Genomic DNA, 57,017 nt, shown 5'->3' on the forward strand with positions numbered 1-57,017 from the left:
AGTCGCCCAGCGCGCCAATATCAGCCCGACATGGTACACTTGGCTGGAGCAGGGACGTGGCGGGGCTCCATCCGCCCATGTGCTCGATCGCATCGCCGTGGGACTAATGCTGACCGAACCGGAGCGCGATCACCTTCATGTCCTCGCATTCGGCCACCCTCCCGAGCCGCACTATCGCCAGCACGAAAGCATCACGCCCCGTCTGCAGCGGGTCCTCGACGCCATGCCTTTCAGCCCCGCCATCATCCGCACCGCAACTTGGGATGTGGTGGCATGGAACAAGGCGGCCACCGTCATCCTGACGGATTATGCCAGGCTGCCCCGGGACCGGCGCAACATCCTGCGCATGATCTTTTCTGATGAGCGGGTGCGCGCCGCCCAGGACGACTGGCGCAATGTCGCCCGCTATGTCGTCGGAGCATTCCGTGCGGACGCCGCGCGTGCCGGCGCAGGAATGGAAATCCGACAGCTGGTCGATGAACTCTCCGCCAGCAGCCCGGAGTTCAAGGCAATGTGGGACGACAACGAGATTGCGGCCGCGCGGGAAGGCATCAAGCGCCTCCATCACCCCCATCTTGGTGCTATAGAGCTCGAGTTCTCGAGCTTTGCGGTCGAGGGCCGGCCCGACCTCAACATGATGGTCTACAACCCCGCCAATGCAGAAATCATGGCGCAGTTTCGCACGCTGCTCGCCAACCTCTGAGCCTAGAGCCGTGCCTGCCACGCGCTGGCATACCGACGCAAGGCAGCTTCCTGCAAGGGGCGCGAATTTGCTCCCCTGGCGATGGCGGGGCGAGGGCCGGCATACAGCAAGGCGGCGCCAAGGCTGGTGCCGGTACCAGCGACCGCCTCCACCGGACGCCCGGTCGCGGCGGCGAGCATGTCGAGATAGGCCGCGTTTTCGGCAAACGGGCCTTCGACCAGAACCGCGCCCTGCGCCCCAACGATCTCGAGCCCGGTCGCCGTCATCAGGGCGAGATAGAAGGAAACGGCGACGAACCGCTCGGCAGGCGTCAGCGTTGCCTCCTCCACCGTCCATTCCGCCTTGCGCCCCTGGAACGGGCCGGACTGGTTCTCGACTGCCGGCAGGAGCATGGCGCCCCGCGCCAGCACGGCGTCGACATCGGCACGCATATAGGTCTTTGGGCCATCGCCGATCAGGCGCTCGAATTCCCGCCCCCCCATGAAGCGGGCGGAAGGAACGGGGTCGCCATGCGCGTTGACATTGACCAGTGTATCGCGCGCCGGGTCGAGCATGATCTTGGCGCCTCCCACAGCCATGGAGATGATCCATGTTCCGGTAGAGACGACGGAAAAGGGCGCTTCGCGGGCAACAAGATGCGCATAAAGCGAGGCGTTGGAATCGTGAATACCGCAGACAACGGGTGTGTCGGGCCCAAGCCCTGTCGCCACGGCGATCTCAGGCAGGACAGGCCCCAGCCGGTCGGCGGCGCGCGCAACCGGCGCCATCAGCGCCGTCCAGCCTTCGCGCTCGACCAGCGCGGAATACCGGCCCGCCTGCGGCATCCAGAGATCGGTATGGCAACCGAGCGACGTTACCTCATTGACCGCGACGCCGCTCATGCGAAAAGCCCAGTATTGCGGATAGGTGAGGATCGTGCGCGTCCGCTCCTGCAATCCCGGAAATTCCCTGAACAGCCAGAAAAGCTGCGCGCCGAGGTTCAGGCCCAGTGGCAGGCGTGGCGAACCCGTCTCGGCAAAGGGCGGACGAACAGCATCATATTCCGCGGCAAGGCTGTCGGGCCCGTCAAATTCATAATCCAGCGCCGGTGTGGCGAGCTTGCCCTCAGCATCGAGAAGCACAGCCGAGGCGCCATGGGTGGCAATCGAAATGGCGTCGATACCGAACTCCGCCTGAAGGCGCTTCAGCCCATCCAGAATGAACTCCCACAGGCCCTCGATGTCATAATGCGGATAGGGCGAGCCTTTCACCACCGCGTTCGGCCTGCGTGCGACGGCGATTTCCGTCAGGCTCTCCCGCTCGACCAGCGCGACCTTCGCATTGGTCTTTCCGATGTCGATGACGGCGATGTGGCGCATGGCGGCCTTCCCGGTCATTCCATGTGGAAGACGGGCGTGAGATCGATGGCGATCGGCTCGTTCCGGTCGTTCGTCGCCATGATGTCGGCCATATGCGCCCACCATTTCTGCATGAGCGCCGTCTGCGGCAGCGCGGCCATCGTGTGATCCTTGCGCCGCCACAGGACGCCGAACAGCACATTCGTCTCCTCATCGAGGAAGATCGAATAATCGGAGACGCCGGCGGCGTGCAGAAGATCCACCAGCTCAGGCCATATCGCATCGTGCCGGCGCCTGTACTCCGCCTTCATGCCGGGATTAAGCGCCATCTTGAAGGCGTGTTTCTCGAGACCGGCATGGCTCATCGGCGGCGGTTCCTGATCTTGCGGAAGACGATCGGCAGGGCGATGACGAAGATGAGCAACAGACCGATGAAGATCGACATCACGATACCCGGCACGTTGAGAAGACCAAGGCCGAAGGTGACGAGGCCCATGATCAGTGCGGCCAGCACCACGCCCTGGATCGTTCCCGCACCGCCGAGAATGGAGACACCGCCCAGCACGACCATGGTCACCGCCTCAAGCTCCCAGCCTGCGGCGATGGAGGGGCGCGTGGAATCGAGTCGGGAGGTCAGCAGCACCGCGGCGATGCCCGACATGAGGCCCGTCAGCAGGAAGAGGATAAACTTCACCCGCTCGACACGAATGCCGGAGAAGCGCGCAGCCACGTCGTTGTTGCCGATGGCGAAGACCTGCCGGCCGAAATTCGTGCGGTGCAGGAGCACGTAATAGAGGAGCGCAAAAAGGACGAAGAGCGTGAATTCGAAGGAGAAGACCCAGAAGACATAGCCCTGGCCGAAATAGGCGAAGCTGGCCGGATAGCCTTTGAACGCCTGGTCGCCGAGCACGATATAGGAAATGCCGCGAAAGAAGCTCATCGTGCCGATCGTCACGACGATGGACGGCAGGCCGAGGCCGGTAACGAGAAAGCCATTGAACGCGCCACAGACGAGGCCGGACATGATCCCGATCAGCACAAGCTCGGACGTTCCCGCGCCGTATTGCAGCGCCAGGCCCATCATGGTCGAGGCGAGCGCGATGATCGAGGCCACCGAAAGATCGATCTCGCCCGAGATGATCAGCAGCGCCATGGCGAGCGCGATCAGCGCTTTTTCCGTGAAGTTGAAGGTCGCATCCGATAGCGCCCACGGCGACAGGAAGTAGGGCGAGGCGAGCGAATTGACGACAAAAAACACAATGCCGACCACCAGCAGCAGGCTCGGCCACGAGAAGACCGCCGCGCGTAGCGGCATGCCGAGCCGGTCGGGAATGCGGCGGGTTTCAGTGGATTGCACACTCATGCCGACGCCTCCGCTGTCCTGAGAATGAGACGCTGGCTGCGCTTGGCGCCGCGTCCGTTGAGAACGACGGCAAGGATGATGGCAGCGCCCGAAATCGCCATCTGCCAGAAGGGCGAGATGTTGATGACCGGCAGCGCACCATTGATGACGCCGAGGAACAACGCGCCGAGCACGGCGCCCGCGACAGTACCCACGCCGCCGGAAATCGAGATACCGCCGATGACGCAGGCCGCCACCACAGTCAGCTCGTAGCCGCGCGCCACCTCGACCGAGCCGATGACATAGCGCGAAACCCACAGATAGCCGCAAAAGCCGGATAGAAGGCCGGAAATGCAGAAGGCCAGGAACGTCGTGCGCCCGACATTGATGCCGGCATAGACCGCCGCCGTCGGATTGACGCCGACCGCGTAGAATGAGCGGCCGAGTGCGGTGCGCGACATCAGGACGACGAAGGCCACGACAATGACGACCGCATACCAGACGAGCAGCGGCAGACCCAAAACCTCGATGCGCGTGAAGGCGATGAACGAGGGCGAAAACGCATCCGCATTGACCCATTGTCCGCCGGCGATCAGGAAGATGACGCCGCGATAGATGGTGAGGGAGCCGAGCGTCACGACGATGGCCGGAATGCCGAGCCCCCATATGAACACGCCGTTGAGCGCGCCAAGCAGCAAGCCGCTGAAAGCCGCCACCGCCATCAGCATCGGAACTGGAATGCCGGGAGCGGCCTGGTTGATCAGCGCCACGATCATGCCAGAGAGGGCAAGGTTGGAAGCCATGGAGAGGTCGATGGACCGGGTGAGGATCACCACCATCTGGCCAAGCGCAAGGATCATGAGGATGGACGAATCCTCGACGATGCCGGCAAGGCGGGACGGCGACGCGAAGCCCGGCGCGCGCAGGTTGGCGGCGAAGACCAGCGCTGCGACGAGTACCGCCAGCCAGAATTCCCGCATTTTGACGATGGCGCTCATGCGGCTTCCCCGATGCCTGCGGCCGCCCTGACCAGCATTTCAGGCTTCAGGCCGGCATTGTTTTCGAATTCACTGACGATACGGCCCTCGCGCATGACGATGATGCGGTCGCTCATGCCCATAATCTCGGGCAGCTCGGACGACACCATGATCACGGCGAGCCCCTGAGAGGCGAGTTCCGACATAAATGCATGTACGGCCGCCTTCGAGCCGATGTCGATGCCCTTGGTCGGCTCGTCGAGGATGATGACGCGCGGCTTCGTTGCGAGCCACTTGGCGATCACCACCTTCTGCTGGTTGCCGCCGGAGAGGTTGCCGACATTCTGGTCGAGCGAGGCGGCGCGCAGGTCCAGCCGCTCGGTATATTCGCGCGCCAGCTTGAACTCCTCCGCCAGACGCAGGAAGCCGTGCCGCGACGTCTTCTTCAACGAGGCGAGCGTCACGTTCTGGAAGATCGGCAGGCCGGTGACGGCGCCCTGTTTGCCGCGATCCTCGGGCACGTAGACGATTCCCTTGTCGACAGCCTGGGCGGGCGAGCGGATGACCGCCACTTCGCCATCGATGCGCACAGCACCCTTGGACGGTTTCGTGATGCCGAACAGCGACTGCATGACTTCGCTGCGGCCCGCGCCGACGAGGCCGTAGAAGCCGATGATTTCGCCGGCGCGCAACGAAAAGCCGATATCGGCAAACTCGGTCGGATGGCAGTAGCCGACGACCTTGAGCACCTCGTCTCCGGGCGTCACCTGCTTCTTCGGAAACACCTGATCGACCGAGCGGCCGACCATCATGCGCACGATCTCCTGCTGGGATGTATCCTTCAACAGTCCCTCGCCCACCATCTCGCCATCGCGGAAGACCGTGTAGCGGTCGGCGATGCGGTAGATCTCGTCGAACTTGTGGGAGATGAACAGGATCGCCTTCCCCTGCGACTTCAGGAAGTCGATCAGATCGAACAGGTCCTGAATTTCCTTGTAGGACAGGGCTGCCGTCGGCTCGTCCATGATGACGACCTCGGCATTGACCGAAAGCGCGCGCGCCACCGCCACCAGATGCTTGTTGGCGATGGACAGGTCCTTCAGCTTGGTGTCGGGCGCGATATGGCCGGCGCCGATTTCCGCAAGAAGCGTCCTGGCGCGCGCATTCATTCCCCGCCAGTCGATCAGGCCGAACGCGGCGCGGGGCGCATGGCCGAGGAAGATGTTTTCCGCAACCGACAGCTCGTCGAAGAGAACCGTTTCCTGGTGAATCGCGGTGATGCCGGCCTGGAAGGCGGCATGCGGCGACGACAGCACGACGGGTTTGCCCGAAATACGGATTTCGCCTTCGTCCGGCTGATAGATGCCGGTCATTGTCTTGACCAGCGTCGACTTGCCGGCACCGTTCTCGCCGATCAGCGCGGTGACCTCTCCCGGATAGAGGCGCAGCCCCACCTTGTGGAGCGCACGCACGCCGGGAAAGGATTTGGAGATCCCCGACAGCTCGACCTTCGGCTCTTTTGGGATAATCATCGGCTTCAGGACCCGACCTGTCTTCGAGAATGAGTGCGCGAGAAGGCAACCGGAAACCGGCTCCAGCGCGCAGGAAGGATGCGGCGGAGACCTTCGCTCCGCCGCTTTTGCCTCTCAAGGCTCAGTAGATCTTCGAGAACTTCTCGATATTGGACTTGTCGAACTGGTAGGGCGCGGCCATGGCCGCGGCATTGGTATCATCTAGCGTGATCGAACCGACCTTGCCGATGGAGAAGGTCGCGCCCGGCTCCGCCTTCGTGCCCTTGACGAGTTGGTCGGAGAGGAAGACGGCTGAGTAGCCGAGGTCGATGGGGTTCCACAGCGCGACGCCTTCCGACGCACCGTTATCGATGAACTTCTTGAACTCGGAGGGCAGCGCCAGCCCGGTCACGTTGATCTTGCCGATCAGCTTCTGGTCGGTGACGACCTGTGCGGCTGCCACGACGCCGACGGTGGTCGGTGCAATGATGGCCTTTAGATCAGGATGGGACGAGATCAGGCCTTTGGCTTCGTTGGTGGATTTCACGGAGTCATCGTCACCATAGACGACGGCTGCAAGCTTGATCTTCGGGAACTTGGTCGGCAGCACTTCCTTGGCGGCCTCGATCCAGGCGTTCTGGTTTGTCGCGGTAGACGACGCCGACAGGATCGCGACTTCGCCGCCAACAGGCAGGTGATCGGCGGCAAGCTTGATAATGGTTTCGCCGATCAGGTTCGTATCGGACGGGTTGAGATGCAGCATGCGGCCATCCTTGGCGACACCGGAATCCCAGGAGATCACCTTGATGCCGCGGTCCATGGCCTTCTTGAGCACCGGAACGAGCGCATCGGGATCGTTGGCGGAGATTGCGATCGCATCGACCTGCTGGGCGATTAGCGAATTGATGATCTCGATCTGGCCTTCTGCGGTTGCCGAGGTCGGGCCGGTATAGATGACCTCGATGTCGCCGATTTCCTTGGCGGCCTCCTCGGCCCCCTTGGCGGCGGCATCGAAGAAGCCGTTGCCGAGGGACTTGACGACCAGCGCGATGCGCTCGGCGGCAGACGCCGGCCCGGCCATCAGCGCGGCGGCAATCGCCGTCGAGATTGCAAGCTTGTGCAGAAATTTCATGGTGGTTCCTCCCGTTGAAGTTCTTCCGGCCGCGCTTACGCAACGATCGGGGCTTGTTCCCTTGCTGTTTTATCCGCGATGATGAGCCCGACGCCTGCCTCCTCCAGCATCTGTCGGTCCTCATCACGAATTCCGTCATCGGTGATGACAGTGGTCACCCGTTCCAGCGGGCAGAGCACCAGACTGGATCGCTTGCCGAATTTCGAGGAATCGGCCAGCACGACAAGTTCGTCGGCCTGGCCCATGAGCTTCTGCTCGGCCTGGATCAGCAGCGGATCGGCCTCCATGAGACCGAGCTTGCCGAGACCCTGCGCGCCCATGAACATGCGCCTGGCGTAGAAATTGCGCGTCACATCGTTCTCGAAAGGGCTGAGGATGATGTTCTGCTCGCGGTATATGACGCCACCCGACAGCATGATCGTGTTCTTGGAATTCTTCAGCAGGTGCTCGGCGATCGGAAAGGAGTTGGTGAAGATCTGCATCCGGCGCGCGGCCAGGAGATGGACCATCTGAAAGGTCGTCGTGCCGCCGTTGATGATGATCGGATCACCATCGGCGCACAATTCCACCGCCTTCAGCGCGATCGCGCGCTTCTGAGCGATGTTGATCGTTTCATTGACGGAAAACGGCCGGCCGGCAAGTCCTGGGAATTGCGGCGGATTGATCGCCTCCGCGCCGCCGCGCACGCGGCGCAGCTTCTTCTGCACATGCAGCGTCGCAATGTCCCGGCGGATCGTCGCTTCCGACGATTCCGTCAGTTCAACCATTTCTCCGACGGTCACGACAGGCTTTTCCTGGACCGCGGACAAAATGATGCGATGACGCTCTTTCTCGTGCATGAAGTCCTCCCTTTCCTGAACTTTCCACTGATCACGGAACTTGTCAATCATATCCAATCATAAATAATCATATCGCAGCGCAACATGATCGTTTTTGATTGAATACGATTGACTTGCCGACAATTCTGCCGCATCGATAGCGCAAAAGCCGAATATGCGCATCGCGTCGGGAGGAAGAGATGTCGACACAAGAAGCCGGTTCACGGCTGACGAACCTGTGGGATAAGGCCCGTGCGGCCGGCATGAGCGAGCCGGAGCTGCTTCTCTACCGCTCCAACCTCCTCGGATCAGACAAGCGTGTCACCAATTACGGCGGCGGCAACACCTCCGCGAAGGTGATGCAGAAAGACCCGCTCACCGGCGAGACAGTCGAGGTCCTCTGGGTCAAGGGCTCCGGTGGCGATGTGGGTACGATAAAGTTAGACGGCTTCGCCACGCTCTACATGGACAAGCTGCGCGCGCTGAAGCGCATCTATCGCGGCGTGGAATTCGAAGACGAAATGGTCGGCTACCTGCCGCACTGCACATTCAACCTCAACGCCCGCGCCGCCTCCATCGATACGCCGCTGCATGCCTATGTGCCGAAAAGGCATGTCGATCACATGCATCCCGACGCCATCATCGCCATTGCGGCGTCCGCCAATTCCAAGGCGCTGACCCAGCAGATTTTCGGCGGCGAGATCGGCTGGTTGCCCTGGAAGCGCCCAGGCTTCGAACTCGGCCTCTGGCTGGAGACATTCTGCCGCGAAAACCCCGATGCGAAAGGCGTGGTTCTCGAAAGCCACGGTCTCTTTACCTGGGCAGACGACGCTGAGGCCTGCTACGGCCTCACCATCGACATCATCAACCGGGCGACCGCCTGGTTCGAGACGGAAACCGCCGGCAAGGCGATTTTCGGCGGTGAGAAACACAACGCGCTTGCCCACATGGAACGCCGCGCCGTTGCTGCACGCCTGATGCCCGCCATCCGAGGCATGATCTCGCAAGAGGCCCATATGGTCGGCCATTTCGATGATAGCAACGCCGTGCTGCAATTCGTCTGCGGCAACGACATGGAAGCGCTCGCTGCGCTCGGCACCTCCTGCCCCGACCATTTCCTGCGCACGAAAATCCGGCCGCTGGTCGTCGATTTCGATCCTGCAAAGCCCGATATCGCGGCAACGCTGGAAAGCCTCAAGCCGGCTGTGGAGGCCTACCGCAAGGACTATGCCGCCTATTACGAGCGCTGCCGGCATGCCGACAGTCCGGCACTGCGCGATCCCAACGCCATCGTCTACCTCGTGCCCGGCGTCGGCATGATCACCTTCGCCAAGGACAAGGCGACGGCGCGCATTTCCGGCGAGTTCTACACCAACGCCATCAATGTCATGCGCGGCGCCTCGACTGTCTCGACCTATGTCGGGCTGCCCGAACAGGAGGCCTTCGACATCGAATACTGGCTGCTTGAGGAAGCCAAGCTCCAGCGCATGCCGAAGCCGAAGTCGCTTGCCGGCCAGATCGCAATCGTCACCGGCGGCGCCGGCGGCATCGGCTCGGCCACGGCCGCCCGGCTGCTTTCCGAGGGCGCCTGCGTCGTGCTCGCCGATATCGACGAGGCCGCCCTTGCCTCGACCGCCGAAAACCTTGCAGGCCGCCATGGCAAGGATGTCGTTCACACCGTGAGGATGAACGTGACCGATGAGGTCGCCGTGATTGCTGCCTATACGGAGATCGCGGTCGAATTCGGCGGCGTCGATATCGTCGTTTCCAATGCGGGGATCGCGTCGTCCGCCCCGGTCGAGGAAACGTCGCTGGAACTCTGGAACCGAAACCTCTCGATTCTTTCCACCGGCTACTTCCTCGTCGCGCGCGAGGCATTCAAGGTGCTGCGCCAGCAGGCGATCGGCGGTTCGGTGATTTTCATCGGCTCCAAGAACGGCCTTGCCGCCTCCCCCAACGCATCGGCTTATTGTACGGCAAAGGCATCCGAAATCCACCTCGCGCGCTGCCTTGCGCTGGAGGGCGCGGATGCCGGCATTCGCGTCAACGTGGTCAATCCGGATGCCGTGCTGCGCGGCTCCAAGATCTGGTCCGGAGAATGGCTCGACCAGCGCGCCTCGACCTACAAGACGGACAAGGAGGGACTGGAGGAAATGTATCGCCAGCGCTCCATGCTGAAGCGTTCCGTGCTGCCGGAGGACGTTGCGGAAGCGACCTATTTCTTCGCCTCGGAGGCCTCCTCGAAGTCGACCGGTAACATCATCAACGTCGACGCCGGCAACGTCCAGGCGTTCACGCGCTGAAACCGGCTGTTCTGGGAGGATGATGATGACGGGAATCGAAAAGGGCGTCGTGGACGCGCACAATGATCAGGCTATCGCAGCGCTGAAAGCAGACTACGAAGCGCTCGGCGAACATCTGTCGCGCCGCGGCATCGATATCGATGCAATCAAGGCGAAGGTGGCGCGCTATGGCGTTGCCGTCCCCTCATGGGGAGTGGGAACCGGCGGCACGCGTTTTGCGCGTTTTCCGGGCGCCGGCGAGCCGCGCGACATCTTCGACAAAATGGACGACTGCGCCGTCATCCACCGGCTCACCGGTGCGACACCCTCGGTCTCGCTGCACATCCCGTGGGACAAAGCCGATCCGGCCGCGCTGAAGGCCAAGGCCGAAGAAACGGGTCTCACCTTCGATGCCATGAATTCCAACACGTTCCAGGACCAGGCGGACCAGAAGCACTCCTACAAGTTTGGCTCGCTGTCGCATGCCAGCGCCGCGACGCGCCAGCAGGCCGCCGAGCACAACATCGAATGTATCGAAATCGGCAAGGCCATCGGTTCGAAGGCGTTGACGGTGTGGGTTGGCGACGGCTCCAACTTTCCCGGCCAGACCAATTTCACCAGGCAGTTCGAGCGCTACCTCGACGCGATGCGGACGGTCTACAAGGCGCTGCCCGACGACTGGCGCATCTTCACCGAGCACAAGATGTACGAGCCGGCCTTCTACTCGACCGTCGTGCAGGACTGGGGCACCAACTACATGATCGCCGAAGCGCTCGGGCCGAAGGCTTACTGCCTCGTCGACCTCGGCCACCATGCGCCCAACGTCAATATCGAGATGATCGTCGCGCGCCTGATCCAGGCGAAGAAGCTCGGCGGCTTCCACTTCAACGATTCCAAATATGGCGACGACGACCTCGATACGGGTTCGATCGATCCCTATCGCCTCTTCCTCGTCTTCAACGAACTGGTCGACGCCGAGATCCGCGGTGCGGAAGGCTTCCGTCCCGCCCATATGCTCGACCAGTCGCACAACGTCACGGACCCGATCGAAAGCCTGATGGTTTCGGCCATGGAAGTGCAACGCGCCTACGCCGCCGCCCTTCTTGTCGACCGAAAGGCGCTGGAGGGCTTCCAGGAAGACAACGATGCCCTGATGGCGACGACCACGCTGAAAAAGGCGTTCCGCACCGATGTCGAGCCGATCCTGGCGATGGCGCGGTTCGAGAAGGGCGCAGCGATCGATCCGGTCACCGCTTTCCGTGCGTCCGGTTATCGCGCCAAGGTCGCCGCGCAACGCCCGGCAATATCGAGCGCGGGCGGCGGCATCGTCTGATGCAAGGTGCCGGCGGCCTGCACGCGCAAGCCACCGGCAGTTTCTGCTCCGTCAGGCCGGAAGGTGCGCCTGGCGGACCAGCGCGTCCTTGAGCCGCGCCGTCTCGAGGCCCAGTTCGATGAAGCGATGGGCGTGGCGGGCAAGCGCGACATTATCGTCCCACAGGTTGCGCCAGATCGCGGTCTTCAGCGACAGATCCTTGTCCACGATGGTGGTCGAGAAGGATTCGAACGTCACGTAGTCATCCCAGCCGATGGCCACCAGTGCGTCGAAGATCGCGGCGAAATCGATCGTGCCCGTTCCAAGATAGCCGCGATGGCTTTCACCGATATGGATATATCCGATCTTGTCGGCGGCGTGGCGGATCGCGAGGCCTACATCCGCCTCCTCGATGTTCATGTGGAACGTATCGAGGTGCAGCAGCACGTTCGATGCACCGGTATCGCGGATATAGGCCATGCCCTGCGCCGCCGTGTTGAGCATGTTGCTCTCGAAGCGGTTGACGATCTCCAGATTGAGGGTGACGCCCGCCGCCTTGGCACGCTCTGCAACCTTGGTCAGTGCCGACACGCTGGTATCCCAGCTCTTGCGGGTCAGCGCGTGTTCCTGCTTGCCATGGGCAGAACTCAGGATGCCGGCGAGCTTCGTGCCGCCGAGGTCGCGCACCAGCGCCACCGCCCTGTCGAGAATATCCGTGCCGTTGGCGACGACAGAGGCGTCATCGCTGGAAATGTCGCCTTCCGGCGGCAGGCCCATGCTGATCGCCACATCGAGTTCAAGCTCCCGCAGCCGGCCGGCGAGCCATTTCACATCGACCTGCTTAGGGTCGAGATAGGAAAACTCGATGAGCTTGTAGCCGAGCCTGTGCGTGTTCTCGAGCGCCTTTTCGAGCTCGTCACGCGAGGAGCCTGCGCTCCAGACGAAGGAATGAACACCGATTTTCGACATGATCCCGGCTGCTTTCTGAAAGGAAGGAATTGAAACACGGTCGGCCGGGCACGCCGCTTTCGCAAGCGTGCCCGGCCATCGGGAGGAAGGTTTAGCGGGCTGCGGTCCAGCCCTTGTAATCCTTGACGTTGTCAGCCGTGATGAGCTGCGGATCGAGCAGCACAACCGGTTCGGCCGGCTTGTTGCCGTTCAGAACCTCTACGCCGAGCTTCAGCGCTTCGCCGGCCATGACGTAAGGATCCTGCGAGGCGGAGGCCTTGATCATCGAATTGCCGCTGGCAAGTGCCTTTTCGATATCCGGCGCGCCATCGACCGCGGTGAAGAAGAATTCGCTGCGGTTCAGCTGCTTGGCGGCAAGTTCGGCGCCGATCGCGGTCGGGTCGTTGATCGCGAAGACGGCATCGATCTTGTCGAAGCGGGTGAGCAGACCCTGCATCACGGCAAGCCCGCCATCGCGCGAGCCCTGGCCGTTCTGGTCGTCGGAGAGGATCTTGATATCGGCATGCTTGCCGAGCGCTTCCTTGCAGCCCTGCACGCGCTCGAGGATCGACGAGGATGCCGGGCCGTTGATGATGACCACGTCGCCCTTGTTGCCAAGCTTCTCGGCGATGTAGTTGCAGGCCTCTTCGCCGGCCTTGACGTTGTTGGTCATGACGGTGACGTCGGCGCCGGGAGCCGAAACGTCGAACGCCGCGACGACGACGCCGGCAGCCTGGGCCTTCTTGACGGCGGGCGCGATCGCCTTCGCGTCTACGGCGTTCAGCATGATGATGTCGACGCCGGCAGCGATGAAGCTGTCGATCTGCGAGACCTGCTTGTTGAGGTCATAGTCGGCCGAAACCGAGGTGACTTCGACATTCGGGTTGATTTCCTTGGCACGGTCCTCGATGCCTTTGATCGTGGCGACGAAGAACGGGTTGCCGAGCAGGCCGACCGAGATACCGATCTTGTTGAGGTCCTTGGCAGCGGCGGGCATGGCGAGTGCGGCGACCATGGCGGTGCCGACGAGCAATTTGGACATAAGACGCATGTTTTCCTCCTTTGGTGACGCTTGTCGCGCCGTTGTCTCCGGTTTTGACCGGTTCTTTCAGCCGGACCTCACGTCCGGCTAAGCCCTTTGAGCCTGTAGCGATCGAGGCCGACGGCGACGATGATGACGAGGCCCTTGATGATGTATTGCCAGATGTCCGAGACCCCCACGAGGATGAGACCGTTGGAGAGTACGGCGATGATGAGCGCGCCGATCAGCGTGCCCCAGATCGAGCCGACACCGCCGACGAAGCTGGTGCCGCCGAGAATGACGGCCGCGATGGCATCGAGTTCATAGGCCTGGCCGAGCTGCAGGCCGTTGGCCGCATAGAGGCGTGCGGCCGACATGGCGCCGCCGAGGCCAGAAAGCAGGCCGGACATGGAATAGACGAAGAGCAACACCAGCGGCACCTTGATGCCGGTCAGACGCGCGGCTTCGGAATTGCCGCCGACGGCATAGATCCAGGTGCCCAGCACTGTGCGCTTGAGGATGAACCAGGACACGATGATCGTGGCGATAGCGATGATGGCGAGCCACGGAACCCCAAACAGCGAGCCGTTACCGATGAAATCGAACGGCAGGTCCGGGTTGAACACGGTCGTATCGCTGCCGAGCAGACGCGCCACGCCACGGATGGCGGTGAGGGAGCCGAGCGTCACGATGAAGGGCGGCAGCTTCAGCCAGGCGATGATGGCGCCGTTGAGGAAACCGCAGGCAAGGCCAGCGGCGATGGCCGCGGGAACGCCAAGCATGCCGAGGTCAGGCACCAGCGAGACGATGACGGCGATCATGGCCGATGCCGCCAGGATGGACCCGACCGAAAGGTCGATGCCGCCTGTCAGGATGACGAAGGTCATGCCTGCGGCCAGCACCGTGTTGATCGATGCCTGCTGCATGACGATCGACAGGTTGTTGACGGAGAGGAACCGTCCGCTCAGCACATGGAAGCCGATGGCCAGCAGTACCAGCACCGGCAGCATGCCGAGCGCCGTCAGCGTCGAGCGCAGCTTCAGCTTGTCCATCCGGGTCTGTTCGGTTTCGCCTGCAGTCATGATGTCCGTTCCCGTCTTCGTCTGTCTGTTTTCTGCTTCAGGCCGCGTTGCCGGTCGTGCCGGTGGCAAACGCCATGATCGCTTCCTGCTCGATCGGCTGGTTCACCTCGCCGGCAATGCGCCCCTCCCGCATGACGAGCACGCGGTCGGCAATGCCGAGGATCTCCGGCAGGTCGCTGGAGATGACGACGATAGCGATGCCGTTCTGGGCGAGTTCGTCGATGATGCGGTAGATCTCGGACTTCGCGCCGACATCCACGCCGCGCGTCGGCTCGTCGAGGATGAGCGCCTTCGGCCTGGTTTCGAGCAGGCGGGCAAGCAGCGCTTTCTGCTGGTTGCCGCCCGAAAGCGCGCCGACATTGATCTGCGTGCCGGCGGTGCGGATCGAAAGCGCCTTTACCGCTTGCGCAGCGCGCTCCCTCGCCCGCTTGAAATCCAGCGCGCCGCCCACTTTCGCATCAGCCGCGATGACGCCCATATTGATGTTGTCGCTGATCGACATATCCAGGAACAGGCCGAGCGCCTTGCGGTCCTCGGTGAGATAGGCGATGCCCGCGTCCAACGCGTCGCGCGGCGACGCAATGGAAAGCGGCTTGCCGTTCAGCATCACCTCGCCGGAGGTGCGGTGGTCGGCACCATAGACGAGGCGAGCCAGCTCCGTGCGCCCAGAGCCGACAAGGCCGGCAATGCCGAGCACTTCGCCCGCGCGCACCTCGAACGAGCAATCATGCACCTTGATGCCGTCGCCGATATTCCTGACGGAAAGCACGGCCGCGCGTTCGTCCGTGACCTGACGATGTTCCTTCTTGTAGAAGGACGAAAGATCGCGGCCGACCATCATCGAGACCAGCTTGCTGGCGGAAAGATCCGCGCGGTCGAGCGTTCCGACATAGGCGCCGTCGCGCAGCACGCTCACCCGGTCGGAGAGCTGGTAGATCTCTTCCATACGGTGGCTGATATAGATGATGGCGATGTCGTCGGCCTTCAGCCGGGCGATGACGTCGAAGAGCTTTTCCGTTTCGCGGCTGGTCAGCGAAGTGGTCGGCTCGTCCATGACGATGATGCGGGCATTGGTCGTCAGCGCCCGCGCGATCTCCACCATCTGCCGCTCGCCGAGCGACAATTCCGCGACGCGGCGGGAAGCATCGAAATCGATACCGAGCTGCTTGAGGATGGGGGCGGCGCGACGACGCATCTCCGCACGGTCGGCAAGACCGAAGCGCGACGGCTCGTTGCCGAGGAACATGTTCTGCGCCACCGTCAGGTTCGGCGCGAGCGAAAGCTCCTGGTAGATGACGGCAATACCATAGGCCTTGGCTTTCAGCGGGTCGCCGAGCGTCGCCGCAGCGCCATCGATCAGTACCGAACCGCCGGGATCGGCGGTATAAGCGCCCGACAGGATCTTCATCAGCGTCGACTTGCCCGCACCGTTCTCGCCCATCAGCGCGTGCACTTCGCCGGCATGAACCGTCAGGCTGACCTGCGACAGCGCCTTCGACGCACCGAAGGTCTTGCTGATATCGCGCATCTCCAGAAGCGGTCGCTGTTCGTGGGCCGTCATGCGCGCTTCTCCTTTCGCGAAACCTCATCAGCCGCCATGGCATCGACATGGTGCCGCCATTGCCGCCGGTATTCATCAAGGCCGGAAATGGATGCCGGCTCGGCCACCGCGCAGTCATTGACGAAAGGATTGTCGCCAATGGCATCGAAGACGAGCGCCGCCGCGCCGAAGGCGCTGCCTTCCGGGTTGGCGCTCGTGTGCACCGTTTGCCCAGGCCGAAGGGCGGCAAGCACGGAGGCATATAGCCCCGTCTTCACCAGGCCGCCGTCGATGACGATCGCGTTTTCAGAGCCGATGAGATCGAGCGACAGATCGGTCATCAGGGCGACATAGAGCATCGCGACGGCCGCGCGCTCCTCGCCTTCGACAGTCGGACCGACAAAGCGGCCCTCGTGCCCCGGCATCGGCCCGCCCGGCGCGAAGGACGGCAGAGCGAAAGACTCGCCGGCAATGACCCTGGCAACCGCTTCGGCAGAAACCGGCTTTGCCCAGCCCCCGCTGGCGACATCATATTCCCGACCGCCCATAAAGCGGATGGTCGCGACAGGCTGATGATCGACGGTGACATTAGCCAGCATGTCCCTGTCAGCATCGAGCCGTTCCAGCGGACTTGCCGGATTGAAGATGATCACCCAGGTTCCCGTCGAGACCAAGGTGAAATCCGTAAAGCCGAGCGAGCGGTAGAAATAGAGCGCCGCATTGCTGTCGTGCACGCCGTTATGGACCGCGACGTCCACGCTGCGTCCATCGTCGAGTGTCACGGCGTGGGTGCCAACGACCTCACCCGCTCTTGCGAATTGCGGCATGCGGCTGCGCCAGCCCATGCGGTCGACGAGACTGCTGAAATCGTCCTGCAGCGGCGCCCACAGGTTGGAATGGCAGCCGAGATAGGAGACTTCCGAGATCGAACGGCCAGAGAATTTCCAGGTCCAGAACTGCGGATAGGCGAGAATGGCTTCCGCCTTGCCGATCAGGCTTCCATCGCGTTCGTTCAGCCAGAGAAGATGGCGTCCATAGTTGAAGCCCAGCGGCAGCGGCGGCGAAAACGTCTCCTGAAAATCCGGTGCCATCGCATCGATGCGGCCGGCGATCTCCGCGGGCGGCTCCTGCTCATAGTCCAGAATGGGGTGAACAAGCGCCCCGCCGGAAACCAGCGCGAAGGTGCAGCCGTGACCGGAAAACGTCATGCGGTCGACACCATGCGCCCCAACCGCCCGAGCCAGTTCAGCTTCCATCCAGCCGAAGAGCGCGACATCATCCAATACGCGCAGATCCCCTTCGTTACGCCAGACGGGCCGCGTTCGCGCCTCGTCGATCACCCGCCCCTCGGGCGATATGACAAACAGCTTGGAATTGGTCTTGCCGAGATCGAAGACCGCAATGGGGAACCGGCTCAATTTACGCCTCCCGTCGTCGCGATCATGATCGTGACGCCTGCATCTTCCAGCATCTTGGCCGCCGCGTCGGTCAGGCCGTCATCCGTGATGATCATGCCGATACGCGACAAAGGCAGGGCCACATTGCGCGGCTGGATCGAAAATTTGCGGCTGTCGGCGAGCAGCACGATCTCGTCCGCACAGGCCGCCAATTCGCCAATCACCTTCACGAGCAGCGGATGGGATTCGAGCAGCCCCTTGCTGCTGATGCCCTGCGTACCGACGAAGAAACGCGAGGCGAAAAAGCTTGGCGAGCCCCCTGACGGATCGTGAATGATGCCGGGCTCGCGATAGAGTTCGCCACCCGCAATGGAGAGCTGGCATGTGCCGTGCTCGCCAAGGTGAGCAGCAAGCGGCATCGAGTTGGTCCAGACGCGCAGATTGCGGTGCGCGAGCAGCGTGCCAAGCTGGTAGCAGGTCGAGCCTGCATGGATGATGAGGGAATCGCCGTCACGCACGAGGCCTGCTGCAGCTGCGGCAATCGCCCGCTTCGCCTCAACTGCGATGTCGCGGTTCTCGTCGTAGGGTCTGGCGGAAAGGCGGCCACTGTCGCCGGCCTCGCTGGCAGAGATCCCGCCATAGACCTTCCGGGCCCGACCCAGTTCATGAAGCTTGTCGATATCACGTCGGATGGTGGCGGGAGAGGCGCCGAGGCGCTCTTGAAGATCGCGCACCGAAGCAAACGGCGTCTCGCGCAAGAGCTCGATGATAGCCTTGTGGCGTTGCGTGTCGTTCACGGATGCTCCTCCCGGCGTCTCCATCGCCGATGAATGAAGATAATCACAACAATCCAAATCGATCAAGCATCATGACGTATTTTCTTCACAGTTGACGATATGCGATCATATCAATACCATCAGGCGAAAAGTTTGATCACCTTCTGTCGTGATATGCGACCGGCGGTGATCAGGTGATCTAGAGGAGGAGGCTGGCATGGCTTCGGGCAATCGGTCGGACAATGATCCGGCCTTCAACGCGTTTCTCGAGCTTTCAAGGGATATCGGCAGCGACGTGCTGAAAACCCAGGGCGCCGGCGGCAACACTTCGTTCAAATGCGACGGCGTGATGTGGGTCAAGGCATCGGGGACATGGCTTGCCCATGCGGGCGAACGCGACATCATGGTGCCGGTGACGGTGGCACCGCTGGTGGCCGCACTGCGGGCAGGCGATCCGAGTGCGGAGAAATCGACCGACTTCATCGTCACGGCGCTGAACGCGTCCGGTCTTCGCCCGTCGATCGAGACAAGCTTTCACGCCGCGCTGCCGCAGGCGGTCGTCGCGCACTATCACTGCGTCAACGCCATCGCGCTCTCGGTTCTCAACGACCGCGACGCCGTCATTGCCGGACACATGGCGAAACTCCCCGACCTGCGCTGGGCAACCATACCTTACCGCCGACCCGGCACGCCGCTCGCGCTTGAAATCGACCGCGTTGCCGAGACGCGGCCGGATGTGCTGATCCTCTACAATCATGGCATCATCGTCACCGGCGAGACCGTCGAAGAGGTGCGCGAGCGCATCGAACGTGTCACCGAAGCGCTCTCAGTCGCGGTGCGCGCAGAGGCGACAGCCGATAGCGCGGCCTTGACGGCACTGGCGGAAGGCTCGGACTTTCATGTCGCGGAAGATGCCGAGAGCCATAAGACGGCGCTCAGCCCGGCCAATGTCTCGTTTGCGGCGGGCGGTTCGCTCTACCCGGATCATGTCATCTTCCTGGGCACGGAAATCGGCGTTCTCGCCGGTGGTGAAACGGTGAATGCCTATGCCGATACGCGCCGCGCGCGCGACCTTTCCATCCCGAAGATGCTGCTTGCGCCAGGACTCGGCGTGCTGCTCGCCAATGAACTCACCGCCGGCGGCCGCGTGATGGCCCGCTGCCTTGCCGAAGTCGTCTCCCGCATACCGGACGGTGCATCGGTGGCCTATCTCAACGCCGATGAGGAGTATGAACTGACCCATTGGGAGGCCGAGCAATATCGTCAGGCGCTCGACCGCAAGGCGAGCCGGCAGGCATGAAGACCGGCACGGAGCCCGCCGTCGCGCTCGGCATCGACCTCGGCACATCTGGCGTGCGCGCCGCCCTTCTTTCGAAGGATGGCGTGCCGGTGGATAGCGCGGCATGCCCCTTCCCGGATGCCGCGTCCGCGCGCCTGCCATCGACCTGGTGGAACGGCGTCATGTCGTGCCTTGCAGAACTCGCCTCACGTAGCACCTTCTCGTCACTTGAAGGCGTCGCCGTCGATGGGACCTCAGGAACCGTGCTTGCCGTGGACGCCGCCGGCGTGCCCGTGGGCGAGGTTCTGATGTACAACGACCCCTGCCCCGATCACGCGATCGTCGACCGCATCGGTGCGGTGGCACCTCCGGACAGCCCGGCGCGTGGTGCGACATCGGCGCTGGCACGCGCCATTTACCTTTCACGCAGGCCGGGCGTGCATGCCATCCTGCACCAGGCCGACTGGATCCTGATGCAGCTTGGCCTTGCCGCTGCAACCAGCGATGAAAACAATGCGCTGAAGACAGGCTACGATCTCGACGCCGAGCGCTGGCCCGACTGGCTGGAAGCATGCGGCATGGACGTAACCCTGTTGCCAGCAGTCGCGAGGGCAGGCGCGCCGCTCTCGGAAGTCACAGCGAGCGGGCGCGCACTCGGCCTGCCGCCGCAGTGCCGCTACCATGCGGGCACGACCGATGGCTGCGCCTCGTTCCTGGCGACGGGCGCCTCGGCCATCGGGGATGGGGTGACGGCGCTCGGCTCGACGTTGGTCGTGAAACTCGCCTGCGCACAGCCGATCAGTGCGGCCAATTATGGAATCTACTCCCACCGCATCCTCGATTTCTGGCTTGCGGGCGGTGCGTCGAATTCCGGTGGCACGGTCATCCGCAAGTTCTTCGACGGCGAACAGTTGAAAGCGATGACCCCGAAATTGCGGCCGGACGCGCCGACCGGCCTCTCCTATTATCCGCTACCAGCTCCCGGCGAGCGCTTTCCCGTCAACGATCCCGCCTACCCCCCGCGACTTGCCCCCCGCCCGGCCGATGACATCATCTTCTTCCAGGCAATCCTCGAGGGCATTACCGCAATCGAAAAGTCGGGTTATGACCGGTTGGCTGAACTGGGCGGCCCTACGGTGCTATCCGTGCGCACGGTCGGCGGGGGCGCGGTCAACGAAGCCTGGACGCGGATGCGCGAAAAGGCGCTCGGCGTACCTTTTCTTGCGGCGCGCTCGGCGGAAGCGTCCGTCGGCACCGCCTCGCTTGTGCTTGCAGGAAAGGATCGCTGGCCTTGAGCATTGCACCGCATACCACGCTCGCCGCCCTGGCGGATCGCTATGATGCCTTCTTCATCGACCAGTTTGGCGTCTTGCGCGACGACGACGGCGCCTATCCGGGCGCCAACGCCGCCCTGCTTCGCCTGAAGTCTCTGGGCAAAACCGTCGTCATCCTGTCGAATTCGGGCCGCAGCGGCGACTATAACGGTGACCGCCTGGTCAAGCTCGGCTTCGACCGTTCCGGCTTCGACCACTTCCTGACCTCCGGCGACGTCGCCCATCACATTCTGGCCCAGGAAACGGGCGAGAAAGCCGACGTCACGCGGTGCCTGACGATTTCGAGCGGCGGCGACCGCAATCTCGCCGAACGGTTGGGCTTCGAGAGCGTGGAGGACGCAGCGCTCGCGGACATCGTGATCATCTCGGGAAGCGAAGCGGAGCGCATTCCGCTGTCGACCTATCGTGACCGGCTAAGGCCTGCGGCGGAGCGTGGCATTCCCTGCTACTGCACCAACCCGGACCGGCACAAACTTGTAAAAGGTGGCGGAACCGCGCCCGGTGCCGGAAGCATCGCCCTGGCCTACGAGGCGCTCGGCGGCCCGGTCCGCTGGTTCGGCAAGCCGCACCCCGCAATATACAAGCAGGCGCAATCGCTGCTTGGGAATATAGCCGCCGACCGCATCGTCTGCATCGGCGACAGCATCGAGCACGATATCGCCGGCGCGGCCGGTGCGGGCCTGGCGTCGTGCCTCGTCCGGACGGGGATTCTCGCGGCCACGCCCGAAAGCGCCCTCGCCCCGGTCTGCGAAACGCATGGCGCCCGCCCCGATTTCCTGATGGAGCGCTTCACAGTCTGAGCGATTCCGGCCGCACTGGCGTCTGGCCGGAACCGAGACTGATTGCACATCTCCGCCGCACCCTTTGCTTGCAGCAAGGCTGCTTGAGCGCTACGCACGTCCTGTTATCCTGCCATCACATCGGGCCATATAGGAACGCGAATTGCGATGCTCATTCATGAAGGCGACACCCGGACACCGGCCGTGGATCTTCTGCTGGCGACCATTCTCGCCTTTGTTGCAGGAGGCGTAAACAGCGTCGGATTTCTGGCTTACGGCTATTTTTCTGCGAACATGACAGGCAATGTCTCCCTGGTGTCGGAACTTCTGTCCTACTGGCAGCTACGCGCGGCTGCTGCGTTTTTCATCATCGTCCTGATGTTCATTACGGGCGCCTTTCTGGCCTCATTGTTCATTCAGATGGGCAAGCGACACCGGCTTAAGACGGTTTATGCCCTGACACTAGGTGTCGAGGGCGTCATCCTGATGCTCGTCGGCATCTGTGTCTCGGCAGTACCCGATGCCGTGAACGGCTTCGTCATTGTCAGCCTGCTTGCGCTGTCCATGGGCATCCAGAACGCGGCCTCGACGCGCATATCGGGCGCCAGGGTGCGGACGACGCATGTGTCGGGGCTCGCCACCGATATCGGGGTGGGCCTCGCGCTGCTGTGGGGTGCACGGGGAGACGTCCAGCGCGAGGAAATTGCCACGCGCCTTCGCCTTCACGCCGTGACGATCCTGGCCTTTGCCGTAGGCGGCATCGCCGGCGCGTTGATGTATACCAGCTTTCAGGGGCTCGCGCTGTGCCTGCTTGCTGCGATGCTGTTCGCGTTGTGCGCGATCTACTCCAGCGGCATCGGCAAGACCGACTGAACGAAGCGCTCACAAAGACGTTTGCCACGCGCGAAGGCCATGGTAGGCAGGCCGCACCTTGAAGCCAGCCGGATGATTGCCATGACCGTTTCGTTCTACGCCGACTACATTGCCGAGTTGCGTACCCTGTTTGCGGAATTGAACGACGAAAGCGGCCTTTTCCAGACATTCCATGTGCATATCGAACTGGTCGCCGCTGGAAGCCTTGTTGTCTATGAAGAGAAGCGGCGAAAAGGCCAGACGGACAATCTGTTCTATGGCCGCCCGGCCCAGACCACATCCAACCGACAGATTTCGCGCGAAACCGCATCTGCCGCGATCAATCACTTCTTCTCGCTTGGTCAGTTCATCGCTTTGACAGGGACCACACGGCAACCGCTCGAAATGCAGTATCCGCACTGCGCCATCAATTTTTCCTATCGCAAGAGAGGTCATCCCGCCGAACGCGCGATGCTGATGGTGTTCGTCGGGTTCAATGACGATACGGACGCATCGGATTATGCCGCTTCCGCAAACGATCCAGAAGCCTTCGTCTGTGCACGACCATATCACACACCAAAAGCCTATGAATGGAAGTGACGGCGCGGGCCCGGCAAGCTGCGTGCGGTGATATTTGTTTTCTCGCCTCCACAAGGTCAGGCGCGGATGCCGGTTACCCTTTGATCCGCTGTGGCAAGAGTAATGGCCGTCGAGCGTGGCAAAGGCTTAGACAACAGGAAGCCCTGCAGATGGTCACAGCCGAAATCCTGCAATGCGCTTCGCTGCTCGTCCGTTTCAACGCCTTCGGCGGTCACGAGTAACCCCTTGGCTTTCGCCATGCTGATCATCGCAGAAACAACGGCTTTGCTTGCACCTTGATGCATTTCGCCGATGAAGGATTTATCGATCTTTATCCGGTCGACCTCGATGCGTTGAATTCGCGAGAACGTCGAGTAACCGGTTCCGAAATCGTCGATCGCAAAGCGGACGCCGGCTGATCGCAGGGTCGATATCGTGGTTTCCACTTCGCTCTTCTCCGGCGTCATGGCACTTTCCGTCAACTCTATTTCGAGCCTGTTGGGTTGGACCTGCCACTTGGCGAGGATGCCCAGAACGCGCAGCGCATAGCCTGGTGAGGCAAGCTCGAGTGCCGACGCATTGACTGCGATGTGAATATCGGGAAGTTCGGCAAGTGTCCGGCAGGCGTCTTCGAGGACCAGCGCACTGATCTCGTGAATCAGGCCAGTTTCCTCGGCGAGCGGGATGAATTGGTCAGGGCTGACATCACCCAATGTCGGATGCTTCCAGCGTGCCAGCGCTTCAAGTGAACTCAGCGCGCCGGTGTCGGCCGCGAAGACGGGTTGATAGAATGTTTCCAGCTGGGAATGCGTCTTGAGGGCGAGGCGCAGGTCTGCTTCCAGCGCCCTTCGGTCGCTCAGCAGTTCATCCATGTGGCTCCCGAAGATGGCATGCGTATTTCTGCCTGCCGCCTTGGCGTGATACAACGCAATGTCGGCCTTGCGGGTCAACTCGATCGGATCGCAAGGTCCCGTTGTCACGGCGGCGCCGATGCTGGCGCCTATTGCGATGTGGACGGTGTCGATTTCAAACGGCGCCCTGAGTGCGGTCACGATGTTCTTGGCGATTTCTTCCACATTCTGCGCATCGGCATTGCTGAGGAGTATGTTGAACTCATCGCCGCCGACACGGGCGATCAGGGAATTCGGCAGCAGGTCGCGCATGCGGGCAGCCGCCGTCATGATCAGCTTGTCGCCAACGGGATGGCCAAAGGTGTCATTGACGGTCTTGAACCGATCGAGATCGACAAAGAGAATACAGTGACGCTGATCTGTAGCTGCATTTGCCAGCGTGGATGCCAGTGTGATTGCGAAGAAGTTTCTGTTGGCCAGACCCGTCAGCGCATCGTGTGACGCCTGATGTTCGAGTTCTTTGCGGCTTGCGGCGAGCCGTTCAGAGCGGCGGAACAGGGCGTGGCCGGCAAGGCTTGAGCCTGCAAACAATGTACCGAACGTCACCAGCAGGACCGGAACGGTAGCGCGAAGAACGTCATTTCCAGGCTGAAACGGAGCCCAGCGAAAGAACCCTGCAGGCGTTCCGTCACGAGAGGTCAGCGGGATAAAGGCCGCCCCCGTCTCGCTCGGCTGATCGCGCGTGAACCGAAGGTCGCTAAACGCGTATTCGTGCCCGATCTCCGCGGGAAGATCACCATCGAGAAATCGGACGGCGACGTGAAGGAATTCCGTGCCGGGCGCCTGCACGACATTTCCCGTATGCGACATGAGCGGCTTGATGCTGACGATCGCGGATCGGTTGCCGATGCTCGACACGTCCGCCTCCCCGATTGAAAGGACCTGCGCACTCGTGCCTTGCGTATCGCCGCGCGACAGGCGCGTCCGCAGTTTCGTTACCAGTGGCAAATAGGCATCGCGGAATTGCTGCGCATCAGGCGCGCCTTTCGGATCGGCGATGAACTGATAAACGAGCGACGAATCGGGCGACAGCAGGAGCGATGCATCATGGCTGAAATAGGTGTGCATCCACGACCCGAGATTGGCCTCTATCCAGGCCGTGTCGCCGCGTTGGCTTTCGACAACGGCGTCGTCCCAAACCGTGACACTCTCCTGATCATGGGCGATCGCGGATTGCAGCTTCATCATCGCAAGCGTGATAAAACCCCGCTGATGCGATGAGGCCACCTCGTCCGCCTTTCCCGCCGCCCAGATGAGCGTCAGGAACAGGAGGCCGCAGATCGCGAGCGAAGTACTTGCCGGCAAGATCCATTTCAAAAGAGATGAAGACTGGAGCTTTCGGTTCATCGCCAGGTCCTGATTATGCCTGGGATATTAGAGCGATTGGACTTAAGCCGATGGCAAAAAAACCGGTTAAAGAACGGTGAAGATATGTAGCCGCGGTGGCGAACTGAAGATCGACAGGTTCACACGACGCCGACCGGTCGGCGCCGAATGGAATAACGGCCTGAACTCTTTCGAGAAGCAATACAGACTGGCTGGTACGCCCGCATTCTCACGCTTGGTCTACCAGTTTGCGGCGCCGCCAGAACGCGAGCAGCGGCGACAACCAGATCATGATTGTCACAAGCGCCAACCCCGCCGCAATCGGCCGGTCGAAGAAGGCAACGAAAGATCCACCCGATTTCATCATCGACGTCAGGAAGTTCTGCTCGACCAGAGGGCCCAGTACGATGCCGAGAACGAAGGGAGCGATGGGAATGCCGGCCTCTTCCATAAAGTAGCCGATGACGCCGAAAGCGAGCGCCACACCGACGGCCGCTACCGTGTTGTCGACGGCAAACGACCCGACCATGCAAAAAACGAGAATGATCGGCATGAGGATGGAGAGCCGCGCCTTCAGGATTACGCGGCCACAGCGGATCGCCACCCATCCGAGCGGAATCATCAAGAGGTTGGCGACAAGGAACGCCATGAAGATGCCGTAGACCGTGGACGGGTTGTTAAGGAAGATCGTCGGTCCCGGATTGACGCCCTTCATGAAGAGCACGCCGATTACAATGGCCGTGATGGCATCGCCGGGAATGCCGAAGACGAGCGCGGGGATATAGGCGCCACTAACGGCTGCATTGTTGGCGGCGCCGGCAGCCGCCAGGCCCTCGTATCATGCCTGCGAAAGAATGTACCGCACGTCCGTTTTAGGCGGCGCGCCGAACAGTCTGCGGTACTCGCGGTTGAATTGCGTGACGCTCTCGTAGCCGACGCGAAGCGCCGCGCTGCCTGCGTCGATGCGATCGGCGATCATCATTCGACGCGCCTCATGGAGACGAAGGTGCTTCTGGTATTGCAGCGGGCTCATGGCCGTCAATGCGCGGAAATGATGGTGCAGGGTCGATTCGCCCATTCCTGCAACATCCGCCAGGGTCTCGATGCGGACCGGTTGGTCAAAATGATCACGCAGCCAGCGAATTGCCGCCGAGACCCGATTGGTTTGCGTGCCGACTTCGACAGCGTGCCGCAACCGGCCGCCAACGGGGCCAGTCACGATCCGGTAGAGGATTTCCCGCTGGATGAACCTCGCCAGAATGGGAATATCGCGTGGCTCATCCAAAAGGTCGAGAAGGCGCAGCGCAGCGTTTGCCAGCTCCGGCGTCACGGGTCCGATCGCGATGCCTGTTCCGTTGCCCTCCGCAGGGCTTCCAAGCTGATCGACTTCAGCAATCAGTTCACGCGCCATGTCGAGGTCGATGTCGAGCTTTAATGAGAGATAAGGCGACGATGCACTCGCATCGAGCACCTGGACGATCGTTGGCAGGCCCACGGCCGTCAGCAGGAAATGATCTTGATCGTAGACATATGTCTCATTTCCCAGGACGACGCGCTTCGCGCCTTTGATGATGAACGCGAAGGAGGGTTCATAGAGCGAAGAGTCTGGCGTCATCGAAGATGTGCGCCGATGCAGGGAGAGACCGGGAATGGCTGTAGCAACGGAGCCCTCATGCGGAAGGCGCCTTTCGACAAGCTCGCACATGCGATGACGGGCGAGTTCGATGTCATTCATTTCCGCTGCAGCCTTCCTTTGCGTCGATACGCCATTCCCGTCTCCCTGCAGATCCGCTCCCTTGAGCTATAGCCTAGAAATCCGTCGACAGGACCAGCTCTTTCCACTGCTCGATGTTCTTCGCGAGCGCGTGGGACTTGTTGTCGAATACAGCAAACGCGTCGGAGCCCGTTGCCAGCCATACAGGCGGCCTCTCAGCCCTAACGACAGCCAGCATGGCCGCAGCAAATTTCTTGGGGTCACCGATCTGTTGATGATTGGCGCCATCAAGCGCCTGTCTGTGTTGAGCCGAGGCCGCGGTATAATCCTCGATCGATAGATTGCCATAGCGAACGGAACTGCCGTCAAGAAAGTCGGTTCTGAAGCGGCCGGGATAAACGCAGGTCACCTTGATACCGAACGGTGCCACTTCGCGGGCGAGACCTTCCGACCAGCCGGACACGGCATGTTTCGTCGCGCAATAGATCGATGCGCCTTCAAAGCCCTCCATGCCTGCAATCGACGATATCGTGATGACATGACCGGAGCGCTGCGCCCGCATGAACGGCAGAATGGCGCGTGTGACATCAAAGGCGCCAAAGACATTGGTGGCGAACTGTCGCGTCACAGCTTCCGGGGCGACCTCCTCGAACGCGCCGAGCTGGCCATATCCGGCGTTGTTGACGAGAACGTCGATCCGTCCGAACCGGGCCTGCGCAACGCTGACCGCTTCAGCGATCGCCTTATGGTCCGTGACATCGAGAGGGATTGTCTGAAGCTTGTCGGCAAAGCCCTCCAATGCATTCTCAATCTCATCTGGCTTGCGCGCCGTGGCAACGACGTTGTCGCCGGCGTCGAGTGCGGCGCGCGCGACTTCCAGGCCGAGACCACGATTGGCCCCGGTAATGAACCAAGTTCTCATAGAGCGAATTCCATTCTTGATTGGACATCGGCGCGTTCCGCGCCAACACCATGCAATTTACGGCTCAACCCCGTTGGTGGCTATAAATGGTCCTGCCTGTTTCTTGCCTGATCCTGTCGATCGCCAGCGACGAAGACGTTTTCTCATGTCCTTGGCGCCGACCCGTTCATTCGAACAGATCGGGATTGTCGGCCTCGATTTGCGGGAGGTCTGCGAGGATCCCGTTCAGGTGACTGCGCATGGCGGCCTCGGCCGCATCGGCATTGCGCGTGTCGATGGCGTTGATGATCGCCTCGTGCTCTCCAACCAGCCTTACCATGGAATCGGGATGACGGAGCTGGAGATTGCAGACCCTGTCCATATGCGCCTTGATGTCCGATATGGCGCTCCAGGCAAGGCCACACCCTGCCCCCTCGGCAATCGCGATGTGGAACTGCTCGTCCTCGCGGCGGAAGGCATTGTGATCGTGCGCTTCCATCGCCTTCTTCTGGCGGTCGAGGATCGTGTCTATCTTGCGCCGCGTCCAGCTGTCGAAGGCCCCGCTTGCGCGACGGGCGACGGCGGTCTCTATCGCCTCGCGCACGAAGCGAGCCTCCATCATCTTTCGCGCCGAGATGCGCACGACGACCGTACCGCGGTTGGGCCGGATATCCACCAGCTTCGATTTGCCAAGCGCGATCAGCGCCTCGCGCACCGGCTGACGTGAGACGCCCATGCGTGTGGCGATTTCCTGTTCGGAGAGGCGCATGCCGGGCGTGAGTTCCAGCTGGATGATGGACTCGCGCAAATCCCGTTCCACCTGCGCTGCCGCGGTTTCACCGGTGTCTATTTTGAGGGATTCAAGGTTCACGTCTTTTCCCATCGTCATGCGTTGACATCCAATCTGAGCCACCATACAGTACCATACAATTCATACGCAACATAAATCCGGTGGCCTGAAAACCGGATCAACAGGGAGGGGCTGGCGCACCGTTGCCGGCCGGAAGACGATATTGCTGTCCAATTTCATAGCACCCGATTCCCGTGACCCGCGGCTGAATATTAAAGCCCGCTATCAGATGGTTGTCGATGGGAAGTCCGTCGATGCGGCATCCGGCAAGACGATCGAGCGCGTGAGCCCTGGCCACGCCGGCGCGGTCGTCGGCATCTGGCCGGAAGCCTCGGCAGATGATGTGCGGGTGGCCATTGCGGCAGCACGCCGGGCCTTCGATACCGGTCCATGGCCGCGTATGTCGGGCGCCGAGCGCTCGCGCCTGATGTTCAAGGTGGCGGACCTTATCCTTCTTCATCAGGAAGAGCTTGCGCTGGCCGAAAGCCTGGAAGTCGGAAAGCCGATCAATCAGGCGCGCGGCGAAATCGGATTCTGCGCCGACCTGTGGTCCTATGCCGCCGGCCAGGCAAGGGCTTTGGAGGGCCAGAGCCACAACAATATCGGTGACGACCGTCTTGGTCTCGTGCTGCGTGAACCGGTCGGCGTTGTCGGCATCGTCACGCCGTGGAACTTCCCCTTCATCATCGCTTCGGAGCGCGTGCCATGGGCGATCGGCGCTGGCTGCACGGTGGTGCTGAAGCCGTCGGAATTCACCTCCGGCACCTCGATCCGCATGGCCGAACTGGCGCGCGAGGCCGGTATTCCCAACGGCGTGTTCAACGTCGTTACCGGCTACGGCGACCCTGCGGGGCAGGTTCTGGCCGAAGATCCTGACGTCGACATGGTTGCCTTCACCGGCTCCGTCCGTGTCGGCACCAAGCTCGGCGAGATCGCGGCGCGCAGCGTCAAACGCGTCGGGCTGGAACTCGGCGGCAAGGGGCCGCAGATCGTCTTTGCCGATGCAGACCTGGAAGCCGCCGCTGACGGCATCGCCTATGGCGTCTATCACAATGCAGGGCAGTGCTGCATTTCCGGTAGCCGACTGCTGGTAGAGGAAAGCGTCCGCGACGCGCTGATGGAGCGCCTGCTGGACATCTCGCGCAAGGTCACCTTCGGCGATCCGCTGAACGAGCGCACGAAGATTGGCGCAATGATTTCGGAGGCGCATGCGGAGAAGGTGCATTCCTATGTCGAGGCTGGCCTTGCCTCCGGCGCAAAGCTCCTGCTGGGCGGGGAGAGGGTCGGCAGGGAGGCCGGTCTCTATTATGCACCGACAGTGTTTGCCGGTGTCACGCCCGACATGTCGATCGCGCGCGAGGAGATTTTCGGGCCGGTGCTTTCAACGCTGACCTTCAAGACGGCAGATGAGGCGGTAGCCATGGCCAATGCCACGGAATTCGGCCTGTCGGCTTCCGTCTGGTCCACCAATCTCGAAAAGTCGCTGCAAAGCATCCGCCGTATCCGCGCCGGCCGCTGCTGGATCAACAGCGTCATCGACGGCACGCCGGAAATGCCGATCGGCGGCTACAAGAAGAGCGGCCTCGGGCGTGAACTCGGCCGGTACGGCTTCGACGAATATTCCCAGTTCAAGGGCGTGCATGTCACGCTCGGGCGCCCCGCGCCCTGGTTCGGGTAGCGGGCTGCCCATCCGGGCGGTCACGAGGAGGAAAATCTCGGCTGGCGAAATCTTTGGTCGGAGCCCGCCAGCCGAGACTTGGGTCTTTTGGACCCACATTGCACATCCAAAGGGAGGATACGCAAATGAAGTTGACCAGGTTGAAAGCCGCGGCAATCGCCGCCGGCATTGCCAGCATGATGGCTTCGACGGCGCTTGCCGCTGACGTCAAGGCCACGATGATCATCTACCTCGATCCGAGTGTCCAGTTCTTTAATCCCGTGGTGAAGGGCGCGCAAGACGCCGCCAGCCAGTTCGGCGTCGATCTCGACGTGCAATATGCCAACAATGATCCGGTACGCCAGAACGACTTGATCGAAAGCGCGACCGCCAGTGGCGTCGATGGCATCGCGGTCGCGATCTCCTCGTCAGACGCCTTTGACGAAAGCATTTGCGCTGCCACAAAGGCCGGAATCATCGTCATCGGCTTCAACAATGACGACCTCGACGGCGCCAAGGGCAATTGCCGCCAGGCCTATGTCGGCATGGATGAGTTTGCTTCGGGCTACGAGCTCGGCAACCGCATGATCAAGGAGTTCGGCCTGAAATCCGGCGACGTCGTTTTCAACCCGCGCGAAATTCCCGAGGCGAGCTTTGCAGTGGCGCGTGGCGGCGGGATCGAGAAGGCGATGACGGAGACCGGCATCAGGGTCGAGACGGTGCGTGCGGGTCTCGATCCCGCCGAAGCGCAGAACATCATCGCACAGTTCCTGATCGCCAATCCGAACGTGAAGGCGCTGTTCGGCACGGGCTCGGTCACCTCGACAGTTGGTGCGGGTGCCATCAAGGATGCCGGCGTCAACATTCCCTTTGGCGGATTCGACCTTGCCGTCGAGATCGTCAACGCCGTGGAGTCCGGTGCGATGTTCGCGACCATGGACCAGCAGCCCTACCTTCAGGGCTACTATCCGATCGCCCAGATCGCGCTAGCCAAGAAGTACGGCCTGACGCCGACGGACGTCGACACCGGACAGGGTGCCTTCCTCGACAAGTCGCGCATCAGCTCGGTCAAGCCCCTGATCGGCAGCTACCGCTAACCGGATGTTGCGGGAACCCGCCGGCGTGCCCCGGCCGGTTCCCCATTCCCCAAATTGAGTGCCAGACCGTGACACCTATCCTTGCTGACAACGCCATGCACCGTTCGCGCACGCAAAGACAATCCGTTCTCAAGCAGATCATGGCGATGCCCGCCGGAGCGATTTTCCTCGTCTTCATGACGTTGCAGATAGTCTGTATCGCCGGTGCGCTGCTTTATCCGAACGAGTTTCGCTATCTTTCGCCGCAGAATCTGACAATCCTCATGAAGGCGATACCCGTGCTCGGCTGCCTGGCGCTTGGTGCCGGTGTGCTGATGATTGCGGGCGAGTTCGATCTGTCCATCGGTTCCGTCTACACCTTTACCGCCGTCCTCATGGCGAGCTTGGTCGGCGCAGGCCTCAGTGCCTTTCTTGCCGCGCCACTGGGCATCGTTGCCGGCCTGCTGATCGGGCTGCTCAATGGCCAGATCACGATACGCTTCGGCCTTCCATCCTTCATCGTGACGCTCGGCGGCCTGTTGTTCTGGCGCGGCGCCGTGCTTCTCTACAACGGTGCTGTGCAAGTGCGCTTCGATCCCGAGCCGGCCTTCACCAGCCTGTTTTCCGGTACGCTGTTCGGCATCAATGCCGCCTTCATCTGGATCGTGCTTTTCGTGGTCGGCTTTCACTATCTGCTGCACCACCATCGCTTCGGCAACCATGTCTTCGCGACAGGCGGCAATCGCGGTGCGGCCGAGGCGATCGGCATCAACACAAATCGCGTGAAACTCATTGCCTTCGCCGTTGCCGGTGGCATGGCCGCCATGGCGGGCATTCTTGCCACCGCGCGCGTCGGCAGCGTTCAGCCGGGTCAGGGTGCCGGTCTCGAACTCCAGGCGATTGCCGCCTGCGTTATCGGCGGGCTTTCGCTGCGTGGCGGCCGTGGCTCGATCATCGGCATCTTCCTCGGGGTGCTGCTCATTCATACGATCACCGACGTGCTTCTGCTTCTGCGGGCGCCCGGCTTCTATCTCGACATGTTCATCGCGACGCTGATCGTGCTGGCCGCCATCTTCAATCATCTCATCGAGCGGCGAGGCGTGGCGTGATGTCTAATCTTCTCGAACTGCACAATATCTCCAAGAGTTTCGGCGCGCTGACGGCGCTTCGCAACCTCAGCTTCCACATTGGCGAAGGGGAAGTGGTTGGCCTGCTCGGCGACAACGGCGCCGGCAAGTCGACCACGGTCAATCTCATTTCCGGTATCCACAAACCGACGGACGGCTATCTTAGCGTCGACGGCACCAGGACGCTCTTCACCTGCCGGTCGGATTCCGCGGACGCCGGCATCGAGACGATCTACCAGCACACAGCCCTGGTCGACAGTCTCTCCATTACGCGCAACATCTTCATGGGCCGCGAACTGACAGACCGTTTCGGCTTCCTCCGTCAGGCCGAAATGCGCCAGACCGCCATGGAGGTCCTGCAGAATGCCGTGCATATCTCGGGCATCGACAGCCCGGACACACTGGTCGGCAACCTCTCTGGTGGCCAGAAGCAGGCGGTTGCCATCGCACGCGCCGTATACTTCAAGAAGCGCATCCTGCTGCTTGACGAGCCCACCTCCGCACTCTCGGTGCGCGAGACGGAAGCACTGCTGAACCAGGTGCTGAGGCTGAAGGCGGAGAACGTTTCCAGCGTGCTGGTGACGCACAACATTTACCACGCTTATCAGGTCTGCGACCGGTTCGTGATCATGAGCCACGGCACCAAGGTCTTCGATGTCGCCAAGGCCGACACGACGATCAACCAGCTCACCGAATATGTCGTGCTCAACTGATGTCCATTCCCGAAAGAAAGAGGCAGATGCCGTGACACTCTCCGTATCCATTCGCCAGGTCGTCGGACCTGAAGACGCCGCAAGGCGCAACACCCAGGGCCTGCGCGATGGCTTCGTCATCGAGGCGATGTTCCAGCCCGGCAAGATCAATCTCACCTACAGCCATCTCGACCGCATGATCGTCGGTGGCGTGGTGCCGACCGGCGGTACACTCACGATCGACCGTGTTGCCGAAACCGGCACGGACCAGTTCCTCGAGCGCCGCGAGGCTGCCATCATCAATATCGGTGGTGCCGGAACGGTCAGCGTCGGCGGCAAGGGCTATAGACTCGGCTTCCAGGAGGCCATCTATGTGGGCAAGGGCTCGGGCGCGCTTAGCTTTGCGAGCGATAACGAGGCCGAGCCGGCGCTATTCTATGTCCTGAGCGCGCCGGCCCATCGCGCTTGCCAGACCGTACTCATCACGCGCGACATGGCGAAGAAGGTGCATCTGGGCTCGGCGGAGGAATCCAACCACCGCACCATCAACCAGTATGTTCATCCCGATGTCTGCGAAAGCTGCCAGCTGGTCGTCGGGCTCACCACGTTCGAGCCGGGCTCGGTTTGGAACACCATGCCGGCGCACGTGCATGACCGGCGCATGGAGGTCTACCTCTATTTCGGCATGCAGGAGGCAACGCGCATCTTTCACTTCATGGGCGAACCGGGCGAAACACGTCATGTCGTTCTGAAGAACCACGAGGCGGTGCTCTCGCCCGGCTGGTCGATCCACTCGGGCGCAGGTACCGGGCGTTACGCCTTCATCTGGGCCATGGCCGGCGATAATATAAGCTTCACCGACATGGACAAGATACCGATGGAATCACTGCGATGAACCCGTTCGATCTCTCCGGCCGATGGGCCATCGTCACCGGTGCCAATACCGGCATCGGGCAGGCAATTGCCGTAGGATTGGCGAAGGCCGGCGCGGATATCGTCGGCGTCGGTCGCTCCGCCATGACGGATACCGAAACAGCGGTGAAAGCGGCGGGGCGGATGTTTGCCGCCGTGTCCGCGGATCTATCTCAAACGGGCAGCGCCGCCAGGGTCATGACCGCCGCGCTGGATGCCGGCGCGACGCCCGACATTCTGGTCAACAACGCCGGCATCATCCGGCGTGCGGATTCACTGGATTTCACGGAAGAGGATTGGGATGCCGTGCTCGACACCAATCTCAAGTCCGTCTTCTTCCTTTGCCAAGCCTTTGCCAAGGCGGCGTTTGCAGCAGAACGCAAGGCCAAGATCATCAACATCGCCTCGCTGCTGTCCTTTCAGGGCGGCATTCGCGTACCGTCCTATACCGCGGCAAAAAGCGGCCTTGCCGGTATCACCAAACTTCTTGCGAACGAATGGGCTGCGCGCGGCATCAATGTGAACGCCGTCGCGCCCGGTTATGTCGAGACCAACAACACGACAGCGCTGCGTGCGGATGTCGAGCGTAGCGCCGATATCCTGAAGCGCATTCCCGCCGGTCGCTGGGCGCGGCCGGAAGACATGGCTGGTGCGGCGGTTTTCCTTGCGAGTGCCGCGTCCGATTACGTGCATGGCGCCATCCTTCCGGTCGATGGCGGATGGCTTGCCCGATGAGAGGTTGAAATGTCCTTTTATTCCCTGCCCCAAAACACGGTCTGGACCGAAGTCGGCCCCGGAAATCGCCGCGCCGTCTTGAGCGAGCGTCCGGAAATGATGCTCGTTGCCTTCAGCTTCGAGGAAGGCGCCATCGGCGCACTGCATTCGCATCCGCATACGCAGGTCAGCTATGTTGCCGAAGGCACTTTCGATGTTACGGTGGAGGGTGTCACTGCCCGGCTTGGCGCCGGCAGCAGCTTTATTGTCGCGCCGAACCTCGTTCACGGCGTTGTCGCACTGACGGCAGGCTTGCTGATCGACACATTCACACCACGCCGAGACGATTTCCTCTAAGGCGAGACGCCGATAAGGCCGCAGCCGCAAGGGCGGGATTTTCAGTTTCGAAAAGTCGCTTCGCCCTCTTGGCAAAAAGCACCGCTGGCATGCAAGATGCTCCAGGAGATCAAGTCAGAAGGAAAGCGCGCATGTCCAGCGACCTCGATCAACTCAGCCGGCTTGTCATCGGCGGGCGGCTGACCCGGCGGGATTTTCTGGGGCGTGCCGCAGCACTCGGCCTGTCTGCGGCCGCTGCGAACACGGTGCTTGCGCGGGCCGCAGCCGCTCAGGCGCCAGCAAAGGGCGGCGTGTTGCGGGCTGGAATGGTCGGCGGCGCAGCCACCGACAGCCTCGATCCTGCAACATGGGCAAGCCAGGTGCCTTATACGCTCGGTCGCTGTTGGGGCGAACAGCTGCTCGAGATATCTCCGGCCGGCGAGATCGAATATCGCCTGGCGGAAGCCTATGAGGCCTCGCGCGACGCCAAGACGTGGACGTTCAAAATCCGTCAGGACGTCACCTTCCACAATGGCAAGGTCGTAACGCCCGAGGACATCGTCGCGACTTTCGAGCGCCATGCGGACAAGAATTCCAAATCGGCAGCGCTTCCCTTTGTTTTCGCATTCGAGACGGTCAAAGCCGACGGGCGAAACGTCGTCATCACACTGAAAGAGCCCAATGCCGACCTGCCCTATGTCGTCGGTGACTACCATCTTATGATCCAGCCGAACGGCGGCAAGGATGATCCGACCGCAGCGATCGGCACCGGCCCCTACAAGATCGTCGTCAACGAGCCGGGTGTTCGCCATGTCGGTGAGAAGCACGAAGGCTACTGGGGCAGCGATCTGCGCGGCCATGCCGACGGCATCGAGATCATCGTGATGAACGATTCCACCGCGCGTACGGCCGCCCTGCACGGCGGCCAGATCGACATGATCAACCGTGTCGAGCCCAAGATCGTGGAACTCGTGAAACGCGTTCCGGGCGTCACGATCCGCAACGTGCCGGGCAAGGGTCATTACGTAATGATTGCCCATTGCGACACCGCCCCCTTCAACAACAACGATCTGCGGCTGGCGTTGAAATATGCCGTCGACCGCGAGGAGATGGTCGATAAGATCCTGGGCGGCTACGGCACGGTCGGCAACGACACACCGATGATCAAAGGCTACCCGCTGTTCGACGACGATATCGAACAGCGGGTGTTCGATCCCGAAAAGGCCGCTGAGCACTACAAGAAGTCCGGCCACAACGGCTCGATACTGTTGCGCACGTCGGAGGTCGCCTTTCCAGGTGCGGTGGATGCCGCCCAGCTCTTTCAACAAAGCGCAGCAAAATGCGGCATCACGCTTGAGATCAAGCGCGAGCCGGGCGACGGGTACTGGTCGGACGTGTGGAACAAGCAGCCGTTTTCCATGTCCTACTGGACCGGACGCCCGACGCAGGATCAGGTCTATTCCCTCGCCTATCTCTCCGGCGCGGAGTGGAACGACACCCGGTTCTTCCGCGACGATTTCGACAAGCTGATCATTGGCGCACGCGCCGAACTCGATGCCGACAAGCGCAAGGCTCTATACCGCGAGGCGGCCGTGATCCTGCGTGACCAAGGGGGCGTGATCGTTCCCATGTTCAATAACTATATCGATGCGACGACCCCACGTGTCGGCGGCTGGATCGATGATCCGAACGGCGAGCTCATGGGCGGGCATGCACTGACAAAATGCTGGGTGGTTTCCTAAGAAGCCGGTCGAGAGAACCGCCCCTAATCACTGTTGTGCGAAAAAAGACGATGAAGGGATTCCCGTCGTCGCATAGGCAATTCGCGGGCAGCGCTGCCGTACCCTTAAACCTTGTGGTCGGACAGATGCGCACCATGGGCGCGCATCGATATTTAGATGGTCGGGATGGTGCCGCCGTCGATCACATGCTCTGTACCGGTAATGGACGTCGCCCGGTCCGAAGCCAGGAAAGCTATGAGGTCTGCGACCTCTCTCGGCTCGGCCGGCCGGCCCAGCGGGATGCCACCGAGCGAATTCATGATCACCTGCACAGCTTCGTCGTAGCCGATGCCGGCTTCGTCGGCTATGCGAAGGGCAAGACCGTTGGCATCAGGACTGGCGATCCAGCCGGGCGAAACCCGGACGACGCGCACGCCCTTACGCGAGACTTCCTTGGAGAGGCTCTTGCTGTAGGTGTTGAGCGCCGCCTTTGCAGATGCATAGGCCGTCGTCGCTTCGGGTAATGGCAGGCGGTTCTGGATCGATGTCACATGAATGACGACACCGCTGCCCTGAGCGATCATTCCAGGGATCAAAGCCCGATCAAGCCTCACTGCTGGAAAGAAGTTCAGATCGAACTCCTTGTCCCATTCAACGTCATCGAGCGCAGCAAAGCCACCCGAAGGAGCAGATGAGCCACCCAGAACGTTCACAAGGATATCGATCCCACCAAGCTCCCGATGAACCGCATCGACGACGGCCTGAACCCCTTCTTTGGTGGTCAGGTCCGCTGCAACGAAAGCGGCACCGGAAAAGTTGGCCGGTTTGGTGCGCGCCGTCGTCAACACGCGTGCTCCGAGCTCCCGGAAGAGCGCAACCGTCGCGGCGCCGGCGCCCGAGGTACCGCCCGTAATCAGGGCTCGACGGCCCTGCAATGTGAGAAAAGCGGTCATGTCGTGATCTCCAGTTCGGCGATCCTGTCGCCGGCGATGACGAAGAAGTAGCGCAGATCGACCGGGCTGCCGGGGAAGTCGCCGGCGACATGCGCCGTCACCTGCGTTCTGCCGTCCTCGGTGGCAATGAAGAAGGGATCCGTTGTGGTGGGACCGTATTTATGGGTGTAATCGACCTTCCACTGGCGGATGGCTTCATGACCGACGAGGGTCTCGCCAGCGTCCTTGACGATTGCGTTTTCCGTGAAAACGGCAGCGAGTTCGTCGGGGCCGCCGTCACGGTCGGCGATGAAAAAGGCCGCGATGCTTTCGGGCATTTTGATTGTCATTTCACGTCTCCAGGTGGGGCCAGGCTTCTCTTTGGGCCGGCACGCAATAATCTATGCCTGGACGAACGCTGCGATAACTGGGACAAACAGGAACGAGGAATTGCGAAAAGAGGGATAATGACGCGGGACATCCTCTCCGACCTGGACGCCGTTCTCAGCATCGCACGGCACGGATCTTTCCGTGCGGCCGCGCTTGATCTGGGCATGTCCACGACGGCCTTGAGCAATGCTGTCGCCAAGCTCGAACAGCGCCTGGGCGTCCGTCTGTTCAACCGCACGACGCGAAGCGTGTCGCTCACCGATGCCGGCAAGACCTTCGTCGAAAGGGTCGGGCCGGCAATGACGGATATCCACGACGCCATGCTAGCCGTACAATCGCTTCAGGAAACGCCATCAGGCACTTTGCGCATCAACGCCTTTGCATCGGCGGCCCGTGAGGTGATGGCGCCGCTCATCCTGTCGTTTCTACAGCGTTATCCGCACGTACACATCGATCTGGTTACGGAGGGACGACTGGTCGACGTCATCGCTGGCGGCTTCGACATGGGGCTCAGGCCCGCGGATCTCGTGCCCACCGACATGATCGCCGTATCGCTCGGGCTGCCGCGTGAGAATGCGGTCGTCGCTTCACCCGATTTTGTGCGCATCCACGGCGAACCGGCCGTACCCGACGATCTTTATCGGTTCAGGTGCATCCGCGCGCGCCTTCCCAACAACGCCCTGTTCCCTTGGCGATTTGAGAAGGACGGAACCCCGCTGCAAATCGACGTCCAGGGCGCCATCACCCTTGATGAGCCGAGCCTTGTCCGGATCGCCGCGCAGAACGGCATCGGTCTCGGCTATGTCATGGAAGCGGACGTGCGCGATGACATTGCAGCTGGGCGGCTTATCCGGGTTCTCAAAGACTGGACTCCCAATCTGGCGCCGCTCGCACTGTACTATCCTGGCCGAAAGAACCCATCTGCCGCTTTCACCGCGTTCATCCAGGCCGCGCGTGAGTTTGCAAGTTCCCGGGAATAGCAGCGGCGCGCGGAACGCCTGTCTGACATTTGTTACTCGCGATCGCGGCTCGATACGGCTTTAGCCGCATTCTGCCCACCGATGGCGGATTGCTTGACGAGCATTGTGCGGCCGGAGGCTTGTCATCCAAATTAAAAAATCGATTCGTGTATTTCGATATTGCTAATCCTCACCCTTCACTTAATATGGCGTTAAGTGAAGGGTGAGGTCGTGAACGAGATTTCCGTAACCGCTGACAACCAGTCTGGCATCGGCGAGAAGGTCAAGGCCTTCCGCACCGCCAGGCGCATGTCGCTGCGGGCGCTGGGAGATGCAACGGGAACGACTGCGAGTTTTCTCAGCCAGCTCGAGCGCGGCCTGAGCGGCGTCAATATCAGTACGCTGATGCGCATTGCCGGTGCGCTCGGCATAAGCCTGACGGACCTTTTCGATGATGGCTCACCCGCTGTCGGTCGCGTGCTGCGAAAGGCGGAGCGTCCGGCTCTGCCGCCGGCGGAGGGTTATCGCAAGATGCTCCTGTCCCGACGTCCGATCCGCGACATGGAAGTCTATATCGGCGAGTTCGATCCGGGCGGCTCGACGGGTGAGAAGCCTTATAGCCACGGGGATTCGCAGGAACTCTTCTTTGTCATGCGCGGCGAGGTGGAGCTGACCCTCGGCGAGGAGCGCCATGTACTATCATCCGGTGACAGCATCGAATATCCAAGCTCGGTTCCGCACAAGACCGTCAATATCGGCACGGAAACCGCTGAAGTCATCTGGATGATCGCGCCGCCCACCAGCGTCGCGGATGATCTGGACCAATACCTGCCCCGGCCCGGCTCGTAGCCCCGGCAGGAACAACGTAACGCGAGCGCTACTGGGAGTATCAACATGAAGAAATTTGCGAGGGCTGTGGCCCTAACGATGACGTGCGCCCTGGCGTTGCCGGTATGGGCACAGGACAAGCCGGTGGCCGGTGAGGTGAAGGAAGGATCGCTCAAGGGCAAGACGCTGACCTTCGTTTCCTACGGTGGCATCTATCAGGATGGTCAGGTCGCCGCCCTGAAGGAATTCGTCGACAAGTCCGGTGTAACGCTCCTGAACGACGGCCCGACCGAAATCGCCAAGCTGAAGGCTCAGGTCGATGCGGGCAACGTCACCTGGGATGTCGTCGATACCGCAGACCTGCCGCCCTACGTTCATTGCGGCACGCTTTTCCAGAAGCTCGATCTCTCCAAGCTCGACGTCTCCAAAATCCCGCCCGGCCAGGTCGGCGAATGCTCGGTTCCGGCGATGAACTATGGCGTCGTCCTGATGTACAAGAACGAGACTTACAAGGATAACCCGCCGAAAAGCTGGGCAGATTTCTTTGACACGGAGAAATTCCCGGGCGTTCGCGCCATCGACGGCTCCGGCGACCCTACCGGGGGTCTGATCGAGCAGGCCTTCAAGGCGACGGGCGGCGATCCGAAGGCGATGACATCAGACGATATCGAAAAAGGCATCCAGAAACTGCGCGACCTTGGTCCCGACACCATCTACTGGAAAACCGGTGCCGAGAGCCAGCAACTTGCGGAATCCGGCGAAGCCGACATGGTCATGATGTGGACCGGCCGTGCTATGACCGCCGTCAAGAACGGTGCAGCCTATACGCCGGTATGGCAGGATTGGCTCGTCGTCATGGACCAGCTGACCATTCCTGTTGGCGTCAAGGACACCGATGCGGCCTATGCGCTCATCAACGCGTATCTCGGTGCGAATGCGCAAGCCGTGCTCACGGAAACAACCTCCTATACGCCGATCAACATGGATGCGAAGCCGAAGGTCGATGACGCGACGGCAGCCTTCCTCACCTCGACGCCTGAGCGCAATGCGCAGGGTTATCAGCAGAACATCCCGTTCTGGGTGAAGAACTTCGATCTCGCTGCCGAGAAGTGGAACGCGCTTCTTTCCGGCAACTGAGCCAATCGCCAGCCCAGCAAGCCCGGTTGCGCGCCGGGCTTGCCTTCCAAACGGGAGATGATGATGACAGCCACGCCCGATGATGGCGCGCCAAACGCTGCGGCCACCGATCTCGCGCAGTCCCCATTCCTGTCGCGTTTTCGGCCACGCGGCCCGGTCTGGCTTGCCACGCCGGCCTTATTGGTGCTTCTCGTCGTGCTTGCCTACCCACTTGGCATCGTGGTGTGGCGCTCGTTTTCCGATCCGGCGATCGGCATCGACAACTACGTCTGGTTCTTCCAGTCTGCCGTCAACCGCGCGGTGCTGCAACGGACCTTCGTCGTCGCCGCCTGGGTCACCCTCGCCTGCCTCATCTGCGCCTATCCCTATGCGTATGCCATGACCATCGTCGGCAGAAACATGCGCCTGGCGCTCATCCTCTGCGTTCTGGTGCCCTTCTGGCTGAGCGGCGTGGTGCGCACGCTCGCATGGGTAATTCTCCTGCAGGATTCCGGCGTCATCAACTCCATCCTGCGCGGCATCGGCCTCCCACCCGTAAAACTCATCCGCACACTTCCGGGCGTCGTCATCGGCATGACGCAGGTCTTGCTGCCTTTCATGATCCTGCCGATCTATTCCGTGATGAAGGGTATCGACACACGCCTGCTGCCGGCCGCGCGAAGTCTGGGCGCAAAGCCCTGGAAGGCGTTCCTCCAGATTTACGTTCCGCTTTCGCTGCCCGGCGTTTACGCCGGCGCGATCATCGTCTTCATTCTCTCGCTTGGCTTTTACATCACGCCGGCACTGCTCGGCGGCCCGCGCAGCATCCTTTTGTCGTCGCTCGTCCAAAACCAGGTTCTCAGTCTGCTCAACTGGGGCCGCGGCGGCGCCATGGGGGTCGTTCTGCTTGTCGCAACCTTCTTGCTTCTCGCCATCGCCGCTCCGTTGATGCGCCAGAAACACACAGCCTCGCGCAGGGAGGTGTGAGCATGCCCTCGTTCTCTCGCATTCTTCTTGGCCTCTTCTGCCTGCTGGTGGCGATCCTGCTTCTTGCGCCGACGCTGGTCGTCATTCCGATGTCTTTCAACGGCAACAAGTCGCTCGCCTTCCCGCCCGTCGGGTTCAGCTGGCAGTGGTACGCGAATTTCTTCAGCAGCCCGGACTGGACGACAAGCTTTTCCAATTCGCTGATCGTCGCCCTCATCGTGGCCGTGGTGGCAACGGTGATCGGCACGCTCGCGGCCTTCGGCGTCAGCCGCGCCGCGGCACGCACCGGCGGCCTGTTGCGGGCCCTGCTCATCACGCCCATGGTCGTGCCTGGTGTCGTGCTGGCGATCGGCATCTATGCGGTCTATCTTGATACGCATCTCGTCGGCACCGTCACGGGCTTCGTGCTCGCCCATACCATGCTAGCCGTTCCCTTCGTGCTGATCGCCGTGCAGGCGAGCCTCGAAGTCTTCGATCGCCGACTGGAAACGGCAGCATCGAGTCTGGGGGCCGGTCGCCTCACCGTGTTCCGCACGGTGACCCTGCCGCTGATCCTGCCGGGAGTGCTGTCGGGCGCGCTTTTCGCCTTCATCACATCGTTCGATGAGATCATCGTCGCGCTGTTCATCACCAGTCCCTATCTGAAGACGCTGCCGGTGCAGATCTATTCGTCGATCACGCGTGATGCCGATCCGACCGTCGCGGCCGTCGGTACCCTGCTCTTCCTCGCTACGTCGCTCATCATCATCGCTGGCCTGCTCCTGGGTATGCGCCGCGAAAGGACCTGACCATGCATGCTTCCCAACGTTCAACCGGTGCCGCGATCGAAATCCGCAAGGCGTCCAAACGTTACGGTGCCTTCACGGCCCTCAACGACATAGACCTCGATATCCGCCCCGGCGAGTTCATGACGTTGCTCGGACCATCGGGCTCCGGCAAGACGACGACGCTGAACCTGATCGCGGGCTTCACCGACATCACCTCAGGCACGCTGCAAATCGGCGGCAAGAGCGTCACGGGCCTGCCCTCGCACAAGCGTAATATCGGCGTCGTTTTCCAGCACTACGCTTTGTTCCCGCACATGACGGTCGGCAAGAACGTCGCCTACCCGCTGGCGCTGCGCGGCATCAAGGGTGATGAACGTGCCAAGCGCGTCCGGCGTGCTCTCGACATGGTGAAGATGGCCGATTTCGCCCATCGCTACCCAAGCGAACTTTCGGGTGGACAGCAGCAACGCGTGGCGCTCGCCCGCGCGCTGGTGTTTGATCCGCCATTGCTTCTCATGGATGAGCCGCTCGGTGCGCTCGACAAGAAGCTGCGTGAATGGCTGCAACTTGAGATCAAGCGCATTCACCGCGAACTCGGCACAACCTTCGTTTATGTGACACATGACCAAGAGGAAGCGCTCGTTCTTTCCGACCGTATCGCTGTCTTCAACGGCGGCCGCATCGAGCAGATCGGCACGGGCCGTGAGCTTTACGACACTCCGGCAACGCTCTTCGTCGGCCGTTTTATCGGTGAGTCCACGGTGTTGCGTGGATCGGCCGAGGTTTCGGGTGATGAAACAGCCATGGTTATCGGCGGACAGAAGGTTTTCGCCCATGGCCGCCTGGCTGATGGTGCTCGCCCGGTGATCCTGCTGCGGCCTGAACGTGTCGCCCTGAAGCGTGCGGGCGCGGATGTCGTTGCGGGCGAAAACCGCCTCACCGGCACGATTGCCGAAGCGATCTATCTCGGTTCCGGCTCGAAATACGAGGTGCGGCTGTCGGACGGTACGATCGCCGTCGTGCGAAGCCCGCTCGGAGCTACTGATTTCGTCATCGGAGATACCGTCGACGTCACCTTCCTCCGCTCCGATCTCATCCTCCTCCCCGACGATGCCAGCGCCGACGTGACGCTGACCTGAACCCGAAAGCCTCTGCCATGGACGTCAAGACCAACGGTAACATCTCCTTCTGGTACGCGGATATCGGCGGACTGCCGCAGAAGCGGCCACCTCTGCCCGGTGACCGCACCGCCGATGTCTGCATCATCGGCGCCGGCTATACGGGCCTGTGGACGGCCTACTATCTGAAGAAGGCCAATCCTTCGCTCGACATCGTCGTCGTGGAGCGCGAATTCGCCGGCTTCGGGGCGTCGGGCCGCAATGGCGGCTGGCTTTCCGGCGGTTTCGGATGGTCGCGGGAAAAATACCTGAAGACGTCCACCCGCGGCGCCGTTGTCGACATGCAGCGCGCCATGGCGGGTACGGTCGATGAGGTGATCCGGGTGGCGACAACGGAAGGCATAGATGCCGATATCCTGCGCGCCGATAACCTCACCGTGGCCACGAACCAGCCTCAGCTCGACCGCGCACGGGAGGAATACCAGTTCTATCTCGATTGGGAGATGCCGCCCGAGCAGATCGAGATGCTGTCGGCGCAAGAGGCGGGCAAACGCATCCGCATCGCAGACGTCAAGGGCGGCTTCGTCATTCGCGACATGGCGCGCGTGCAGCCGGCCAAGCTCGTGCGCGGCCTCGCGGCGGTGGTCGAGGGGCTTGGTGTCCGGATTTTCGAAGGCACGGCCGTCACTACTTTCGAGAAGGGCCGTGTGACGACCGATCGCGGCACGGTGCGCGCGCCCGTCATCATCCGTGCGACGGAAGGTTTCACCGCCGGCCTGCCCGGAGAAGAGCGCACCTGGCTGCCGCTCAACAGCGCGCAGATCGTCACCGAGCCCGTGCCTGACGCGCTGTGGGAGCAGATCGGCTGGGAAGGACATGAGCTGCTTGGCGATGCCGCACATGCCTATTGCTACGCCCAGCGAACGCGCGAGGGGCGCATCACCATGGGTGGGCGCGGTGTTCCCTACCGTTTTGGTTCGAAGACCGACGTCAACGGCCAGACACAGCAGGCGACCATCGAAGCGCTGCATGCCATTCTGACGCGCCTGCTGCCGCAGACGAAATCGCTGAGGATCGACCATGCCTGGTGCGGCGTGTTGGGCGTGCCGCGCGACTGGTGCACGACGGCGGGCTTCGACCGGCAGACCGGTATCGGCTGGGCCGGCGGCTATGTCGGCCTCGGTGTGTCCAGCTCCAACCTTGCCGGCCGCACGCTCGCCGATCTCGTTCTTGGCCGGGAAACGGAGCTGACAGGTCTTCCCTGGGTCAACCGAACGGTGCGCAAATGGGAGCCGGAACCGTTCCGCTGGCTCGGCGTGCATTCCATGTACCAGCTCTATCGAATTGCCGACGAACGTGAATTCGCCGGCCTTGCCCAAACGTCCAGGCTCGCCGCCATCGCGGACGCCATCACCGGCCACTGACTTCTTTCAAGGACATATTCAATGATCAGTTTCGAGAATTTCGGCGATCTTCATAACCGCGACATCGGCGAGTTCACGCCAAAGCCCACCTCAATTGCAGGCGACCAGATGGAAGCCACGCTGGCGCTTTGGAGCAGTGCGAACGGCCAGATGGAGACGGGTATATGGGAATGCACACCCGGCCGCTTCACGGCGGATCGAAGCCAGAATGCCGAAATCTGCTACCTTCTCACCGGCCGCGTGACGCTTCACAATGGCGACGGCGCGTCCCGGGACATCGGTCCCGGCGAAATGTTCGTCCTGCCGCTTGGCTGGCGTGGGGAATGGACCATTCACGAGCAGACACGCAAGATCTACACCATGGTTGCAGGCGGCGTTTGAGATCGCCACCGGAGCCGGCTTCTGGAAGTGGATGACCACATCTCAGGCACCGGCTCCGATTGGACACCTGCGAGCCCGTTGTGGCGGTTGCCGCAACATAGCATCCCGCCGGCAGGCGGGGTCATCGCTCAGCGGAAATCCATCGGACTTCAGAGTTTCGTCAGCTTTCGGATGAAAAGTCCGAACAGTTCTGCCTGGCTTGCGATGTTCAGTTTCTGATGAATGTTCTTCCGGTGAATTTTCACCGTTCCGGATGTTATTTTAAGCGTCGTGGCAATCGATGCGTTGGAATGGCCGCGAAGGATCAATGACGTCACCTCGATCTCGCGCGGCGTCAGCACGCCGTTCGTCATTCTGTTCAGCGTATCGTTGATGGGATCATGTGCGGGTATGGGACTCGCGCCGGCATCGCTGCCGACGACGCTCCAATGTCTTTCGCAAAGGGTTCGAAGCAACGGCTCGGCACCGCGGATCAAAGACAGATCCCGTCGCCCGAAGGCCGGCGCAGTGACGGGGCGAGTGAAGCTGATGACAACCCCGGCCCAGTTCGGCGTCCGGCACAAGATACCGACCTCATCTCTGATACCCGTCAGCACATAGTGCTGGCGATAGTATTCCGAACTGTAGAAGTGGTCCGGCGCCATGGCCTTCAGCCGCAGGATCGACGTTTTCCGGGTGTCGAGCGCAGCGCCGTAGAAGGGGTCGAGCAGGTAGGGCCCGGCGATATAGGCACCCACGATCGTCTGCGCCCGCTTCGGATCGATGTTGTGGTAGCAGCAGACAGGTTTTTCAGCACCGCGATAGGCGAAGACCATCAGCACGTCGAAATCGATGATGGTTGCAAGCGCTGCCTCCAGACGCTGGCCAAAGCTGTCTGTGCCGACAGCCTGCACGACCGCCGCAACCGCGCTGTTCCATGCTGCGAACCCCTGATCCAACCGCTGCCCCTTACCCGTTTGCCGAAGTCGGAAACCGACAGGCGCGTCTATCCCCCCGGGGATATTTCCATGCAACGACACCACGCCCTAGGCTAACCGCAACACTGGGAACAAGTCATGCCGAAATCACCGGATACATACAAAACCTTCGAAACGAAACTGCAGGAGATCGGCGCCCGGTCAGTCCATATCGGCATGGTGGATCCGGAAGGCGAATTCCGTGACAAGCTTGTCTCCGCCGAAAAGGCGGTGAAGCTCGGCAAGGACGGCTATCCGTTCTGCGAGGTGCTCTATTTCTGGGATATTGCTGAAAGCACCTATCGCGACGGATCGTTCGTCGACCGGTCGGCCAGGCTCGATGCGACGACGATCCGCAAATATCCCTTCGCCGAGAACATGGCGCTGTGTATCGCGGATTTCGACGGCGAATTCGGCCGCCGCTCGCCGCGCAATGTCTGCCTTGCGCAGATCGAAAAGGCTGCCGAACTCGGCTTCGATGTGCATGCCGCCTTTGAGTTCGAGTTCTTCGTCTTCGATGAGACGGCGGAGAGCATGAGAGCGAAGCAGTATCGCGATCTCACGCATTTTGCGCAGGGAAACCGGACCTATTCCCTCCAGACGTCGGCGCTTTACGGCGAGCTTCTGGCCGGCCTCGAAACGACGATGGAAACCATGGGCGTCAAGCTCGATGCCATCCACACCGAACTCGGTCCCGGCTGCTTCGAGGCGCCGCTCTATCATGAACAGGGCATCAAGGCGGCGGACGATGCGATGCTGTTCAAGAATTTTGCCCGCGCCTATTTTGCCCGTAACGGCAAGACGGTGAGCTTCATGTCGAAGCTGTCTCCGAAGCTGTCCGGCCAGTCTGGGCACCTCCACCTTTCGTTGCGCGACCGTGATGGCCGCCCCGTCTTTTCCGATGCGTCGGCGTCCGATGGACTCAGCCAGGCGGCACGGCATTTTCTCGGCGGCCTGCTGAAATTCATGCCGGAACTTCTGGCGATGTGCTCCTCCACCGTCAACGCCTACAAGCGCCTCGTGCCGGGTGCGTGGGCGCCCACGGCAGCCAATTGGGGCGTGCAGAATCGCACTGCCGCCGTGCGTGTCATCAACGACCAGCCGGAGAGCACCCGCGTCGAGTTTCGCGTACCGTCAGCAGACACCAACCCTTATCTGGCCTTGTCGATGATGCTGGGTGCCGGCCTTGCCGGCATTCGCGAGCGTATCGAGCCACCGGCGGGCAGCGCGGAGGATTTCTATGCATCCACACCCGCGCAGGATGCCGTCTTCCCGCGTGATCTCCATGAGGCCGCCACCCGCCTGCGCGCAAGCAGCAAGGCGAGAGAGCTTTTCGGCAGCGATTTCGTCGACAGCTTCGCCGAAAGCCGTGAGGTGGAACATCGCGAATATCAGAAACAGGTCAGCGAATGGGAGATCCGGCGCTATCTGGGCGTGGTCTGATGCCGCGCCCCATGAATAACGAAGAGAGGAAGAAAAAATGAAAAAGGGAACAGCAGATATCAGCTCCAACATCGGCGCCGTGAACCGTCGTTCCGTGCTCAAGGGCATGGGCGGTTTGGGCCTCGGCCTCGCAGCCGCCGGCAGCGGCTTTCTCGCGTCACGGCGCGATGCGGCGGCGGCCGAAAGCCTCAATTACATGTGCTGGGAAGGCTACAATGCCCCGAGCATCCTCGAGCCCTTCCAGAAGTCGAAAGACGCCTCGATCTCGATCGACCTCATCACCGATTCCGCAGGCGGCTTTGCCAAGCTCGCAGCCGGCGCATCGCGTGAGTTCGATCTCGTTTCCTCCGACAGCCCGTGGATCCAGCGCATGGGGCCGGCAGGCTTCTGCCGCTATATCGATGAAGCCGATTTCGCCGATCAGTTCGCCGAGTTCTACCCGCAGTTCCGCGCTCCTTTCGAGCCGCTCGCCTTCGAAGGCAAGGCAACCGGCCTTCCCACCCGCTGGGGCTGGGTCGGCCCGACCGTTAACACCAAGTTCGATAAACTGGAGACCTGGTCGAGCTACGCTCCAGTCTTCGACAGCGCCTACAAGGACAAGATTTGCCTTCTCGACTGGGGTGACTGGCCGATCATGCCCCTTGCTCTCTATGCGGGCGTCAACCCCTACGAGGAACTGGACGCCGCTGCACTCGAAGAGGTCCGAAAGGTCCTGCGCGCTGCCTTCAAGAACACGCGCGCCATCGTCGCTGACCTCGCCGTGGCACAGAAGGGGCTGATCGACGGATCCTTCCGCGCCCTTATCGGCGGCGGCACCTATGCGACCTCGGCACTGCGTATGAAGGGCCACGATTATATTCAGTCCATCGTGCCCGAGCCGAAGAACGGCTTGAAGCAGGGCATCATCTGGATGGAAGCGACCGGCCTGATCGACAACGGCAAGAACTCGCAGATCGCGGCAGACTTCCTGAAATACATCGTGTCTCCCGAGGTCGCCAAACAACTCGCAATCACCGAGGCAACCTGCAACCTGGTGCCAAACAGCAAGGCCGAGGCCCTCTTCTCCGAGGAAGAGAAAAAGGCCTTGCAGATGGATTACATGTGGACGGCCTGGGACAACAGCCAGTTCCACACGGTCGCGCCCAATATCGACGACATGCTGGCGATCTGGCAGGAAGAGCTCGCCGCTCGCTAAGTTCGCGCAAAACGACAGGCCTGCCGAAAGGGCAGGCCTGTCTGTTCCCATTGCAGACATCAAGGAAATCGAGCTTGGCCAGCCCCATCATCGATGCATCCGGCATCGTCAAGGACTACGGAGCGGCGCGTGCGCTTCACGGCGTTTCGCTTCAGATCGGCACCGGCGAATTCGTTGCGCTCGTCGGCCCTTCGGGTTGCGGAAAGACGACGCTGCTGAAAATCCTCGCAGGCTTCGAGGAGCCGACAGACGGGCGTCTTGAAATCCAGGGCAAGGATATGCGGGGCGTACCGGCGGCAAGCCGCCCCACGCGCATGGTCTTCCAGAAACTCGCGCTCTTTCCGCACAAGACGGTCGCCGAGAATATCGGCTTTTCCCTCAAGCTACAGAAGGTAAGCAAGACCGAGACGGACAGCCGCATTCGCACGATGCTCGACCTGATGCATCTGAAGCCCGATTATCTCGAGCGCTACCCCGCGCAGCTTTCCGGCGGCGAGCAACAGCGCGTGGCACTTGCCCGCGCGCTGGTGTCCCAGCCGAGCGTTCTGCTGCTGGACGAACCCATGAGCGCGCTTGATGCCAAGCTCAAGAAATCCCTTCAGGCCGAACTCAAGAAGCTGCACCGCGAACTCGGCACCAGCTTCGTGCTCGTCACGCACGATCTTGAAGAAGCGATGATGCTGGCGGACCGCATCTGCGTGATGCGATCAGGGCATGTCGTTCAGGTCGGAACACCCGCCGACATCTATTATCGTCCCGCCAACATGTTCGTCGCAGGCTTCATCGGCGAGACCAATTTCCTCCCCGTGACCGCAACCGCCGCCACCGATGGTGGCATGGCGGTGACGTCTCCGCTGGTTGTTTCCGGAAAAACGACCATCGCGTCCGAGCATGTCTCACCCTCTCTGTCCGCGAAGGGTACGGCGCTACTCGTGCGCCCAGAAACCATACGTTTCGTGAAGGGGGATGCCGCACCGGGTGAATGGCTGCTGGACGGACACGTGGAGGAGTACTTCATCAAGGGTGCGTCCACGCAGTACCGCATCCGCGTCCAGGGGCTCGATGCCGCGGTCATCATGGATCTTCCCGGATCGATCGTGTTGCCGGCCGCTGTCGGCGAGGCGGTGCGCATCGGTTTCGATCCCGTCCAGGCCTTTCTGCTGTCGGAGTGACCATGAGGATCGAATCCAAATCCTGGAACGACCCGGTTCTTGTCGCCACCGTAGCGCCGCTGGCGGTGGTCATGGTCGCGTTCTTCCTGGTACCGCTCCTGATGACGGCGGTGCTGACCTTCCAGACGACACAATACTACCGGCTCGTCTGGACGTGGGACCTGAAAATCTGGACCGAGGTGTTTTCCAAACCGCATTACTGGACGATCATGCTGCGCACGGCGACGATGGCGCTGATCTGCGTCGTTCTGACCGTGCTGATCGCGTTCCCGGTCGCTTATGCGCTTGCCACGCGGCTCAAGACCTTCAAGACGCAAATTCAGATCCTGATCATTTTTGCGTTCCTGACCGATGCCGTACTCAAGACCTTCGGCTGGATTCTGATCCTCGACAAGAACGGTGTGGCCAACTGGCTACTGATGCATTTGGGCTTTCCGCCGGAAATGTTGAACCTGCTGTTCACACCGACCGGCACGATGATCGGAATGGTCTACAATCTGGTCGCCTATCCGATATTCACGATCTATCTTTCGCTGGTGCGGATCGACCGAGATCTGGTGCTCGCAGCTTATGATGCCGGTGCTTCGCGCTTCCGGACCTTCTTCGAGGTTACGCTTCCGCTTTCCCGGCCGGGCCTTTACTCGGGAGCGGTGCTGGTCTTCGTGCTAAGCCTCGGCGCCTTTCTCGAGCCCAAGGTGCTTGGTGGCGGCACATCTCCGCTCGCGTCCGAGCTGATCCGCCAGAGTTTCGAGACCCGTGTGAACTGGCCACTCGGCGCAGCCTTGACCATGGTGCTGATTACCATCGGCGCCCTGATGCTTGCGGCCTGCGCGGCATTCGCCCTTCGACGCACGGCAACGACGAGGAGGCCCGCCTGATGTCACAGCGTATGCGCAACGCGTTGGTCGATACGGCACTGGTCGGCTCGGTCGTCCTTCTTATCATATTCTTCTACGCGCCGATCGCCACGCTGGTCGCGTTTTCCTTCACGTCGAGCCGCGTGTTGACGCTGCCGATAGAGAGCTTCTCACTGCAATGGTATGGTGAGCTGTTCAACAAGCCGGACTTCTTTCCAGCCGTCCTGAATTCTGCCACCGTCGCGGCAGTTTCGACAATCTTCGCAACGGTCCTCGGCACAGCCGGAGCCGTCGCGTGGATCAGATACCGTTTTCGCCTTCAAGGCGCGTTCCGCGGTCTCACCTTCGCGCCGCTCCTGTTTCCGCAATTGCTGCTCGGCGTGGTCATGCTGTTGTGGTTTTCGGTACTCGGCAGCTGGCTGGGCTTTTCGACGGGCCTCGTCACCGTCATCATCGGCCATGTCGTCTACATCACACCCTTCGCACTCGTTGTTGTCGCCGTTCAGGTCTATGGTTTCGACGAAACGCTGGAAGATGCCGCACGCGATGCCGGTGCAAGTGGTTGGGAAGTCTTCCGCGAGATCACGTTCCCGCTGCTCTGGCCCGGCATCTTTTCTGCGGCCATCTTCTCCTTCCTGCTTTCCTGGGGGAACTTCTACGTTTCCTACTCGCTTGCCGGAACGGCGCGCACGCTGCCGATCTTCGTCTATAGCGGCATAGCCGTCGGCTCGTCGCCGATCTATCCGGCGCTTGCCACAGTCAATCTCGTGCCGGCACTTCTTCTGGTCATCGTCGCCGAGGTGCTGCGTCGCCGTGCGCTGAAGCGTCAGACGTCCGGCATTTCCACATCCTAACAAGCAAGGTTCCAACATGCCCGTTGATACGCCCACTGCCACCAGCAACTGGAGTTTCCCCACCGCCGTGCGCTTCGGTAACGGCCGCATCGCCGGCTTGGGCGAGATGGTGCGCGAACTTGGCGCAAGCCGCCCGCTCGTCGTGACCGATGCCGGGCTGAAGGATCTCTATCCCGTGCAGCGGACGCTCGAAGCCCTGAAAACCAGCGGTCTTGCACCCGAACTCTACTGGAATGTCAAACCCAATCCCACCGGCGGCAACGTCGCCGATGGTGTCGCGGCATTCCGGGCTGGCGACCACGATCTGGTGGTCGCGATCGGCGGCGGAAGCGCGCTGGATGCGGCCAAAGCGATCGCCTTCATGGCCCGCCAGACCATCCCTATGTGGGATCTCGAGGATATCGGAGATAACTGGAAGCGCGCCAACACCACCGGCCTCGTGCCTGTTATCGCCGTCCCCACTACGGCCGGAACCGGCTCGGAACTCGGCCGCTCCTCGGTGATCACGCATGAGACCGATAAGCGCAAGGTCATCGTCTTTCATCCGCGCATGATGCCGGACATTGTCATCATGGACCCCGAACTCACCGTCGGGCTGCCTGCAAATATCACCGCCGCAACCGGCATGGATGCGCTGTCGCACGCCCTCGAAGCACTCAGCGCTCCGTCGTTCCATCCGATGGCAGAGGGCATTGCGCTCAATGCGCTACGGCTGATCCACAAATGGCTGCCGATCGCCACACACGATGGCGGCAATCTGGAAGCGCGCGGCCAGATGCTCATCGCCTCGGGAATGGGCTGTGTCGCCCTGCAGAAGGGGCTGGGCGCTATCCATGCGCTCGCTCATCCGCTCGGTGCTCTCCACGATGCACATCATGGCCTTCTGAACGCCGTGCTGATGCCCTATGTCGTTACATTCAACGCGCCGGCCATTGCAGACAAACTCCAACTGCTGGCACGCGTTCTGGACCTTCCGCGCAAGGATGCGGACGGCGTGATCGACTGGATCGTTGCGCTGCGCAGCGACCTGTCCATTCCGGAAAAACTGTCAGGCATGGGCTTGAAAGACGTCGACATCAACAAGGTTGCGCAGATGAGCCTGCTCGATCCCTGCGCGGGCGGCAATCCGGTCAAGCTCGACGAAGAGAATGTCCGCGGCATTCTTTCCGCAGCGAGCTAGAGCATTTTCAGCCGAAGCGGGATTGCCTCGACGTTGGAAATAGCATTTCCGGTGAAAACCAGGTTCACCGGAAATGCCCCGGATCGCGCTGACAACCGCGCCTGAGCGGATCTGAACGTCGATCACGTCATCCCCAAGCGATCCTTCAGGCGGTAGTACGGAAACACGTATCTCGCGGCTCTGGCCTTGATGGACCACAGCGCGATGTCGTTTCGGTGATCATAGACATTGACGGGCACGTCATCGAGCTCACGCTTGCCTGCCATGACCTCGCCCATGAGACGACCGAGATTTTGCGCGAGGTTGACGCCTCTGGTGGAGAACCCGCCGATGGAGAAGACGTTCCGACCCAGCCGCAAGATGTGCGGCAGGTAGCTGTCCGTCACCGCACAATAACCTTCCCAATAGCTTTCGAGCTGAATGTCATCGTCGGTCAATTGTGGGAAGAGCATCTTCATTCGCCCGCGGGCATGCTCCTCGCCATAGGCCACCTTGTTGCCGAAATCGAACACGGCACCGCCGGAAATCAGTCGACCATCCGAATCCAGGCGCCCGAAACCGCCGGATTTGCGAAGATCCGTAAAGCACAGCTGCGTCTTGAGGATTTTCTGGCGCAACGCCTCGCTAAGCGGCTTCGTGGCGACATGGTACAGATAGACAGGGATGACGGATTTTTGCACGGCCGGCAGGAAGTCGCCCGTATAGGCATTGGTCGCAAACACTGCCGACCGTGCCGACACATGGCTTGAGCCGCAGCGAACGATGACGCCCTGCGCGGTTTCCTCGAAGCCGTCGACTGCACTGTTTTCGAAAATGCGCACGCCGCTTTGCTCGGCGGCTCGCGCCAGCCCGACCGACAGACTATAGGGGTTGACGGTTCCGCCTTGCGCATTGGACCAGCCGCCGAGATAGCCCTGTGCGCCCAGAAGATCGGCGACATCAGCGGGAGAATGCCATTCCACCTTGGCACCAAGCGCCTTCCATTCATCATGGACCTTGCGCACCCTTTGCATCGAGGCATCGGAATGGGCTGGTTGCATCCAGCCGTTCTGGACCGCCGAGCATTTGATCTGAAAGGCCTCGATTTGCCGGAATACGGCATCGGCGCCATGCAGAACGAGGTCGGCAAGCGCGAGGCCCTTGCGCCGACCGACGGATGCCTCGACGACAGAGGGGGTTATGCCACCCGGAAACTGCGGCACATTGTAACCGCCGTTGCGGCCAGCGGCGCCGTTTCCGACGCGGCCGGCCTCCAGCACCACGACACGCAGCCCGTTCTTTGCGGCGTGAATGGCGGTGTTGAGACCCGAATATCCGCCGCCGATGACGACGAGATCCGCGACCTCCTCTCCGGAAAGACGCGGATAGTCGCGGACGGTTTCCTGCAGGGTCTTCGTCCAGACGACGCCTTGCATGGTGGGATCGATCGGGCTTGCCATGGACATGATCACTGACCTTCGATGGTTTTTCGGAAAGAGAATTCGAGAATGATTGTGCAGGCGTCGCACTGCTGCTGGTGGTTTGTAGAAGGCATCGTCATGGCAGGCGGGCCGGCAGATCGGCCTCGGGCACCGCCTCGATCTTCTGCGCCTTGCGATGCGAGATGAAAAGACCGGCAACGACGATGATCGCTGATCCGACAAGCATATTCGTCCCCGGCACATCGTCGAAGAAAATGAAGCCGAACACCATGCCCCACAGCAGCAACGTGTACTGGAACGGCGCGAGAATGGAGACAGGTGCCAATTTCAGCGACCGCGTGACGACGAGGTGGGAAAAAGCGCCGATTACGCCGAGCAGCAGCATCGAAGCGCCCTCTGTAAGGGTGAAGGGCCGCCAGTCGAAAATAGAAGCGGCTCCGGCGAGAAGGAATGTGGCAAGTCCCTGGTAGATACCGAGGGTCGCGTCGCCGGTTTGTGCCAGAGACCGGTTGAGCACCAGGGTCAACGCATAGGCAAGACCACCTGTCAGCGCAAACCAGGCCGGCGCGGAAAACGCGGATGCCGAAGGATCGAGCGCGATGACGACACCGACGAAGCCGATGAGAACCGCAGTCCAGCGCCGCCAGCCGGCGCGCTCTCCCAGAAGAAAATGCGAGGCGACCGTCATGTAGATTGGCCCGGCCATGTAGAATGTCATGACATCGGCAAGCGGCAGGTAGATGACGGCCGCGTAGAACAGCGACGTATCGAGAGTGATGAGCAGCGCTCGCACCATCTGCACGAACGGCCGGTGCACATTGTGAAAGGGCCTCTCCTGCTGCTGGCGCACCAGCGGTACGAGCACCATGAAAGCGCCAATAGCACGGATCGTCAGGACCTGCGCCACGCCGAAACTGGCAACCAGCATCTTTGCGACGACATCGTTCAACGCAAAGAGAAAATAGCCGACGATGACGAGGATAATGCCAACGGTCATGGCATGCCGGTTATCGGGATGAAGAAGGTTGCGAAGCATGCCGGGCGCCTGTCAGACGGCTCAAGGAGTGAAAGGCCGCCGGTTCATACCGGCGGCCGATCGGTCACGCGCCGCAGCCCACGACAGCGGTTGCGGAAATCTCGACCTTGACGTTCGGTACTGGGAACTGCACGACAAGCGCCGCATTGGTCGGTAGGATGTCGCCGAAAATTTCCTTGAGCGTCGGGCCGATGGCCGCAAACACCTCGGCGGAGGTCACATAGGTCGTGATCTGGACGACATCCTTCAGCGAGGCGCCGGCCTTTTCAAGCCATGGCTCGATGTTGCGGATGACCTGGCGGAGCTGTTCAACCGGATCGGAGCTGCATTCACCCGTCTGAAAATTGATGCCGACCGTGCCAGACACGTAGACCGTATCGCCCACCTTCACACAGCGGGAATAGCCATAAGCTTTCTCAAACGAGGAACCGGAGGAAATGTTGATGCGCTTCGTCATTGTCTCAGCCTTTCATGCCTGAACCAAAATGGTTCGATAGGGAAATGTCACCAGGTGTAGCCGTTGGCGATCCAGCCGCCATCGACGGGAAGCACGATGCCATGCACCATCGAGGCCTCGGGCGAGGAAAGGAACGCAGCCGCCGCTGCGACTTCCTGCGGCTCGGCGATGCGGCCAAGCGGTGTGCGGTTGCGGACGCCGGCCATGTTGTAGATGCCTTTGTCGATGAGGTCCTGCACCATCGGCGTGCGCACGCCCGTTGGCGCCAAAGCGTTGATACGGATGCCGAGCGGGCCCCATTCGGTCGCCAACGACTGCATCATGTTATGAACCGCTCCCTTTGAGGCGCAGTACGCCGTGCGCTTGGGCGCGCCGACGGAGCCGTATACGGAGCCGATGAAGACGATGTTGCCGCCGCCGTTCTCGCTCATGTACCGGGCTGCGCTCTGGGCCGGCAGGAAGCTTCCGAGCACGTTGACGGACATCATGCGCATGAAAGCGTCTGCTGCCACATCCAGCGCCGGCTCTACGGCGACAATCCCTGCGGCCGTAACGAGGGTGTCGAGCCCGCCGAAGGTTTCGACGGTGCGGGCAACAGCCGCATCG

55 protein-coding genes (2 of these 55 cut by a window edge) are annotated in these 57,017 nt (G+C 61.5%); 30 read left to right on the forward strand and 25 right to left on the reverse strand.

Going from position 1 to position 57,017, the window contains the following annotated elements:
- Positions 1–703 carry the 3' portion of a helix-turn-helix transcriptional regulator gene (locus MKI86_RS19330; protein WP_241604347.1) on the forward strand. Its footprint begins 125 nt before the window's first position, so the window shows 703 of its 828 coding nt (coding positions 126–828); its start codon lies off the left edge, out of view; its stop codon occupies positions 701–703.
- A gap of 2 nt (positions 704–705) precedes the next feature.
- On the opposite strand, the gene MKI86_RS19335 is transcribed toward MKI86_RS19330, so the two are convergent.
- The 7 genes from MKI86_RS19335 to MKI86_RS19365 form a co-directional block, all read right to left on the reverse strand.
- Positions 706–2,061 carry an FGGY-family carbohydrate kinase gene (locus MKI86_RS19335; protein WP_241604349.1) on the reverse strand — a complete coding sequence of 452 codons (1,356 nt, stop codon included), beginning with the start codon at positions 2,059–2,061 and terminating at the stop codon, positions 706–708.
- 14 nt (positions 2,062–2,075) lie between these two features.
- Complete coding sequence (rhaM, locus tag MKI86_RS19340) at positions 2,076–2,405, reverse strand: L-rhamnose mutarotase (RefSeq protein ID WP_241604351.1); 330 nt, start codon at positions 2,403–2,405, stop codon at positions 2,076–2,078.
- Positions 2,402–3,403, reverse strand: coding sequence for an ABC transporter permease (locus MKI86_RS19345; protein ID WP_241604353.1), 1,002 nt, complete (start codon positions 3,401–3,403; stop codon positions 2,402–2,404). The genes rhaM and MKI86_RS19345 overlap by 4 nt, the downstream gene beginning before the upstream one ends.
- Positions 3,400–4,380, reverse strand: coding sequence for an ABC transporter permease (locus MKI86_RS19350; protein ID WP_241604355.1), 981 nt, complete (start codon positions 4,378–4,380; stop codon positions 3,400–3,402). Before MKI86_RS19350 ends, MKI86_RS19345 begins: the two co-directional genes overlap by 4 nt.
- Entirely contained in the window at positions 4,377–5,891 is a 1,515-nt protein-coding gene (locus MKI86_RS19355) for a sugar ABC transporter ATP-binding protein (protein WP_241604357.1), read from the reverse strand. Before MKI86_RS19355 ends, MKI86_RS19350 begins: the two co-directional genes overlap by 4 nt.
- A gap of 121 nt (positions 5,892–6,012) precedes the next feature.
- Complete coding sequence (rhaS, locus tag MKI86_RS19360) at positions 6,013–7,002, reverse strand: rhamnose ABC transporter substrate-binding protein (protein ID WP_241604360.1); 990 nt, start codon at positions 7,000–7,002, stop codon at positions 6,013–6,015.
- 35 nt (positions 7,003–7,037) lie between these two features.
- Entirely contained in the window at positions 7,038–7,841 is an 804-nt protein-coding gene (locus MKI86_RS19365; protein WP_241604363.1) for a DeoR/GlpR family DNA-binding transcription regulator, read from the reverse strand.
- Between the two features lie 179 nt (positions 7,842–8,020).
- On the opposite strand from MKI86_RS19365, the gene MKI86_RS19370 reads away from it, so the two are divergent.
- Both MKI86_RS19370 and rhaI read left to right on the forward strand, forming a co-directional pair.
- On the forward strand, positions 8,021–10,123 hold the full coding sequence (locus MKI86_RS19370) for a bifunctional rhamnulose-1-phosphate aldolase/short-chain dehydrogenase (protein ID WP_241604364.1): 2,103 nt from the start codon (positions 8,021–8,023) through the stop codon (positions 10,121–10,123).
- Positions 10,124–10,142: 19 nt separating this feature from the next.
- The gene (gene rhaI / locus MKI86_RS19375) at positions 10,143–11,435 is read left to right on the forward strand and encodes an L-rhamnose catabolism isomerase (RefSeq protein WP_370880021.1); all 1,293 of its coding nucleotides are present in this window, start codon (positions 10,143–10,145) and stop codon (positions 11,433–11,435) included.
- 51 nt (positions 11,436–11,486) lie between these two features.
- Here rhaI and MKI86_RS19380 read toward each other — a convergent pair whose 3' ends face one another.
- The 6 genes from MKI86_RS19380 to MKI86_RS19405 form a co-directional block, all read right to left on the reverse strand.
- A complete protein-coding gene (locus tag MKI86_RS19380) occupies positions 11,487–12,383 on the reverse strand; it encodes a sugar phosphate isomerase/epimerase family protein (RefSeq protein ID WP_241604369.1) in 897 nt (298 codons plus the stop codon).
- A gap of 91 nt (positions 12,384–12,474) precedes the next feature.
- Entirely contained in the window at positions 12,475–13,413 is a 939-nt protein-coding gene (locus MKI86_RS19385) for an ABC transporter substrate-binding protein (RefSeq protein WP_241604371.1), read from the reverse strand.
- Positions 13,414–13,481: 68 nt separating this feature from the next.
- The gene (locus MKI86_RS19390) at positions 13,482–14,465 is read right to left on the reverse strand and encodes an ABC transporter permease subunit (RefSeq protein ID WP_241604373.1); all 984 of its coding nucleotides are present in this window, start codon (positions 14,463–14,465) and stop codon (positions 13,482–13,484) included.
- A 37-nt stretch (positions 14,466–14,502) separates the two neighbouring features.
- Positions 14,503–16,026 (reverse strand): sugar ABC transporter ATP-binding protein, encoded by a 1,524-nt coding sequence (locus MKI86_RS19395; protein ID WP_241604374.1) that lies wholly within the window; start codon positions 16,024–16,026, stop codon positions 14,503–14,505.
- Positions 16,023–17,423 (reverse strand): FGGY-family carbohydrate kinase, encoded by a 1,401-nt coding sequence (locus MKI86_RS19400; protein WP_241604376.1) that lies wholly within the window; start codon positions 17,421–17,423, stop codon positions 16,023–16,025. Before MKI86_RS19400 ends, MKI86_RS19395 begins: the two co-directional genes overlap by 4 nt.
- Entirely contained in the window at positions 17,420–18,199 is a 780-nt protein-coding gene (locus MKI86_RS19405; RefSeq protein ID WP_241604378.1) for a DeoR/GlpR family DNA-binding transcription regulator, read from the reverse strand. The genes MKI86_RS19400 and MKI86_RS19405 overlap by 4 nt, the downstream gene beginning before the upstream one ends.
- A 196-nt stretch (positions 18,200–18,395) precedes the next feature.
- Between MKI86_RS19405 and MKI86_RS19410 the strand changes: the two genes are divergently transcribed.
- The 5 genes from MKI86_RS19410 (at position 18,396) to MKI86_RS19430 (ending at position 23,022) form a co-directional block, all read left to right on the forward strand.
- The gene (locus MKI86_RS19410; RefSeq protein ID WP_241604381.1) at positions 18,396–19,478 is read left to right on the forward strand and encodes a class II aldolase/adducin family protein; all 1,083 of its coding nucleotides are present in this window, start codon (positions 18,396–18,398) and stop codon (positions 19,476–19,478) included.
- Positions 19,475–20,752 carry an FGGY-family carbohydrate kinase gene (locus MKI86_RS19415; RefSeq protein WP_241604383.1) on the forward strand — a complete coding sequence of 426 codons (1,278 nt, stop codon included), beginning with the start codon at positions 19,475–19,477 and terminating at the stop codon, positions 20,750–20,752. The genes MKI86_RS19410 and MKI86_RS19415 overlap by 4 nt, the downstream gene beginning before the upstream one ends.
- Entirely contained in the window at positions 20,749–21,591 is an 843-nt protein-coding gene (locus tag MKI86_RS19420) for a TIGR01459 family HAD-type hydrolase (protein WP_241604385.1), read from the forward strand. Before MKI86_RS19415 ends, MKI86_RS19420 begins: the two co-directional genes overlap by 4 nt.
- Positions 21,592–21,738: 147 nt before the next feature.
- Entirely contained in the window at positions 21,739–22,443 is a 705-nt protein-coding gene (locus MKI86_RS19425; RefSeq protein WP_241604387.1) for a YoaK family protein, read from the forward strand.
- An 81-nt stretch (positions 22,444–22,524) separates the two neighbouring features.
- A complete protein-coding gene (locus tag MKI86_RS19430; protein ID WP_241604389.1) occupies positions 22,525–23,022 on the forward strand; it encodes a hypothetical protein in 498 nt (165 codons plus the stop codon).
- 56 nt (positions 23,023–23,078) lie between these two features.
- Here MKI86_RS19430 and MKI86_RS19435 read toward each other — a convergent pair whose 3' ends face one another.
- From MKI86_RS19435 to MKI86_RS19455, 5 genes are all read right to left on the reverse strand, one after another.
- The gene (locus tag MKI86_RS19435; RefSeq protein ID WP_241604391.1) at positions 23,079–25,097 is read right to left on the reverse strand and encodes a putative bifunctional diguanylate cyclase/phosphodiesterase; all 2,019 of its coding nucleotides are present in this window, start codon (positions 25,095–25,097) and stop codon (positions 23,079–23,081) included.
- A 370-nt stretch (positions 25,098–25,467) separates the two neighbouring features.
- Complete coding sequence (locus MKI86_RS19440) at positions 25,468–26,067, reverse strand: tripartite tricarboxylate transporter permease (protein ID WP_256465751.1); 600 nt, start codon at positions 26,065–26,067, stop codon at positions 25,468–25,470.
- Between the two features lie 9 nt (positions 26,068–26,076).
- Positions 26,077–26,973, reverse strand: coding sequence for an AraC family transcriptional regulator (locus tag MKI86_RS19445; protein WP_241604393.1), 897 nt, complete (start codon positions 26,971–26,973; stop codon positions 26,077–26,079).
- A 73-nt stretch (positions 26,974–27,046) separates the two neighbouring features.
- Complete coding sequence (locus tag MKI86_RS19450; RefSeq protein WP_241604395.1) at positions 27,047–27,874, reverse strand: oxidoreductase; 828 nt, start codon at positions 27,872–27,874, stop codon at positions 27,047–27,049.
- Positions 27,875–28,040: 166 nt separating this feature from the next.
- Positions 28,041–28,742, reverse strand: coding sequence for a GntR family transcriptional regulator (locus tag MKI86_RS19455; protein ID WP_241604397.1), 702 nt, complete (start codon positions 28,740–28,742; stop codon positions 28,041–28,043).
- A gap of 124 nt (positions 28,743–28,866) precedes the next feature.
- Between MKI86_RS19455 and MKI86_RS19460 the strand changes: the two genes are divergently transcribed.
- From MKI86_RS19460 to MKI86_RS19495, 8 genes are all read left to right on the forward strand, one after another.
- Entirely contained in the window at positions 28,867–30,381 is a 1,515-nt protein-coding gene (locus tag MKI86_RS19460) for an aldehyde dehydrogenase family protein (protein WP_241604399.1), read from the forward strand.
- A gap of 125 nt (positions 30,382–30,506) precedes the next feature.
- Positions 30,507–31,457: a sugar ABC transporter substrate-binding protein gene (locus MKI86_RS19465; RefSeq protein ID WP_241604401.1), complete on the forward strand. Its 951-nt coding sequence runs from the start codon at positions 30,507–30,509 to the stop codon at positions 31,455–31,457.
- 68 nt (positions 31,458–31,525) lie between these two features.
- Positions 31,526–32,545 (forward strand): ABC transporter permease, encoded by a 1,020-nt coding sequence (locus MKI86_RS19470; protein ID WP_241604403.1) that lies wholly within the window; start codon positions 31,526–31,528, stop codon positions 32,543–32,545.
- Positions 32,545–33,276, forward strand: coding sequence for an ATP-binding cassette domain-containing protein (locus MKI86_RS19475; protein ID WP_241604405.1), 732 nt, complete (start codon positions 32,545–32,547; stop codon positions 33,274–33,276). The genes MKI86_RS19470 and MKI86_RS19475 overlap by 1 nt, the downstream gene beginning before the upstream one ends.
- 31 nt (positions 33,277–33,307) lie before the next feature.
- Positions 33,308–34,150, forward strand: a complete 843-nt coding sequence (gene kduI / locus MKI86_RS19480) for a 5-dehydro-4-deoxy-D-glucuronate isomerase (protein ID WP_241604407.1) — start codon at positions 33,308–33,310, stop codon at positions 34,148–34,150.
- Complete coding sequence (kduD, locus tag MKI86_RS19485; RefSeq protein ID WP_241604409.1) at positions 34,147–34,902, forward strand: 2-dehydro-3-deoxy-D-gluconate 5-dehydrogenase KduD; 756 nt, start codon at positions 34,147–34,149, stop codon at positions 34,900–34,902. The genes kduI and kduD overlap by 4 nt, the downstream gene beginning before the upstream one ends.
- Positions 34,903–34,911: 9 nt before the next feature.
- The gene (locus tag MKI86_RS19490; RefSeq protein WP_241604411.1) at positions 34,912–35,238 is read left to right on the forward strand and encodes a cupin domain-containing protein; all 327 of its coding nucleotides are present in this window, start codon (positions 34,912–34,914) and stop codon (positions 35,236–35,238) included.
- 131 nt (positions 35,239–35,369) lie between these two features.
- Positions 35,370–36,959: an ABC transporter substrate-binding protein gene (locus MKI86_RS19495; protein ID WP_241604413.1), complete on the forward strand. Its 1,590-nt coding sequence runs from the start codon at positions 35,370–35,372 to the stop codon at positions 36,957–36,959.
- A 152-nt stretch (positions 36,960–37,111) separates the two neighbouring features.
- Here MKI86_RS19495 and MKI86_RS19500 read toward each other — a convergent pair whose 3' ends face one another.
- Positions 37,112–37,891 (reverse strand): SDR family oxidoreductase, encoded by a 780-nt coding sequence (locus tag MKI86_RS19500; RefSeq protein ID WP_241604415.1) that lies wholly within the window; start codon positions 37,889–37,891, stop codon positions 37,112–37,114.
- Entirely contained in the window at positions 37,888–38,220 is a 333-nt protein-coding gene (locus MKI86_RS19505) for a nuclear transport factor 2-like protein (RefSeq protein ID WP_241604417.1), read from the reverse strand. Before MKI86_RS19505 ends, MKI86_RS19500 begins: the two co-directional genes overlap by 4 nt.
- Positions 38,221–38,337: 117 nt before the next feature.
- On the opposite strand from MKI86_RS19505, the gene MKI86_RS19510 reads away from it, so the two are divergent.
- The 8 genes from MKI86_RS19510 (at position 38,338) to MKI86_RS19545 (ending at position 45,840) form a co-directional block, all read left to right on the forward strand.
- Positions 38,338–39,240: a LysR family transcriptional regulator gene (locus tag MKI86_RS19510; RefSeq protein ID WP_241604419.1), complete on the forward strand. Its 903-nt coding sequence runs from the start codon at positions 38,338–38,340 to the stop codon at positions 39,238–39,240.
- A gap of 210 nt (positions 39,241–39,450) precedes the next feature.
- Positions 39,451–40,068 carry a helix-turn-helix domain-containing protein gene (locus MKI86_RS19515; RefSeq protein WP_241604421.1) on the forward strand — a complete coding sequence of 206 codons (618 nt, stop codon included), beginning with the start codon at positions 39,451–39,453 and terminating at the stop codon, positions 40,066–40,068.
- Between the two features lie 78 nt (positions 40,069–40,146).
- Complete coding sequence (locus MKI86_RS19520) at positions 40,147–41,184, forward strand: extracellular solute-binding protein (RefSeq protein WP_370880025.1); 1,038 nt, start codon at positions 40,147–40,149, stop codon at positions 41,182–41,184.
- A 63-nt stretch (positions 41,185–41,247) separates the two neighbouring features.
- Positions 41,248–42,150, forward strand: a complete 903-nt coding sequence (locus MKI86_RS19525; RefSeq protein ID WP_241604426.1) for an ABC transporter permease — start codon at positions 41,248–41,250, stop codon at positions 42,148–42,150.
- Between the two features lie 2 nt (positions 42,151–42,152).
- Positions 42,153–42,938, forward strand: a complete 786-nt coding sequence (locus tag MKI86_RS19530; RefSeq protein WP_241604428.1) for an ABC transporter permease — start codon at positions 42,153–42,155, stop codon at positions 42,936–42,938.
- A gap of 2 nt (positions 42,939–42,940) precedes the next feature.
- Entirely contained in the window at positions 42,941–44,056 is a 1,116-nt protein-coding gene (locus tag MKI86_RS19535; protein ID WP_241604430.1) for an ABC transporter ATP-binding protein, read from the forward strand.
- Positions 44,057–44,073: 17 nt separating this feature from the next.
- Entirely contained in the window at positions 44,074–45,459 is a 1,386-nt protein-coding gene (locus tag MKI86_RS19540) for an NAD(P)/FAD-dependent oxidoreductase (protein ID WP_241604432.1), read from the forward strand.
- A gap of 21 nt (positions 45,460–45,480) precedes the next feature.
- A complete protein-coding gene (locus MKI86_RS19545; RefSeq protein ID WP_241604435.1) occupies positions 45,481–45,840 on the forward strand; it encodes a cupin domain-containing protein in 360 nt (119 codons plus the stop codon).
- A 149-nt stretch (positions 45,841–45,989) separates the two neighbouring features.
- Here the strand turns inward: MKI86_RS19545 and MKI86_RS19550 are convergent, their stop codons facing one another.
- Positions 45,990–46,778, reverse strand: coding sequence for a helix-turn-helix transcriptional regulator (locus tag MKI86_RS19550; protein WP_241604437.1), 789 nt, complete (start codon positions 46,776–46,778; stop codon positions 45,990–45,992).
- Between the two features lie 117 nt (positions 46,779–46,895).
- Between MKI86_RS19550 and MKI86_RS19555 the strand changes: the two genes are divergently transcribed.
- The 6 genes from MKI86_RS19555 to MKI86_RS19580 all read left to right on the forward strand — a co-directional run bounded on the left by MKI86_RS19555 (position 46,896) and on the right by MKI86_RS19580 (position 53,497).
- The gene (locus MKI86_RS19555; RefSeq protein WP_241604439.1) at positions 46,896–48,239 is read left to right on the forward strand and encodes a glutamine synthetase family protein; all 1,344 of its coding nucleotides are present in this window, start codon (positions 46,896–46,898) and stop codon (positions 48,237–48,239) included.
- A gap of 37 nt (positions 48,240–48,276) precedes the next feature.
- A complete protein-coding gene (locus tag MKI86_RS19560; RefSeq protein ID WP_241604441.1) occupies positions 48,277–49,434 on the forward strand; it encodes an ABC transporter substrate-binding protein in 1,158 nt (385 codons plus the stop codon).
- Between the two features lie 74 nt (positions 49,435–49,508).
- Positions 49,509–50,606, forward strand: a complete 1,098-nt coding sequence (locus tag MKI86_RS19565) for an ABC transporter ATP-binding protein (RefSeq protein WP_241604443.1) — start codon at positions 49,509–49,511, stop codon at positions 50,604–50,606.
- 2 nt (positions 50,607–50,608) lie between these two features.
- Positions 50,609–51,484 (forward strand): ABC transporter permease, encoded by an 876-nt coding sequence (locus tag MKI86_RS19570; RefSeq protein WP_241604445.1) that lies wholly within the window; start codon positions 50,609–50,611, stop codon positions 51,482–51,484.
- On the forward strand, positions 51,484–52,317 hold the full coding sequence (locus MKI86_RS19575) for an ABC transporter permease (protein ID WP_241604447.1): 834 nt from the start codon (positions 51,484–51,486) through the stop codon (positions 52,315–52,317). Before MKI86_RS19570 ends, MKI86_RS19575 begins: the two co-directional genes overlap by 1 nt.
- Before the next feature lie 16 nt (positions 52,318–52,333).
- A complete protein-coding gene (locus MKI86_RS19580) occupies positions 52,334–53,497 on the forward strand; it encodes an iron-containing alcohol dehydrogenase (protein ID WP_241604449.1) in 1,164 nt (387 codons plus the stop codon).
- Between the two features lie 122 nt (positions 53,498–53,619).
- On the opposite strand, the gene MKI86_RS19585 is transcribed toward MKI86_RS19580, so the two are convergent.
- The 4 genes from MKI86_RS19585 to MKI86_RS19600 form a co-directional block, all read right to left on the reverse strand.
- Positions 53,620–54,942 carry an NAD(P)/FAD-dependent oxidoreductase gene (locus MKI86_RS19585; protein WP_241604451.1) on the reverse strand — a complete coding sequence of 441 codons (1,323 nt, stop codon included), beginning with the start codon at positions 54,940–54,942 and terminating at the stop codon, positions 53,620–53,622.
- A 91-nt stretch (positions 54,943–55,033) separates the two neighbouring features.
- Positions 55,034–55,954, reverse strand: coding sequence for a DMT family transporter (locus MKI86_RS19590; RefSeq protein ID WP_241604453.1), 921 nt, complete (start codon positions 55,952–55,954; stop codon positions 55,034–55,036).
- Positions 55,955–56,018: 64 nt separating this feature from the next.
- Positions 56,019–56,411: a Rid family hydrolase gene (locus tag MKI86_RS19595; RefSeq protein ID WP_241604455.1), complete on the reverse strand. Its 393-nt coding sequence runs from the start codon at positions 56,409–56,411 to the stop codon at positions 56,019–56,021.
- Between the two features lie 47 nt (positions 56,412–56,458).
- On the reverse strand, positions 56,459–57,017 hold the 3' portion of the coding sequence (locus MKI86_RS19600) for an SDR family NAD(P)-dependent oxidoreductase (RefSeq protein ID WP_241604457.1). The gene runs 176 nt beyond the window's last position; only the last 559 of its 735 coding nucleotides appear in the window; its start codon lies off the right edge, out of view; its stop codon occupies positions 56,459–56,461.

The organism is Shinella sedimenti (assembly GCF_022601905.1).
GTDB classification, from domain to species: domain Bacteria; phylum Pseudomonadota; class Alphaproteobacteria; order Rhizobiales; family Rhizobiaceae; genus Shinella; species Shinella sedimenti.

Coding starts and splice junctions, on each gene's coding strand:
- MKI86_RS19395 (WP_241604374.1), bottom strand. CDS start 16,026: ATGACGGCCCACGAACAGCGACCGCTTCTGGAGATGCGCGATATCAGC.
- MKI86_RS19520 (WP_370880025.1), top strand. CDS start 40,147: ATGACGTGCGCCCTGGCGTTGCCGGTATGGGCACAGGACAAGCCGGTG.
- MKI86_RS19500 (WP_241604415.1), bottom strand. CDS start 37,891: ATGACCGCTTTTCTCACATTGCAGGGCCGTCGAGCCCTGATTACGGGC.
- kduD (WP_241604409.1), top strand. CDS start 34,147: ATGAACCCGTTCGATCTCTCCGGCCGATGGGCCATCGTCACCGGTGCC.
- MKI86_RS19365 (WP_241604363.1), bottom strand. CDS start 7,841: ATGCACGAGAAAGAGCGTCATCGCATCATTTTGTCCGCGGTCCAGGAA.
- MKI86_RS19355 (WP_241604357.1), bottom strand. CDS start 5,891: ATGATTATCCCAAAAGAGCCGAAGGTCGAGCTGTCGGGGATCTCCAAA.
- MKI86_RS19580 (WP_241604449.1), top strand. CDS start 52,334: ATGCCCGTTGATACGCCCACTGCCACCAGCAACTGGAGTTTCCCCACC.
- MKI86_RS19490 (WP_241604411.1), top strand. CDS start 34,912: ATGTCCTTTTATTCCCTGCCCCAAAACACGGTCTGGACCGAAGTCGGC.
- MKI86_RS19575 (WP_241604447.1), top strand. CDS start 51,484: ATGTCACAGCGTATGCGCAACGCGTTGGTCGATACGGCACTGGTCGGC.
- MKI86_RS19350 (WP_241604355.1), bottom strand. CDS start 4,380: ATGAGCGCCATCGTCAAAATGCGGGAATTCTGGCTGGCGGTACTCGTC.
- MKI86_RS19410 (WP_241604381.1), top strand. CDS start 18,396: ATGGCTTCGGGCAATCGGTCGGACAATGATCCGGCCTTCAACGCGTTT.
- MKI86_RS19505 (WP_241604417.1), bottom strand. CDS start 38,220: ATGACAATCAAAATGCCCGAAAGCATCGCGGCCTTTTTCATCGCCGAC.
- MKI86_RS19425 (WP_241604387.1), top strand. CDS start 21,739: ATGCTCATTCATGAAGGCGACACCCGGACACCGGCCGTGGATCTTCTG.
- rhaM (WP_241604351.1), bottom strand. CDS start 2,405: ATGAGCCATGCCGGTCTCGAGAAACACGCCTTCAAGATGGCGCTTAAT.
- MKI86_RS19345 (WP_241604353.1), bottom strand. CDS start 3,403: ATGAGTGTGCAATCCACTGAAACCCGCCGCATTCCCGACCGGCTCGGC.
- MKI86_RS19390 (WP_241604373.1), bottom strand. CDS start 14,465: ATGACTGCAGGCGAAACCGAACAGACCCGGATGGACAAGCTGAAGCTG.
- MKI86_RS19535 (WP_241604430.1), top strand. CDS start 42,941: ATGCATGCTTCCCAACGTTCAACCGGTGCCGCGATCGAAATCCGCAAG.
- MKI86_RS19525 (WP_241604426.1), top strand. CDS start 41,248: ATGACAGCCACGCCCGATGATGGCGCGCCAAACGCTGCGGCCACCGAT.
- MKI86_RS19385 (WP_241604371.1), bottom strand. CDS start 13,413: ATGCGTCTTATGTCCAAATTGCTCGTCGGCACCGCCATGGTCGCCGCA.
- MKI86_RS19555 (WP_241604439.1), top strand. CDS start 46,896: ATGCCGAAATCACCGGATACATACAAAACCTTCGAAACGAAACTGCAG.
- MKI86_RS19475 (WP_241604405.1), top strand. CDS start 32,545: ATGTCTAATCTTCTCGAACTGCACAATATCTCCAAGAGTTTCGGCGCG.
- MKI86_RS19335 (WP_241604349.1), bottom strand. CDS start 2,061: ATGCGCCACATCGCCGTCATCGACATCGGAAAGACCAATGCGAAGGTC.
- rhaS (WP_241604360.1), bottom strand. CDS start 7,002: ATGAAATTTCTGCACAAGCTTGCAATCTCGACGGCGATTGCCGCCGCG.
- MKI86_RS19590 (WP_241604453.1), bottom strand. CDS start 55,954: ATGCTTCGCAACCTTCTTCATCCCGATAACCGGCATGCCATGACCGTT.
- MKI86_RS19415 (WP_241604383.1), top strand. CDS start 19,475: ATGAAGACCGGCACGGAGCCCGCCGTCGCGCTCGGCATCGACCTCGGC.
- MKI86_RS19595 (WP_241604455.1), bottom strand. CDS start 56,411: ATGACGAAGCGCATCAACATTTCCTCCGGTTCCTCGTTTGAGAAAGCT.
- MKI86_RS19530 (WP_241604428.1), top strand. CDS start 42,153: ATGCCCTCGTTCTCTCGCATTCTTCTTGGCCTCTTCTGCCTGCTGGTG.
- MKI86_RS19585 (WP_241604451.1), bottom strand. CDS start 54,942: ATGTCCATGGCAAGCCCGATCGATCCCACCATGCAAGGCGTCGTCTGG.
- MKI86_RS19370 (WP_241604364.1), top strand. CDS start 8,021: ATGTCGACACAAGAAGCCGGTTCACGGCTGACGAACCTGTGGGATAAG.
- rhaI (WP_370880021.1), top strand. CDS start 10,143: ATGATGATGACGGGAATCGAAAAGGGCGTCGTGGACGCGCACAATGAT.
- MKI86_RS19430 (WP_241604389.1), top strand. CDS start 22,525: ATGACCGTTTCGTTCTACGCCGACTACATTGCCGAGTTGCGTACCCTG.
- MKI86_RS19570 (WP_241604445.1), top strand. CDS start 50,609: ATGAGGATCGAATCCAAATCCTGGAACGACCCGGTTCTTGTCGCCACC.
- MKI86_RS19455 (WP_241604397.1), bottom strand. CDS start 28,742: ATGACGATGGGAAAAGACGTGAACCTTGAATCCCTCAAAATAGACACC.
- MKI86_RS19495 (WP_241604413.1), top strand. CDS start 35,370: ATGTCCAGCGACCTCGATCAACTCAGCCGGCTTGTCATCGGCGGGCGG.
- MKI86_RS19560 (WP_241604441.1), top strand. CDS start 48,277: ATGAAAAAGGGAACAGCAGATATCAGCTCCAACATCGGCGCCGTGAAC.
- MKI86_RS19510 (WP_241604419.1), top strand. CDS start 38,338: ATGACGCGGGACATCCTCTCCGACCTGGACGCCGTTCTCAGCATCGCA.
- MKI86_RS19450 (WP_241604395.1), bottom strand. CDS start 27,874: ATGAGAACTTGGTTCATTACCGGGGCCAATCGTGGTCTCGGCCTGGAA.
- MKI86_RS19380 (WP_241604369.1), bottom strand. CDS start 12,383: ATGTCGAAAATCGGTGTTCATTCCTTCGTCTGGAGCGCAGGCTCCTCG.
- MKI86_RS19445 (WP_241604393.1), bottom strand. CDS start 26,973: ATGAATGACATCGAACTCGCCCGTCATCGCATGTGCGAGCTTGTCGAA.
- MKI86_RS19540 (WP_241604432.1), top strand. CDS start 44,074: ATGGACGTCAAGACCAACGGTAACATCTCCTTCTGGTACGCGGATATC.
- MKI86_RS19435 (WP_241604391.1), bottom strand. CDS start 25,097: ATGAAGCTGCAATCCGCGATCGCCCATGATCAGGAGAGTGTCACGGTT.
- MKI86_RS19465 (WP_241604401.1), top strand. CDS start 30,507: ATGAAGTTGACCAGGTTGAAAGCCGCGGCAATCGCCGCCGGCATTGCC.
- MKI86_RS19545 (WP_241604435.1), top strand. CDS start 45,481: ATGATCAGTTTCGAGAATTTCGGCGATCTTCATAACCGCGACATCGGC.